We start from the raw sequence: 57,168 nt of genomic DNA, 5'->3' as shown, positions 1-57,168 counted from the left end.
TCCATCAGGGCAGCCACCTGGTCGACGATCTTGCCGGTGATCGCCGCAGGCAGCATCAGCCAGGCGCTGCGCGGCTTCGCCAGCTTGCCGACGAACTCCTCCATCGAGGCGGCTCCGACCGCGCCGGCGCTCACAAGCGCGGCGACGCTCGCCGGGTTGATGTCGTAGACGACGCATTCGTGGCCATCGCGCAGCAGGCGCCGAACCATGTTGGCGCCCATCCGGCCCAGTCCCATCATTCCTATCTGCATGGTCTCGTCCTGCCTTACTTGAGGGATCGATGATCTAGTGGCGCTGCGATTGAAGCATGATCTTTTCCGAAAACCGGTCTCCACTTTGCGGGATCATGCTCTATCCGGTATCGCCGATGCCGACAGAAAAGTCAGCATTCTCCCAATGGCCGCTATCGGGCCAGAAGAAAGTGAAGACAATGCTATTGCCCGGGCTATTGCCCGGAGCAATCTCGGCAACCTGCAATTCCGCAAGATGGATGCCGAAAGCATTCGCGGTGGTCTCGGTGTCATGGACGGTTGCCCAATTGTCGCTGCTCCAATGAACCACCGCCCGGGCCAGAAGTTCGATGCGCAGCGCCTTGCCTGCCGGGATGGTACGGATCTTGTGGTTGAAGCGCCATGCCCTGAAGCGCGACACCGTCCTGCCCTCGATATAGCGCTTGACGCCTTGCGGCGGCATGTCGAACACCGTGCCGTCGCGCAGCGACCGCAGCAGCTTGATGTGCTCGGAATGCGCCCAGACGAGCGGCTTGGCGCTGCCGGAGGGCCCGCCATGCCGCAATTCGCGCTCCGGCATGTCGGGACCGTCCCAGATCTGCTCCGGTAGCAGGCCGCCCGGTCCGGCAGAGTTCTCGAACGTCCTGAGCAGGCTTGCCGCACTATCCCTACGGCCTGCCGCCAGCTCGTAATGAGCGCGCTCGCCGACCAGCAGCGGCCAGGGCCGGCCCCGGCCGGTTCCATCGAAGGGCGCGCCGTCGGCATGCTCGCCATAGCCATCGCCATTATAGCGGTACCAGAGCGGGCCCTGCGGCAGTTCGCAGCGCAATTGCGCGTCGATGACCTTGACCGTGTCGAGGATGCGCGGATCGTCGGCTGCCCGCAAGCCGAAGCGGACCAGCGCCAGCGCATCGGGGCTGACGATCGCCTCGGCCGGCTGGTCCGTATCCGCCGGCGGGCGGTTCTTGATCGGGACGTAGCCGTCTTTCGGCGATGCCGCGCCGGCTTTGTCGGGCGGCGCAATGCGGACATAGTGGCCCTCGACGCCGGCTTCATCGCCCGAGGAGCTACCGGCGACGTAGGTCCAGCGTTCGATCTGATCGTTCCAGACATCGGCGGTTTCGCGCAGATAGTTTGCCGGCTCTGTTTTGCCGGCGGCATCGAAGATGTCCGCAGCCGCTAGCAATGCGGCGATCTCGACGGCAAGCGTGAACGGGCTGTAGCCGGCGTCTTCCTCCCAGCGGTCCTCGCCGGTGACGGGGCCGTTGCGCACGACATAGGCGGCAGCGCGCTCGATCATCGGCATGAAGGAGGAGAGTGCGGCAGGCGGCAAATGGCCGGCGCGGCGCAGTGCGTCGGCAAGCAGCAGCGGGAAGGCGCATTCGTCCATCTGGATGCCCGGCCAATAGGCCGATCCGTCGAGCCAGGCGTTCTGCGGCCAACGGCCGTCCGGCTGCTGGATCGCGCGCAGATAGCCAAGGATGCGCAAGGCTTCCGCCGGGTCGCCGGCGGCGAGGAAGCCGCCGGCGGTTTCGACCAGATCGCGCGGCCAGACCAGGTGATAGCCGCCGAGGTCGTCGTCGCCCTTGTTGAAGCCCCACGGGATCGACAGGCTGGCAACGGCTGCTCCGGCAGACGAGCGGTGTGCCGCCAGCACCGCCGTGCTGAGGCGGTAGCTGTTGAGGCCGGACGCCGCATGCCGGTCCAGCGGCAGCAATCCGGCCTGCCATTTGCGCCATTTGTCGACGTAGGATCTGGCTGCGGGCCCAAAACCTTGCTTCAGGCTGGCGAAAGCAGTTTGCGCCGCCTGTTGCGGCGTCGTGCCGAAGCCCAGTGCCAGCAATATTTTTGGGTTCGCAGCCGAAAAGGCGATCTCGCCGGTCAGCGCGACATTGCCGTCCTCGGCGCTGCGGCAGGCCAGATCGAGCCGGCCGCCTTGACGAAGCTGCTGCCAGCCGTCGGAGACGCCGACATAGCCGGCCGAGCACACCTTCCACGGCAGCGACGAGGCGAGCGCCAGGCAGGTGCCGCGTCCCGATGCAAACAGGACAGGCTGTCCTTCATGGTCGTCGATCCAGGCGGTGTTGCCCATGCCGGCGTTGACGAGGTGCGGTGCCAGCAGCGCGTAGACGCGGTAGTCGGCGGCTGCGCCTTTGAGCGGCGTGAACATAATCTCCTGCAGCAAGACGGGACGTTCCGGATCCGTCAGGATGCGCTTTTCGATCCTGTAGGTTCCATCGCTTGCGGTGTTGACCAGCCGGTAGGCAGGCACCCCGTCCGCGAGGGGTTCGATACTGTGTTCGGCGTCGCGTTTTTCTTCCGAGAAATAGCCGTCAGGTCCGGTGACGATCAGCCCCAGATCGCGGGTGCAGGCGCTATCGAGGCGCGGGTAGTAGATCTCGTTGAGGATACCGTGGCTGATGGTGAACCAGATCGGGCAGGCCGGCGAGAGCGCGGTGCCGACGCCGCTCTTGGCGCTCGAGGTCCAGCGTGCCGGAATGCCGGGTGCACCCGGGGCAAGGTTCGTCGCCATTCAATCGGTCTCCAGTGCCATCCCTAGACCAGGAGTCGAACCGGTTTCAATGATTGCACCGCAAGTTGATCGCCGGCCATGGATTGCTGTTGACAGCTTGCCGCCTATCTGCATTTGTCTGATAATAGATAAAAAACAAGATTGTGAGCGTATCAGCCAATACCCCACCAGCCAGCCATTAACCACCAGCAAGACAGCAACTCACGGGAGGAGTATGACATGAGGAAAATATTCGTTTTGGGGGCTCTTGCGGCGATGCTCGCCGCAGGTACCGCGCTTGCCGACACCAGCGGCAAGAAAATCGCCTTCTCCAACAATTACGCCGGCAATTCCTGGCGGCAGGCGATGCTGGACAGCTACGCCATCGTTACCAAGAAGGCGGTTGCCGACAAGGTGGTCGGCGCCGCGGACGTCTTCACGACGGCCGACAAGGAAGTGCCGACGCAGGCAGCCCAGGTGCAGAACCTGATCCTGCAGGGCTATGACGCCATCGTCATCAACGCGGCATCTCCGGATGCGCTCAACGGCGCCATCAAGCAGGCCTGCGACGCCGGCATCGTCGTCGTCTCCTTCGACGGTATCGTCACCGAACCCTGCGCCTACCGCGTCGTCGTCGACTTCAAGGACATGGGCAAGCAGGAAGTCGAGCAGATGGCCAAGTTCCAGCCCAAGGGCGGCAACCTGCTGGAAATCCGCGGCCTCGCCGGCACCTCGATCGACGATGCCATCCATGCCGGCATCCTCGAAGGCGTCGCTGCCCATCCCGAGTTCAAGATCGTCGGCTCGGTGACCGGCGACTGGGACCAGACCACGGCACAGAAAGCCGTAGCGACGATCCTGCCTTCGCTGCCGGATGTTGTCGGGGTCGTCGACCAGGGCGGTGACGGCTACGGCGCGGCGCAGGCTTTCGCCGCCGCCGGCAAGCCACGCCCGACCATCATCATGGGCAATCGCCAGGACGAGTTGCAGTGGTGGAAGGAGCAGAAGGAAAAGGACGGTTACAAGACCTGGTCGGCATCGATCGCACCGGGCGTATCGACGCTTGCCTTCTGGGTGGCGCAGCAGGTGCTCGACGGCCGCACCGACGTGCCGCACGACCTGCTGGTGCCCTATCTTGCCTTCACCCAGGACGATTTCGAGGCCGCGCTGCCGAAGATTCCGAAGGGCGGCGTCGCCAGCCACGAATACACGCAGGAAGACGCCATCGCGGCGATCAAGGCCAACATCAAGTGAGCATGGCGCTATTGTTGCCGCCACGGATAACCGGGTATCGTTGAGGGATGCCCGAGGCCAATGCAGACATCATCATGCCGGACGGCGCCGAAAAGCTTTTCGGCGCCGTCAGTTTTGACATCATAAGACTGGACGGAGCCGAAAAACATTTCGGCGCCGTCAGGGCGCTCGCCGGTGTCGATTTCAGCGTTCGTGCCGGAGAATGCGTCGGTCTCGTCGGCCATAACGGCGCCGGAAAATCGACGCTCATGCATATGGTGGCGGGCACGCTTGCCCCCGACAGCGGGCAGATCGCGGTCCGCGGCGGTGTCGAGGCAAGTTATTCGGTGCCGCGCGCGCAGCAGCTCGGCATACGCTGTGTGTTCCAGGAGCTGTCGCTCTGCCCGAACCTCAGCGTCGCCGAGAACACGCGGATCAACCACGCGTCGCTGCATGGCTTCGGCTGGCGGCGCAAAGTGGCCGATCTGATCGCTGCCAAGCTCGACGAGATCTTCCCCGGCCACAGCATCTCGGCATCCGACATCGTCGGTGATCTTTCCATCACCAGCCGGCAGATGGTGGAGGTGGCGCGCGCCTTCACGGTCACGCAGGAGCCGCTTGAGCTGGTTATCCTCGACGAGCCGACATCCTCGCTCGACGCGCATACCGCCGGCCAGCTGCTGGCGTTCGTGCGCCGCTTCATCGCCGCCGGCAAGAGCTGCATCCTGATCTCGCATGTGTTGGGCGAAGTGCTCGGAAATGCCGACCGGATCGTGGTGATGCGCGACGGCAAAGTGGTCTCCGCCGGGCAGGCCGACGCCTTCGACCGCGACAGGCTGGTGACGGCGATGGGCGGAGCGGAGGCGCGCGAGAAGACCGCCGCAGAGATTGCGAGCGGCAAGCCGGAGCCCGGTCCGCTGCGGGTCCGGGCGCGCCCGGCGCGACAGCAGGACGGCAACGAGCTCGTCGCCCGTGCCGGTGAGATCATCGGCCTTGCCGGACTTGCCGGGCATGGGCAGACCGATCTTTTGCTGGCTATCTTTGCTGCGGCTTCCCGTGCCAAGACCGGCATCGAGGTCACCGCGCCGGTGGCGCTGGTTGCCGGCGACCGCCAGTCGGACGGGATTTTTCCGCAATGGTCGATTGCCGAGAACATCGGCATCCGTTCGCTGGCGCGATTGCGCAACGGCCTCTTGATCTCGCCGCAGCGCGAAGCCGAGCTCGCCGAGTTGTGGCAGCGGAAAATCGGCATCCGTACGCCCGACATGAACAACAACATCTTCTCGCTGTCCGGCGGCAACCAGCAGAAGGCGCTGTTCGCGCGGGCGCTCGGCTCCGACGCCAAGATCGTGCTGATGGACGATCCGATGCGCGGCGTCGACATCGGCACCAAGCTCGAAGTCTACGACCTGGTGCGCGAGGAGGCTCGCCATGGCCGCACTTTCCTCTGGTACACCACCGAAACCGAAGAGCTCGACAATTGCGACCACATCTATGTGTTCAAGAACGGCCGGATCGTCGCCAACCTTCGTCGCGACGAACTGACGGAGGAAAAGATCATCCAGTCGTCGTTCGGCGATGCGGCCTGAGATGACAGCGGTATCCTTCGAGAATGGGCTAAAATCTTCGGCTCGCGCCACGAGGCGGGCGCGCATGCTGCGCAGCCTGCTGCCGGCACTGTCGCTGGCGCTGGTGCTCATCGCCATCGCCTGGCTCAACCCGCGCGCCATCAGCTATTTCGGTTTCAGCCTGATGCTCAATCTGGCGATCCCGATCGCTCTGGCGACGATCGCGCAGATGTTCGTCATCGCCGGCAACGAGCTCGATCTGTCGATCGGCACCTTTGTCGGCTTCGTCGGCTGCGTGACGGCGACATGGCTGAAGGACGCGCCGCTGCTCGGCGTCGTGATCCTGCTCGGGTCGATCGGCGTCTACGCGCTGCTCGGCGCGCTGATCCATCTGCGCAACCTGCCCTCTATCGTGGTGACGCTCGGCATGAGTTTTGTCTGGCAGGGCATGGCCATCCTCATCCTGCCCAAGCCCGGCGGCAAGGCGCCGGACTGGCTGCTGGCGCTGATGGCCTTCAAGCCACCCTTCATTCCGTTCCCGATCATCGCGGCATTGCTGATCGCAGCCGTCGTCCACTTTGGCCTGATGCGCACCTCCTACGGCGTCATCCTGCGTGGATCGGGCGGCAATTCAGCCGCACTCAAGCGCGCCGGCTGGTCGCTGCTGCGCACCAAGATCGCGCTGTTTGCGCTGACCGGCCTGTTCGGCGTTTTGTCCGGCATGGCGCTGATCGGCATCACCACCTCGGCCGATGCCAATATCGGCAATGGCTACACGCTGCTTTCGATCGCCGGCGTCATCCTCGGCGGCGGCGAGTTCGTCGGCGGCCGGGTGTCGCCGATCGGCGCCGTCATCGGCGCGCTGACGCTGGCGCTGGCGGCATCGCCGCTCTTGACGTTCATGCACATTCCGCCCGACTGGCAGGTGGCCGCCAACGGCGCCATCCTGATCATCGTGCTGGCGGCGCGGGTGCTGATCAGCCGCAGGGAGAGGTGAGCATGGCATCGCTGCGGACACTGCTCGCCAGACCCTGGATCTGGTCGTTCTTCGGGGCGCTGCTGGTGTGGCTGGCGACCATCGCCTTCACCGGCGGCTATGGCGGCGGCGGCATGATCACGGCGGCGCTGTCGCTCGCCGTCTTCACCGTCATCGTCGGCGTCGGCCAGATGTTCGTCATCACGCTCGGGCCGGGCAATGTCGACCTGTCGCTGCCGGCCAATATCGGCCTTGCCAGCGCCGTCGCCATGAAGGTCATGGACGGCAATGATGCGATGATCGCGGTCGGCCTGCTGGCAGCGCTGGCCTGCGGCATGGCGATCGGCGCCGTCAACTACCTGCTGATCTGGGCGCTGCGCATTCCGCCGATCATCGCGACGCTATCGGCCAGCTTCGTCATCCAGTCGGTCGATATCAGCTATGGGCGGGGCCTGCAGATCAAGCCGCCGCCGGGCTTTGCCGATTTCACCAACTGGCAGATCTTCGGCATTCCGGTGCTGGCGATCCTCACCGTGCTGTTCACCATCGGCGCCGGCATCGTTTTGCAGCGCATGATCTACGGACGCTCGGTGCTGGCGATCGGCCAGAACATCCGCGCTGCCTGGCTGGCCGGCGTCAATGTCGGCCGCACCCGCTTCCTCACCTACACGCTGTCGGGCGCGCTCGGCGGCCTCGACGGCGCACTGCTCGCCGGCTATTTCCGCGGCGCCAATGTCGATATCGGCAATGAGTATCTGCTGGCCTCGATCGCCGTCGTCGTCATCGGCGGCACGTCGGTGGCGGGCGGCAAGGCCAATGTGCCGGGGGTCTGGGGCGCGGCACTGTTCCTGGTGCTGCTGTTGACCATGCTCAACACGTTCGGCGTCAGCGTCGGCGTCCGCCTGGTGCTGACCGGGCTGATCATCGTCGGCGTCATCACCGCCGCCGGTGGGCAGAAGGCGCTGCGCTAAGGCAAGGCCACCCGGCGGCGAGGGGATATCGATGCGGCCCGCAAAACACGTGGTTCCCATCCGCATGCCAGCGCTGTAAATCCCGTCGCGCTATTGGCCAACATCATTGCGTGAGGTTTGCGTGTCCGATTTCGTCAGCACTACAAGGCACGGCAACGTCGCGGTGGTGAGCATCGACAATCCGCCGGTCAACGCGCTGAGCTTCCATGTGCGCGAGCCGCTGATGCAGGCGCTCGTTTCCCTGCGCGACGAGCCGTCGGTCGGAGCAATCGTGATAGCATGCGCCGGGCGGACCTTCGTCGCCGGCGCCGACATCACCGAATTCGGCAAGCCGGCGCGGCAACCGGACCTGGGCGCCCTAGTCGCCATGCTGGAAACCATCGCCAAGCCGACGGTCGCGGCCATTCACGGCACTGCGCTCGGCGGCGGCCTGGAACTGGCGCTCGGCTGCCATTTCCGTGTTGCCGACCGAGCGGCAAGGCTCGGCCTGCCGGAAGTCAAGCTCGGCCTGCTGCCGGGGGGCGGCGGCACGGTTCGCCTGCCGCGCCTGGTTGGTCCGCTGAAGGCACTCAACATGATCGTTTCGGGAACGCCGATCGGTGCGGCCGAGGCGCTCGCCGCCGGCCTGGTGGATGCCGTCTTCGATGGCGACCTGACCGCGCAAGCGGTGAGTTTCGCCAGCGAAACGGCCGCGAAAGGCGGTCCGTTCACACCGGTGCGCGACCGCAATGATCGCCTCGACCAGGCCGACTTGCCGGCGTTCGACAAGGAAGCGGCAGTGCTTGCCGGCAAAGCACGCGGCCTCGAGGCGCCGATCGCCTGTGCGCAGTCGGTCCGCAACGCCCTGACGCTGCCCTTCGACGAAGCGCTGGCGGCGGAGCGCGACCTGTTCGTCAAGCTTGTCGGCGGGGACCAATCACGCGCGCAGCGGCATTTGTTCTTCGCTGAACGTGAGGCGGCAAAGATTGCCGGCAAGGACGTCGTCAGGCGCAAGATCGCCCGGGTCGGCGTCATCGGCGCCGGCACGATGGGCGGCGGCATCGCCATGGCGTTCGCCAACGGCGGCGTCCCCGTGACCTTGCTGGAAGCGACGCACGAGGCTTTGCAGCGCGGGCTGGCGACGATCAACAAGAATTATGCCGTTTCCGTCATCCGCGGCTCGCTGAGCGAAGACGCCAAGCGCGAGCGGCTGGATTTGTTCAGGGGCAGCACCGACTATGCCGACCTCGCCGATTGCGACCTGATCGTCGAGGCCGTGTTCGAGGAAATGGCGGTCAAGAAGGAGGTATTCGGCAGGCTGGATGCCGTGGCCAAACCGGGCGCGATCCTCGCTACCAACACCTCCTATCTCGACGTCAGCGAAATCGCCGCTTCGACGTCGCGGCCGCAAGATCTCCTCGGCATGCATTTCTTTTCGCCGGCTAACGTCATGAAGCTTCTGGAAATCGTCCGCGCCGACAAGACTTCGCCCGACGTGCTGGCGACCATCGTCGATCTGGCACGGCGGATCGGCAAGGTGCCGGTCGTCGTCGGCGTCTGCCACGGCTTCGTCGGCAACCGCATGCTGGCGGCGCGCGGTGCGGAACTGGAGACGCTTCTGCTGGAAGGCGCAATGCCGCGCCAGGTCGACCAGGTGTTCACCGATTTCGGCTGGCCAATGGGGCCGTTCGAGATGAGCGATCTCGCCGGCCTCGACATAGGCTGGCGCAACCGCAAGGCGCGTGGCCAGACGGCCGTGATCGCCGATGCGTTGTGCGAACAGGGACATTTCGGCCAGAAGACCGGCAGCGGCTTCTATCGCTACGAAGGCGGTTCGCGCACGCCGCTGCCCGATCCCGATGTCGAGGCGCTGATCCGCAACAAGGCTGCCGAGCGCGGTGTTGCACCGCGCGCGATCGGCGCCGAGGAGATCATCGAGCGGACGCTCTATCCGATGATCAACGAGGGCGCCAAAATCCTCAAGGAAAAGATTGCCGCCCGCGCCTCCGATATCGACGTCGTCTGGGTCAACGGCTACGGCTACCCGGTCGGCAAGGGCGGGCCGATGTTCTGGGCGAGCCTCGAAGGCGTGGACAAGATCATCCGGCGGCTGGATCACTGGCACCAGCAGACCGGCAAGGATGTCTTTCGAGTGGCACCCCGGCTCAGGCAGATGGCCGAAACCGATTCCTGGGACGGCGCTGCCGGCTGAACTTGGGACTACCGAATCCGTGCGTCCATGATCTCGACAAAACGCGCGAACAGACCCGCCTGCGACTTTATCTTGAGCTTGCGGTAAATGTTGCGGCGATGAACTTTTACGGTTCCCGGCACGATGCGCATCGCCCTGGCAATCGATTCCGTGGAATGGCCCTGAAGCACCAGATCGACGACATGCTGCTCGCGCGGCGTGAGCGAAAGGCTCTTCCAGATGTGAGCACGTTCGAACTCACTGACCGGAGCAATCGCCTCGTCTTGCTTCGTCCCAACCGGTCCGTCAGCCGGAAGGGTAGGCCAGCGCAGCCTGACGAGGCTGATAACCGCAGGCGCCATGTCGCGCAGCAACCTGGCATCGGCGGTTCCGAACGGCCCCGAAGCGCGCAATCGCATTAGCGAGACCACCAGCGCGTCCTTTCCCGGCAGCGGCACGAAAAAGCCGACCTCCTCCGCAAGCCTGGTCTGGCTGTAATAGGAGCGGTAATATTCGCTGGCATAGAAGCGATCCGGCGCCAATTCGCGCATGCGCCAAAAGCCTTCCTTGCGCTCGACTGCCGCATGGTGGAACGGATCGAGCAGATAAGGCCCTTCCTGATAGAGCGCGACGAAGACGTGGCTTTCGGCCGGCGAGAATGTCTCGAACAGCAGCGGCGGGCGTGAGGCGCCGCGATAGCCGAAGATCACGCAATGATCGAAGCTGACATGCTGGCGGAGCCAGGCGACCATCGCCTTGCCGAAAAGCTCGCCGCTCGTCTCCCGCGTCGCTGCGATGAGCGCAGCGAGCCGGCTGTATTCATCCCTGCGTGAAACGCCCAATTCATACCCCTCCAGACGAGAAAATAGATGAAATATACCACCTGGGAGGTATATACTAGCCGCCATTGGCTCTGATAGCGTTTCGAGACCAACTAGCCGCTGGAGCCCGCAGCTTTGACCGCAGTGCCCGACATCGAGTTTCGCGGGGTCACCAAACGCTACGGCAGCGTGATCGCGGTCAGCGGCATCGATCTTGCCATCCCGCCGTCTGCCTTTGTCGCGTTGCTCGGGCCGTCCGGCTGCGGCAAGACAACCTGTTTGCGCATGATCGGCGGTTTCGAACAGCCAAGCGAAGGTGTGGTATTCATCCGTGGCCGCGACATGGCCGGCACGCCGCCCTATCGGCGGCCGGTCAACATGGTGTTCCAGCAATATGCGTTGTTTCCGCATCTGGATGTGGCGGACAACGTCGCCTATGGCCTACGCCAGGCGCGGCCGCGCCTGTCGTCGCGGGAGATCAGCCTGAAGGCAGGCGAGGCGCTCGCCATGGTTCGGCTTGCCGGCTATGGACGCCGCAAGATCCATGAGCTTTCCGGCGGCCAGCAGCAGCGTGTCGCTCTGGCGCGGGCGCTGGTCAACAAGCCGGCGGTGCTGCTGCTCGACGAGCCCCTGGCGGCGCTCGACAAGAAGCTGCGCACCGACATGCAGATAGAGCTGCAGAACCTGCAGCGCGAGATCGGCATCACCTTCGTCCTGGTCACCCACGATCAGGAAGAGGCACTGTCGATGAGCGATTTCGTCTGCGTCATGAATGGCGGGCGCATCGTCCAGCTTGGGCAGCCGAGCGAAATCTACGACGAACCCGCCGACCTCTTCGTCGCCGATTTCGTCGGCAAGACCAATCTCTTGAGCGGCAAGGTCGTCGGGCTCTCGGGCAAGCTCGTCGAGGTAGCGCTTGCCGACGGCACCGTCATCGCCGCGCGCAAGCGCACTTCGCTAGCCCAGGGCGAAGCCGTCTCGGTAAGCCTGCGTCCTGAATCCTTAAGTCTCGGCGCGCCCGGAAGCGGCCGGCTGAACGGGCTTGTCCGCAACCGGATCTTTCTCGGTTCCACCGCGGAATATGCAATCGAGGTCCAAGGCATCGGGACGCTGCTCGCCAAGGCCGATCATCTGGTTGGCGGTGGAAATCTCTTCAAGCCGGGTGAACCCGTCGCCGTCGGCTTTACAGCCGGAACGCCGCTGGCGTTTCCGGAGAATAACGGGACCAACCAGAGGGAAAACAAAAATGTCGAAATCGTATCGTGACGGACTGCCGATAAGCCCTGAAAAATTCGTCGACCAGTTGATGCGCCTCAAGCGCGGTTCCATCGGCCGCCGCGAGTTCCTTGGCCTCACCGGCCTAGGCATCGCAACGGCAGTAATGGCCCGCGAACTCGGCATCATGCCGTCGCCAGCCTTCGCCCAGGAGGGGCTTGGCGACCGCATGTCGATTGCCACCTGGCCCAATTATCACGACCCGGCGACGTTCGAGAATTTCAAGGCCGAAACCGGCGTTGCCGTCGAGGTGAACGTGTTCGGGTCAAACGAGGAGATGCTGGCCAAGCTGCAGGCCGGCGCCTCGGGCTGGAGCCTTTTCGTTCCGACCAACTACACGATCTCGACTTACAAGAAGCTTGGCATCATCGAAGCGCTGGATATGGCCAAGCTTGCCAATTATGACGGCTCGCAAGAAGACCCGCGCTTCACTGGGGAAGGCACCATCGACGGGGTGACCTACGCTGTGCCGAAGAATTGGGGCACCACCGGATTTGCCGTCAACACCAAGAAACTGACCAAGCCGATGACGAGCTGGAAGGAATTCTGGGACACGGCCATGGCGGAGGGCGACGGCCGGACCATGGTTCATGATTACCAGCTGACCACGATCGGCAACGCGCTGAAATATTTCGGCTTCTCGTTCAACTCGCTGAGGCCGGAGGAACTCGCCAAGGCGGAGGAATTGCTGCTGAAGGTCAAGCCGCATCTGTTCGCGGTCTCTAGCGACTACCAGCCGTCGATGCGTGCCGGCGACGCGTGGATGACGATGTGCTGGACCAATGACGGGGCGCAGCTCCACCGCGACATCCCCGAAATCGCCTACGTGCTTGGCAAGGAAGGCGGCGAGATCTGGACCGACTTCTACGCAATACCCAAGGATGCGCCGAACAAGCCTGCCGGCTATGCCTTGCTCAACTATTTGATGAACCCGAAAGTCGCGGTCAAGGAGCACCTGGCCAACGGTGCGCCTTCCACCGATGCGCGGGTCAATGCGCTGCTGCCCAAGGAGGTGCTGGACAATCCGATCCTCTATCCGGCGGCGGATCTGCTGAAGCCGCTCGAATTCGGTGCGGCTGCGACGCTAACCGATCCGGGCCGGGCCGAATTGATGGCACGCTTCAAGTCGGCTTGAACCGGGCAGGCCACAGGCTCGATGCAGGCAACTCCCCGGCGGACAGATGTCCGCCGGCACCCGGGCGGTTTTTTCAATGCGCAGCAACGTCCTCCGTCACAATCTCCTGACCGCCCTGCTGCTCGGTCCAGCAACGGCGTGGCTGGTGGTGTTTTTAGTTTTGCCGTTCGTGGCGATTGCCGTTTTCAGCGTCGGCGAGCGGGCGCCGGAAGGCGGCTATCAGGCCGCTTTCACCTTGGCGCAGTTTGCCAATCTTCCGGCGCGGGCGACCGCCTTCTGGAACACCATGGTGCTGGCGCCGGCGGGCGCACTGGCCTGTCTTCTCGTTGCCTATCCGGTCGCCTATTACCTCGCTTTGCGCGCACCCGAACGGTGGCGGCTGATCCTGCTGGCGCTTGTCGTCATCCCGTTCTGGACCAGCCTGCTGATGCGAACCTATGCCTGGATGTATGTGCTTGGCGGGCGCGGCATCCCAGCTCTGCTGGCCTATGTCGGGATGGAGGACGTGCGGCTGATCAACACGCCGGGAGCGGTTCTGCTCGGCATCGTCTATGGTTATCTGCCGCTGATGATCCTGCCGATCTATGTCAGCCTCGAGCGGCTCGACCGCCGGCTGCTGGAGGCCTCCGCCGATCTCGGCGCGACGCCGATCTCGACATTCCTCGGCGTGACGCTGCGGCTGTCGCTGCCAGGTGTGATGACCGGCTTCTCGCTGGTCATGATCCTGCTGCTCGGCGAATATCTGATCCCGACGCTACTCGGCGGCGGCAAGGTCTTCTTCATCGGCAACGCGCTGGTCGATCTGTTCCTGCAATCGCGCAATTGGCCATTCGGATCGGCAATCGCCATCACACTTGTGGCGGTTTCAGTGGTCGTGCTGCTTGCCGCGAACCGCATTTCGACCCGGCTTTCGGGTGCCCGCCGGGTGGACCTGATCTGATGCGTGCCTTCGTCGTTGCGGTCTTTGCCTTTCTCTACCTGCCGATCGCGCTGGTAGTGCTGTTTTCGTTCAACGCCGGCCACCACGCCAGCGAGTTCACTGGCTTCTCGGTGCAATGGTACGGCAAGGCACTAGCAAACCCGTTCCTGGTCGAAGCGCTGAAGAACAGCCTGTTCATCGCCACGACCAGCGCCTTGCTGGCGGCGCTGTGCGGCACGGCCGCCGCGGTTGGCCTGGCGCGTGTCGGGGCGCGGACGCGAGCCGTGTTCGATGCGCTTTTGGGTGCTGCGATCGTCGTTCCTGGTGTCGTCATCGGCATCTCGACGCTGGTCGCGCTGGTCCAGCTATTCGGGGTGGTCAACCCGTTTGTCGCTTCGCTGTGGCCGAACGACCAGCCACCGCGCCTGGCGCTCGGCTATGGCTCGATCATCGCCGCGCACGGGCTGTTTTCGATGGCGCTGGTGGCGATGATTGTCGGCACGCGCCTCGGCAGCCTCGACCGCAATCTGGTCGAGGCCTCGAGCGATCTTTACGCCACCCCGCTGACGACGTTCCGCAGCATCGTGTTGCCGCAGATCATGCCGGCGGTGATCGCCGGCTTCCTGCTCGCCTTCACATTCTCCTTCGACGATTTCATCGTCGCCTTCTTCGTCGCCGGCGCACAGACGACATTGCCGATCTATGTCTTCGCCTCGATCCGGCGCGGGGTCACGCCGGAGATCAATGCCATCGCGACGATCGTGCTCGTCGCCTCCGTTTTGCTCGTGGTGCTTGCCCAATGGCAACTGCGGCAACGGAAACCATCACACTGAAAGATAAAAAACATGATTCTGAGAGATCGCATCGCCGTGGTGACGGGTGCCGGGTCGGGGATCGGGCGTGCCGGCGCCATGATGATGGCCAGGGAAGGCGCGCTCGTGGTGATCGCCGACAGGGACCAGGCGGCGGGGGAAGCAACCGCTTCCGACATTCGTGCGGCCGGCGGTCGGGCCGAGGCCGTCGCCACCGACGTCGGCGAGGATGCGGCGGTCGAGCAGCTCATTGCGGGAACGCTGGGCCGGCATCGGCGGATCGACATCCTGCACAATCATGCCGGGATCCAGGTCGGCGGCACGCTGACCGAAGTCGGCGCCGACGGCATGGATGCCTCCTGGCGGATCAATGTGCGGGCGCAGTTCCTCGCGGCCAGGCTGGTCATGCCGTCGATGATCGCGCAAGGCGGCGGGGTGATCCTGAATACCGCCTCGAATTCGGGTGTGTTCTACGACCGCGAAATGATCGCCTACGCAACGTCAAAACATGCAGTGGTGGCGATGACCCGGCAGATGTCGCTCGACTATGCCAAACACAATGTCCGCATCAACGCGCTGTGCCCCGGCTGGGTCGATACGCCCTTCAACGAGCCGTTCATCGCGCAGATGGGCGGGCGGGCAGCGATCGAGAACTATGTCCGCACCAAAATTCCCATGCAGCGCTGGGCCAGCGCGGAGGAAATCGCCGAAGCGATCCTGTTCCTCGTCTCCGACCGCTCGTCCTTCATGACCGGTCAGGCGCTGGTGATCGACGGTGGAGAAAGCATCGGCTGATCCGCCGCTCCCGGCGGGCGGCAGCTGAAATTCTCTTTGGCCTAACGGCCGGCGGCGAGATGTGCTTTCGTCTCAAGGAGAATGCGGCCAACATGGCTGGGTCGCGAGCAGAAACCATCAGCGCAAACGGGAAGGCTGCATAATGGCCGAGGCCTATATCTGCGACTACATCCGCACGCCGATCGGACGCTTCGGCGGTTCGTTGTCGGCGGTCCGTGCCGACGATCTCGGCGCTATCCCTCTGAAGGCGCTGGTCGAGCGCAATCCAAACATCGACTGGGCTGCCATCGACGACATCGTCTATGGCTGCGCCAACCAGGCCGGCGAGGACAATCGTAATGTGGCGCGCATGGCGCTGCTGCTGGCCGGCCTGCCCAAGGAGGTTTCGGGCTCGACCGTCAACCGTCTCTGCGGTTCGGGCATGGATGCGGTGATAATTGCTGCCCGCGCCATCAAGGCCGGCGAGGCGGAGCTGATGATATCAGGCGGCGTCGAATCGATGAGCCGCGCTCCGTTCGTGCTGCCGAAGGCAGAGACCGCCTTTTCGCGCAATGCCGAGATTTACGACACCACGATCGGCTGGCGCTTCATCAATCCGCTGATGAAGAAGCAATACGGCGTCGATTCGATGCCGGAGACCGGCGAGAACGTGGCGGAAGAGTTCGCTGTCTCCCGCGCCGACCAGGACGCATTTGCCGTGCGCAGCCAGGACAAGGCTGTAGCCGCACAAGCCAATGGCCGGCTGGCAAAGGAAATCACGCCGGTGACGATCGCGCAGCGCAAGGGCGATCTGGTCGTTGTCGACAGAGATGAGCATCCCCGCGGCGGCACGTCGATCGAAGCGTTGGCCAAGTTGCCGACGCCGTTCCGGCAAGGCGGCACGGTTACGGCCGGCAATGCCTCGGGCGTCAATGACGGCGCCGCGGCGCTGATCGTCGCCTCGGAAGCAGCCGCGAAAAGATACGGGTTGACGCCGATCGCCCGTATCCTCGGCGGTGCCACCGCCGGCGTCGCTCCGCGCATCATGGGCATCGGTCCGGTGCCGGCCACGCAGAAGCTGTGTGCCCGGCTCGGCCTGAAGCCACAACAGTTCGATGTCGTCGAGCTCAACGAGGCCTTCGCCTCGCAAGGCATTGCCGTGCTGCGCCAGCTCGGCATTGCCGAGGACGCGGAGCACGTCAATCCGAATGGCGGCGCCATCGCGCTCGGTCATCCGCTCGGCATGTCGGGTGCGCGGATCACCGGCACGGCGGCATTGGAACTGCGCGAACGCGGCGGCCGCTACGGCCTCGCCACCATGTGCATCGGCGTCGGCCAAGGCATCGCGGTGGCGCTCGAGAGATTGTGAGCAAGCGTCGATTTGCCGGGCCATTTAATGGCGCGTTCCACCCACTCAAATTTGACCATGTGGACAAAAGCCGGGCACCGCTCCATAGTTCCTTCGCCGATATTCCGGAGAAGAGAGCCGGCTCGACGCGGCGCCAATCAGAGGGGCATGCAATGGACAACAAAAAGAGCAGAATCCAATCGAAACGCGACGGGCTTTCGCGACGCAACGTGCTGGAGCTGGGCGCGCTCGGCCTGGCGGCAGCGATGCTGCCGGGCAGCGCCTTTGCCAAGACCAAGAAGCTGAAAGTGGCGGCGATCTTCGCCACGCCGATCGAGGAGCCGTGGGACAACCAGATCCACGTCGCCCTGCAGAAGGCCGAGAAGGAACTCGGCATCGAATACAAATGGTCGGAGAAGGTGCAGACGGCCGATTTCAGCCGCGTCATGCGCGAATATGCGCAGGGCGGCTATGAGCTGGTGCTGGGCGATGCCTTCGCCGCCGAGCGCGAATCGCGCAGGACCGCCAAGCAGTTCCCGAAGACCGCCTTCCTGTTCGGCTCCGGCGCCGGGCCGGCCGAGCCGAATTTCGGCGTTTTCGACAACTGGATCCACGAGCCGGCCTATCTGTCCGGGATGATCGCCGGAAAGATGTCGAAATCGGGCACGATCGGCGCCGTCGCGGCGATGGGCATTCCGGAAGTGAACCGGCTGGTCAACGCTTTCTTTGCCGGCGCCAGGGAGGTCAATCCCAACATCAATAAGAAGGTCGCCTTCATCGGCTCGTTCTTCGATCCGCCAAAAGCAAAGGAAGCGGCGGTCGCCCAGATCGATGCCGGCGTCGACGTGATTTACGCGGAGCGCTTCGGCGTCATCGAAGCGGCGGCGGAGAAAAAGATCCTCGCCATCTCCAACATGTCGGACCAGTCGAGCCTCGGCCCCGACACCGTGATCACCGGGCCGGTCTGGGACATGTATCCGACCGTCGAGCAGGCGATCAAGCTGGTCAAGGCCGGCGTCTTCACCGCGCAGGATTACGGCGATTTCTCGCGCATGGCCAAGGGCGGCTCCTACCTCGCGCCCTATCACAAGTTCGACAAGACGCTGCCGGCCGAGGTCAAGGAACTGGTCGAGAAGAAGAAGGCCGAGATACTCGATGGCAATTTCCGCGTCGACGTCGATGAGAATACGCCGGTCTCGGACTGAGCGGCGCATCCCTCCCCCTTGAGGGGAGGGTGGCCCGCAGGGCCGGGTGGGGTCCTCGGCGACGCGCTCCATCTTTTTCGGTCTAAACGTCGAGGCAGCTGAGGGGACCCCCCCCGCCTCGCTTCGCTCGGCACCCTCCCCTCAAGGGGGAGGGATATCGGCGTCAACGCCACCAGGATCCCGCCTTGTCAACGCCTGCCCCTCTTATTGAAATGCGCGGCATCTCCAAGAGCTTTGGCGCCGTCAAGGCGAACGAGGCCGTCGATCTCAGCGTCGCGCCGGGTGAAATCCTCGGGCTGCTCGGCGAAAACGGCGCCGGCAAGACGACGCTGATGAACGTGCTGTTCGGCGCCTATGCGCCCGATGCCGGCGAGATCCTGGTGCAGGGCCGGTCGGTGGCGATCAACAGTTCGGCCGATGCGCTGGCCGCCGGCATCGGCATGGTGCACCAGCATTTTCATCTCGCACCGCGGCTTTCGGTGCTGGAGAACCTCTTGATCGGCATTCCCGGCAGATCGGGCCGGATCGACCGCGCCGGCGGGCTGGCGCGGCTCGCCGAGATCGGCCGCCAGCACGGGCTGACGCTCGACCCGGACCTCCCTGTCTCGGCGCTGTCGGTCGGCGAGCAACAGCGGCTCGAAATCGTCAAGGCGCTGTTTCGCGGCGCAAGGCTGCTGATCCTCGACGAGCCGACGGCGGTGTTGGCACCAACCGAGGTCGACGGGCTGTTTTCGGCGCTGCGCTCGATGGCGGCACAAGGGCTCGGCATCATCTTCATCTCGCATAAGCTCAACGAGGTGCGAGCGCTGACGCATCGCTGCGTCGTGCTCCGGCATGGGCGCGTTGCCGGCCGCGTCGATGCGCCGGCCAGCACCACGTCCTCGGAGATGGCGCGGCTGATGTGCGGCCACGAGATCGTGCCTCCGGCCAGAGGACCGTCGATGCCCGGTGCGGCCGTGCTGACCCTCGACGGTATCTCGACATCTCATCATTCCGGCATGGCGCTGCGCGATGTTTCGCTGTCGGTTCGTGGCGGCGAGATCCTCGGCATCGCCGGCGTCTCCGGCAATGGCCAGCGCGCGCTTGCCGAGGTCATCTCCGGCGTGCGTGCGCCCGATGCCGGGAAGATGACCATAGCCGGCAAAACGGTTTCGCGGTTCTCGCCGAGCACAGTGCAGGCGCTCGGCCTCGGCCGCATCCCGGAAGACCGTATGACGACAGGGCTGGTCACCAATCTGCCGCTCGCCGATTCGATGGTGCTGCCGCGCATCGGCACGGCGGCGTTCAGCCGCAACGGCCTGCTCAAGCCGGATGGGATCCGCGCCTTCGCCGAGGCACAGATCAAAGCCTACGATATACGTTGCCCCGGGCCGATGACGCGCGCCGGGGCGCTTTCCGGCGGCAATCTGCAGAAGGCGCTTTTGGCGCGCGAACTCGCCTTCGATCCGAAGGTGCTGATCGTTTCGCAGCCGACTCGCGGCCTCGACATCGGCGCCGCGCGCTTCATCCACGAAAAATTCCTCGACATGCGCGCCAAGGGCTGCGGCATCATCGTCATCGGCGAGGATCTGGAAGAGTTGCTGATGCTCTCGGATCGTATCGCGGTGATGTATGAGGGCCGCATCGTCGGCACGCTGGATAGCGCCGACGCCAGCATCGCCAGACTCGGGTTGATGATGACCGGAGCGGAGGGCCATGCCTGATGTTCCGTCTCGAGGCCCGCACCTCAACGCCCGCCTGGTTCAATCTGGCGCTGCCGCTGCTCGCCATCGGCGCGACGCTGATCTTGTGCAGCGGCCTCATCGCACTGGCCGGCGCCGGCGTCGTCGAGGCTTATGGCGTTATGTTTTCGGCGTCTTTGGGCGACAGCTACGCCATCACCGAAACGCTGGTGCGTGCCGCGCCGATGATCTTCACCGGACTGGCCGTGGCGGTCGCCTTCCGCGCCAAATTCTGGAACATCGGCGCCGAAGGGCAATTGCTGGCTGGTGCGGCGGCGAGCTGTGCCGTCGGTGCAATCCCGATGCCGGGGCCGCTCGCCATGCTGCTGATGGCGCTGGCGGGCGCTGCCGCCGGCGCGGCCGTCGCCCTGATCCCCGCCACGCTGAGGGTAAAATTCAGGGTCGATGACGTGGTCAGCTCACTGCTGCTCAACTCGGTCATTTTCTATGCACTGATGGCGCTGATCGAGGGGCCATGGAAGGACAGTTTCAGCGGCTACCCGATCTCGCCGCCGATCGAGGATACGGCCAATTTTCCGGTGCTGCTCGAAGGCACACGGCTGCATCTCGGCGTCGTCGCGGCGCTGGTCGCGGCACCGGTCATCTGGTTCGTGGTCGCGCGCACCACGCTCGGCTTCCGCATCAGGGTCACCGGCGAAAACCCCGAGGCGGCGCGCTATGGCGGCATCAATGTCGAGCGGGTGCTGATTTCGACGGCGCTGCTGTCTGGCGCATTGGCCGGCCTTGCCGGCGTCGGCGAGGTCGGCGGCGTGCATTTCCAGGTGATGAGCGACATCTCGCCGGGCTATGGCTATTCCGGCATCGTCGTCGCCATGCTGGCGAGGCTCAATCCGCTCGGCGTCGTGCCGGCGGCGATCTTCCTTGCCGCCGTCATGACCGGCGCTGAGGCGATGTCGCGGGCGACCGGCGTTCCGGCCTTCCTCAGCGATGTTATTCAGGGAACCGCATTGCTTGCCATGCTGGTGGCGCTGCTGTTCACCGCCTATCGCCTCCGTCGCGTGGGAATAGCCAAATGAGCGTGGTGCTGGAGCAGATATTCCAGGTCGGCTTCCTGGCCGCCATCATCCGCATCGCCACGCCGTTGGCCTTTGCGACGCTGGGCGAGATGTTCTCCGAGCGCGCCGGGGTGCTCAATCTCGGCATCGAAGGCATCATGCTTCTGTCGGCGATGACCGGCTTCACCGCGGCGAGCCTCAGCGGCAGCCTTTGGCTTGGCGTGCTCGCGGCGGTGCTGACCGGGGCGCTGATGGGCGCCGTGCACGCGCTGTTCACTGTAGCGCTCGGCCTCAGCCAGCATGTCTGCGGCATCGGCGTGACGCTGTTCTCGTCGGGCCTTGCCTATTTCCTCTACCGGCTGATCTTCGGACAGCAATCGGTGCCACCGAACATCAAGGGGTTCGAGACGCTGCCGATCCCGATCCTGTCCGACATACCGGTGCTTGGGCCGGCGGTGTTCAATCAGTTTTCGCTGGTCTACATGGCGATGCTGGCCATACCGCTGGCCGCCTTCGTGCTCTACCGCACGCCTTGGGGCCTAGCGGTGCGCATGGTCGGCGAAAACCCGCGTGCCGCCGATTCTGCCGGCGTCAGCGTCATTGCAACACGCTTCCAGGCGGTGATCCTCGGCGGTGCCTTGATGGGACTGGCCGGTGCCTTCCTGTCGATGGCGCAATTCAACGCCTTCACCTTCGGCGTGGTTTCGGGGCGTGGCTGGGTGGCAATCGCGCTCGTCGTTTTCGGCCGCTGGGATCCGTGGCGATCGGCAGGCGCGGCACTGCTGTTTGCCTTCGTTGACGCCTTGCAGTTGCGTATGCAGGCGAGCGGGCTTGGCCATATCCCCTACGAGGCCTTCCTGATGCTGCCGTTCATCTTCACCATCGTCGCTATGGCGGTGATGTCGCGCAATGCGGTGGCCCCGTCGGCGCTGCTCAAGCCGTTCCGGCGCGAAGAGCGGTAGCGGCGCTTCGCCTTTCACATCGCGGTGAAGCCGTTATCGACGAACAGATGGGCGCCGTTGACGAAGCTGGCCTCGTCGCTGGCCAGGAACAGGGCTGCCTTCGCGACCTCTTCCGGCTCGCCGATCCGCCCTTGCTGCGCCGCCATTGCCGCGTCGGAGACATCGACGCCGAGTTTGTCGAGATCGGCGACCTCGCGCAGGCCATGCGGTGTCCTGATGAAGCCTGGACAGACCGCATTGCAGCGGATGTTGCGGTCGCGGAACTCGACGGCGATGGCACGCGCGAACATATGGCAGGCGCCCTTGGTGGTGTCGTAAAGCACCTCCATCGGCGTCGCCGCCACCGCCGAGATCGACGAGGTGCAGACGATGGAACCGCCGCCGGCGGCGATCATGCCGGGCAGCACAGCACGCGTCATCAGGAACATCGAACGCACATTGACGGCATGCAGCCAGTCCCATTCCTGCAGCGTGGTCTCCAGGAAGGGTTTGATGACGAGGGTGCCGGCATGGTTGAACAGAACCGTGACCGGGCCGAATTTTTCCGTCGCGCCCTTCACCGCCGTTTCGACCTGCGCCTCATCCGATACGTCAGCGACCCAGTGCTCGGCGACATGGCCGCGTTGCCTGATTGCCGCCGCGGTAGCCGCCGCCGCTTCGCCGTTGCGGTCGACGATCGCCACCTTGGCGCCCTCGGCCGCGAAAAGCTCCGAGGCCGCACCGCCCATTCCTGTCGCGCCACCCGAAATGATGGCGACCTTGCCGGCCAGTCTTGTCCCCATGGTTTGCTCCCTGCTGCCTTGCCGTGACGTCGCGGCTTTCCGCTGAAGCGATGCTATCCCTCATCCATTGGATGGCCAAGGAGCCACAGACACATGGACCTGACGTTTCCTGCCGTCACCCCGGCATGCCGCAAAAGGCAGCGCTAAGCAGTAAAAGCACTAACTTGTCCGCCGTTTGGAGAAAATTGTTCTAAGGATCGCGCGAAAATAGCACTCGACAAAGTCTACTGATTTTATAGATTAAGCGCCGAGACGGAGGTCGATATGTCCTATAGCCAGAACGCTCAGACTGCCCGCAAAGGCCAAAGGCTGGGTTCCGACCAGGTGTGGCGGCCGGCCTATGCCGGTGCTTTCGCCTATCTCGTCTTTGCCCTTGCGTTTGTATTCACCGGGGCAGTGGTACTGGGGCTGATCCCCTGATTGTCAAGGCTCTGATCATCGAGGCTTCCTCGGGATAGCGGCCTGCCGTTTGCAGAGATTCCGGAGTTGATGAACCGAATGCCGGTGTGCATTTGCGCGCCCTGATTCCAACGTGATGGAGGAGATGGCAATGCCGATCGAGTTCACGCATGTTCCCGGTAAGATCCACGCTGCCGACGCCAGCTTTTTCTATGACTTTGTCGAGACCGCGACGAAGCTGTCACTGATCGAGGATGCTGGATTCCAGAGGATCGTCATCGACGACCAGGCCGGGCTGCTGACCAATATGGACCTTGCCGCCCAGACGCTGGACCGGACCTCGTCCCTGGAGGTCGTGCTCACGCATTGGGCAGGCGTGATCGAACCAACCGTGGCGGCGCGACAACTCGCTGCCCTCGACGCGAGAAGCGGTGGCCGGCTGTCGCTCAGGATGCTCAGCGAGCCGCTGAGCGACGACGATGCCGAGGCACGTCCGGCCGGCCACACAGTGGTCTGGCAACGCATTGATGAATATCTGGTGCTGCTGAAGCGGTTGTGGTCGAACGACAGGCCGTTCGACCATGAAGGCACCTTTTACAGCATCAAAGGCGGCTATGTGCCGCGCAAGGGGCCGCATGGTGCCGATGTGACCATCCGCATGGGCGGGCAGTCGGGCACTGCGCTCAGGGTCGCGGGCAGGCATGCGGACGTGTTCGAGCTGGCGCCTGGCTCGCTTGCAGAAATTCACCAGTCAATGGAGCGCGTACGCGGCGCTGCTGCCGAACACGGCCGGGCCGGCAAGCTGCGTTTCGCGCTTCCCGTCCGAATCCGTTCGGAAGACAAATCGGCCGCTTCCTGCCAGAAGGCGCTCGAACTTGCCGGGCCGCCGGCGCAGGTCGCGCTGTCGCTGCTTTCCTACGCCGCTTTGGGGATCAAGGAGTTCATGATCGTCGGCGTCGACAGGCCACGCGAGATTGCGACCGCCGGCCGCGAGGCGATCGCGCTCTTGCGCAATTCACTGGCACGGCGCGAGGCCGATGTCCCTCAGCCGGGGGCGTTTGTGTCACGCGCGACACAGGGCGCGCGAGCCGGCTGCTGAACCGTCGTCCCGCGCCTTGGTGACGGGTCTACCACCATTCCGGGAAAGCCGCGTGAGCCGCCCTGGCCAGCGTCGGTATTTCCTGATCGGGAACGGAGCTGTAGGGCCAGAGCAATCGCGGACCGAGCGGCGCCCAGCCGCCGGCCGCCGCCATCGCCTTGTCGAGTGCTGCATCGCTGACATCGTAACGGGTGCGACACGGTAGAACATGTGCGGCGAGGAACGCCCATATGCGGGCCTCGACCTCGGCAGCTGCGACCATGTCGGTGCGGATCATCTGCCACCACTGCACCGCGCCCTTCGGGTTGAGGCAGGCAACGTTGGAATAGCTGCCATGGGCTCCCCCGGCATACCCTGTCGCCAGCGTGTGGCCGGGGACGAAGACGGAAAATCCGTCCAGTTTGCGGCGCGTGTCGGCATACCAGCCGGCGTCGCCGCCCGGCCGCTTGGCGCCGACCAGCGATGGCACGGCCGCACGCAGACTGGCGATGCCGTCGAGCGTCAGGTGGCGCTTGGCGTGCGGCGGATTGTAGAGCACCAGCGGCGTTTCAGGCGCGGCGTCGCACAGGCCGCCGGCAAAGCGCATGACCTCGTCGTCGCTGGGCGGCCACCAGTCGGGCAGCGTGAACTGCACCGCCGCCGGGTGAAGTCCGGCGACCCGCGTCAGTCGCTCCAGCGCGACGCGCGGATTGGACTGGCTGATGCCGATCTGGAAAGGAAGGCGCGCGCGGCCGGCTATGGTTGCGACCAACTCACAAAGCCGGTCGAATTCGGGCTCGGTCTGGCAATGGAATTCGCAGGCCGTGCCATTGGAATAGACGCCGTCGACGCCTGAGGCGCAGAGCCGGGCGATCGTCTCTTCCGTCGCCTGCCAGTCGATCGCTCCGCGATCGTCGATGGCCAGCATCACCGCGCCCCAGATGCCGCGCGGTGCGTGTGCGGGCAAGCGGGCCAGATGGTCGTCGAGGTCAGCGTCCACCGGCGATCTCGTGTTCGCGGCGGGTTTCGTTCGACGCAAAGGCAGCCTCGACAATGGCGATGATCTTGCGCGCATAGATGCCGTCGACCGGCACCGGCGTGTCATCGGCAATGGCATCGCGCATTGCGCTCCATTCGCGCACCAGCGCGTTATGCATCCAGTTCGGCTCAAAGGAACCGGGCAGCTCGGTCCAGACCGTCTCGCGGCCAAGCATGGTGCCGCGGTCCATGTCGATGCGCAGCGTTCCCCGCTCGCAGACCAGATCCATGGCATAGGTGGTGGCGCCGGTGCGATAGCCGACGCTCTGCACCTGGCCGATGCCGCCGCCGGCGAAGCGCAATCCGAGCAGAGCGCTGTCGTCTGCTTCCTGGTCATGGAACTTGGCGCCGAGCATGCCGCTCACCGACACGACATCGTCATCCATCAGCCAGACCAGGCGATCGACCGCGTGGATGCCGGCCGTCAACAGCATGCCGCCGCCGGTCGCCTTGCGCAGATGCCAGTCGCGGCGATTGTGCTCCATCCACAGCTTGATGATCCAGCTCGATCCGGCGAGCGGCCGGCCGAGCTCGCCTTCCTCCAGAATTTGCCTGGCCGCCATGCAGGGCAGGGCGAAATGCATGAGGTGGGCGACCATCAGCTTGACGCCACCCTTGGCCACGGCGGCGTTGATCGCATCGCAGGCAGCCACCGTCGGCGCCATCGGTTTTTCGAGCAGGATATGCTTGCCGGCCTTTGCCGCGCCGATGGCCATTTCGGCATGGAGATGGTGCGGGCTGGCAATGAGGACCGCATCAACCTCCTTGTCGTCCAGCAGCCTTCGCCAGTCCGCGTAGCCGCGGCCGCCATGTTCAGCGGTGAATTGCTGCAGTGCGTTGGCATTTCCTCGAGAGGCGGCGACGAGGCGAATGCCGCCAGCCTCAGGGATTGCCCGCGCATGGGCTGCGCCGAAATCGCCGGCGCCGATAATTCCTATTCCAATCATGGTCCTGCCTTTTGATAGGCGGCGTCGATCAGCGACATCGCCGCAACATAATCTTCGATGGACACCGGCGGAGGCGCCTTTCTGGCCAGCCGGTCAAGCGTATCGCGCATGAACAGACGATAGCGCGTCGCCGGCAGTTCGACCGGCAAGTCGACGATTGCCGCGTCGTCGAGCGTTGCGCAGATAACATGGTCGCCATGATCGATGAGGGTGGCATTGGCACTGACGATGCGCCACTCGAAGTCACCGCCGGGGCGCATCGAAGCAAAGGTGTAACCGGCCTCGACAATGAACAGCGCGCCGGCCTCGTCTTCCAGCACCAGAAGTGCGTGATCCTCGACCGGGCCGGGATGGATGCGGTTCGCGATCGAAACGCTTTTCAGGCCGAGCTTGCCGGTTGCGAGGCTGAGTGCCGCGTCGACGCCGTGTATGCCGAGATTCCTCAACGCACCCCCGCCACCAACCGCCGGGTCGAGCACCCAGGCGACACCGTCGGCGATGTAGCGTTGCGGCGGGCCGTTGACCAGCCGGAACTGGCAATGCGCCACGGGGCCGGCGCGACCTTGCCGGCGCAGCCGTTCAAGGCCGGCAACGGCCGGCCCGAAACGGTTGGGCAGGGGAACAGCGACAAAAGCCTGGTACTGCCTGGCAAGGTCGCGCAGCGCCATCAGTTCCCTCGTATGGCTGGCCGCCGGCTTCTCCAGGATCAGCGGTATCCCTGCCGCGATGATCGCACGTGCCCGCGCCGGCACCATCGAAGGGTGCCCCATCAACAGGATCACATCCGGCGGGCTGGAGAGTATCTCCTTGAAATCTTCGATAAACGGCAGGTCGTGGTGCGCGGCGAACGCTTGCGCTTGGCCAGGATCCTCGTCCCAGATACCGACGATCTCCGCACCGTAAAAGCGTGCGGCGTCGAGGTGCATTTCGGCGTGCCAGTGGCTCGAGCCGGCGAGGATTATCTTCATTCGGAGGCAGCACGTTTGCTATGGGCTTGCAGGATATCCTACAAGTGGCTATACGACAAGCGGCGGGCAAGCTTCAGCGGATGATGAAAGCAGTGGGATGGCGGAACTGAAGTCGATCGAACCGTTGAGCAGACCACCGCTGCTGCACGTCACCGTGCAGGAAAGCCTCCGGGCCTATATCGAAAGCAACCAGCTCAAGGCCGGCGATCCCTTGCCGCCGGAGACGTTCCTGGCGCAGCGGCTCGGCGTCGGCCGCAACTCCGTGCGGGAGGCCATCAAGGCGCTGGAATCGATCGGCATCCTGGAGACGCGGCGCGGCATCGGCGTGTTCGTCAAGGAGTTCTCGTTCAAGCCGCTGCTGGATAATCTTGCCTACGGCTTGCAAGATTCGCTGCGCGATGTCGAAGAGCTGCGCGAAATCCGCCGCGTGCTGGAAACCGGCCTCATCGCCAAGACGATCGAGATGATCAGCGCCGAAGATATCGAAGCGCTGCGCCAGTTGACCGAGCGCATGCGGCAACGTGCCGAGCGCCATGAGAGCTTCGCCGAAGAGGACCAGCAATTCCATCAGCTGCTGTTCCGCTGCCAGAACAATCGCATGCTGAGCGCGCTGATCGACATCTTCTGGATGGCGTTCAACAAGGCCTCGAATTTCACCAATCTCGACAATCCGACGCCGCTGGCGACATGGCGCGACCATCACGAGATCGTCGAGGCTGTCGCCGCCAAGGATGTCGACCAGGCGCGTCGGCGGCTCGATGACCATTACCGGGGGATCCAGCAGGTTATCGCCAAAAACCGAGCAAGCTGAAGAACAACCTGACTATGCCAAGGGAGGAAACCATGCGCATCAGGACCATCGCATTCTCAGTCGCCGGGCTGCTGCTCGCCAGCATTGCCCCATTGACCAGTGTCCAGGCACAAAGCGCCAAGACCATTGCGGGCGGCTTCGACGTCGGCCCGGGCGGTTTTCCCAAGAACTTCAACCCGCTGGTCGCGACCGGCGGCTACACCTGGCTCAGCACCTATTTTGAACCGCTGGTCATCTACAATGCCGGACTGACCGAGATCGAAGGCGACCTCGCCAAGGACTACAAGATCAGCGACGACCAGCTGAGCTATACGTTCAACCTGGTCAACGAGACTTGGCACGACGGCAAGCCGTTCACCTCGAAGGACGTCAAGTTCACCCTCGAGCTTGCCAGGAACAAGGCCTCCGGCAGCCTGTTTGCCGCCCGCCTCGCCAACATCGCCTCGGTCGATGCGCCGGATGACCACACCGCAGTGGTGAAGCTATCGAAACCGAACGGCTCGTTTCTATCCATCCTCTCGCAGCTGATGATCCTGCCGGAGCATGCCCTGGCCGCTCTGCCGCCGGAATCGCTGGCGACAAGCACCTGGTGGTCGACCACACCGGTCGGCACCGGCCCGTTCAAGTTCAAGCGCTACGTGACCGACCAATATGTCGAACTGGCAGCCGATGACGATTATCGCGGCGGCAAGCCGAAGGTAGACGTGCTCATCAACCGCTATTTCGAGTCGCCGGCGGCGGCCGTTGCCGCACTCCGTGCCGGCGAAATCCAGTTCACCTATGTCGAGCCCGACGATGCGGCATCGTTCAAGAGCGACAGCAATTTCAAGGTGATCGAAGGTGCCTCGTACGTGGTCAACTATATCGGCCTGAACCAGAAGGTCGACCTGTTTAGGGATATCCGTGTCCGCCAGGCGATCATGTACGCGATCGATCGCAACGCCATCATCGACAGCCTCTACGGCGGTGCCGCCGAGCCAGCCAATTGCGGCTATGTCGCGCCGCATCTCGTTCCCGCAGGCCTCGAACCCTATGCCTACGATCCGGCAAAGGCCAAGGCGCTGCTGAGCGAGGCCGGCTGGGACAAGATCAACGGCGACAAGCCGATCACCTTGCTGACCTATTACGGCTCGCCGCAAGCGGCCAATGTGATGGCCGCTGTCCAGTCGATGCTGGCCGAGGTCGGCATCAATGTGGTGCCGCGGGTCGTCGATACGCCGACCTACAACGGCATCGTCTACAAGCAAGGCACGCCGGACTGGAACGCCTTTCCGATGGTCTATGCCGGCCTGCAGAACGGCCCCAACCCGGCCGGCCTCAATCCCGGCCTCAACAAGTCGCAGATCCCGCCGGCAGGCTTCAACACCATGCGCATCGAGTTCGACGATCTGAGCACCGCATTGGACGCCGCGCTAGGCCAAACCGATCCGGCCAAGCTCGATCAATCCTGGCAGGGGGTCTGCAAGGTGATGAACAAGGAGCTACCCTGGGCGACGTTGTGGGTGGCCAACCGCTATGGCGTAGCCTCCAACAAGCTGCATGACTTCGTCTGGACGCCGGCGCCGGGCGGCGGCCCCTACGCAGCTCACCCCGAGCGCTGGGACATCCAGTAAGAAACCCGCAACCAAGCGAGCAGGCGGGACCACTTTGCCGCCGCCTGCCACCGCCACGGAAAGCCCATGTTGAGCTTCATCGCCCGCCGCAGCGCCACAGGATTGCTGATGCTGGTCGCGCTCAGCGTCCTCATCTTCATCCTGTTGCGGCTGGCGCCGGGCGATCCGATCGACGCCTATATCAACCCATCGGTCCCCATGTCGGCTTCCGACCTCGAGGGCCTGCGCGAACGGCTCGGGCTCGATCGGCCGCTTCCCGTGCAATATCTCGCCTGGCTGCGCGCGGCGCTGAGCGGTGACTTCGGCTATTCGATCCAGCGCAGCGGCGTTGCCGTGCTGCCACTGGTCATGGAACGCATCGGCCCGACGGCGCTGCTGATGGGTACGGGCCTGGCGATCGCCATCGTGCTCGGCATTTCCGCCGGCATTTTCAGCGCGGTGCGCCGTAACGAACCATCCGACATCGCGCTGTCGGTGCTGTCGTTTATCGGTATCTCCAGCCCGGCTTTTCTGACAGCGCTGCTCGGTCTCTATTTCTTCTCGGTGCTGCTGCGCTGGGCGCCGTCCGGCGGCATGCAGACCGCGGGTGCGCCGTTCTCGGCGACGGATGTGCTTGCGCACCTCGTCCTGCCCGCCTGCCTGCTGTCCGTCGGCCATGCCGCGGTGATCATGCGTTACATGCGCGCCTCGCTGCTGGAAGTGCTCAACCAGGATTACGTGCGGACGGCGCGTGCCAAGGGCGTGCGCGAGTTCTGGGTGATCATCAAGCACGCGACCCGCAATGCGCTCTTGCCGGTCATTACCTTGATCGGCTCGACTGTCGGCATCGCCATCGGCGGCGCCATCTTCCTGGAAAGCGTGTTCAACTGGCCGGGCATGGGACTGCTTCTGGTCAACGCCGTCGGCACCCGCGATTACCCGGTGATCATGGGCGCTACCCTGGTGATCGGCGTTTGCGTCATCCTGGTCAACCTGTTGACCGACGTCGTCTATGCCGTCGTCGACCCGCGCATTCAGGTGGCATGATGGCAATCACGGCGCCAGATCCTACAGTTGACCCGACAGCCGTGCCGCAAACCAAAGGCCCGCTTCGCCGCGCGCTCGACCGCTTTTTTGAAAACCGCGCGGCGCGTGCCGGGCTTTTGGTCGTCATCCCGATCCTGCTGGCGGTTTCGACGTATCCTTTGTGGTGGGCGTTCGGTCCTAACACCATCGACCTCCGAGCAATGAACAAGGCGCCGTCGGCCATTCATTGGCTGGGCAGCGACGGCGTCGGGCGCGACGTCATGGCCCGGTTGCTGCAAGGCGGGCGGATCTCATTGCTGGTTGCCGTCAGCTCGGTCGCCATCTCCACCGTCATCGGCTTCCTGGTCGGTGCCGTCGCCAGCTTTGGCGGGCGTCTTGTCGACGGCACGGTGATGCGCCTGGTCGACCTGGCGATGACGCTGCCGCCGGTGATCTTCCTGCTGGTGCTGGCTTCGATCGCCGGCACCGGCATCGCCCCGACCATCCTGGTGATCTCGCTGCTCTCCTGGCCGGTGCTGTCGCGCATGGTGCGTGCCCGGCTGCTCGAACTGCGCGAGCGCGACTTTGTCGTCGCCGCCCGCGGCATGGGGGCAGGGCTGCCGCATCTCTTGTTCCGGCACGGCCTGCCCAATTGCATCGATATCCTGGTCGTCTACGCCACCTTACAGATCGCCAACGCCATCCTGCTCGAGGCCGGCCTGTCCTTCCTCGGCCTCGGCATCGCACCGCCCGAAGCCAGCTGGGGCAACATGCTCAATCTCGCCCGCTCCACCGTCGTGCTTGAAAATTACCCCTGGCAATGGATGTTCCCGGGCGCCGCACTGGTGCTCACCGTGCTCGCCATCAACTTCATCGGCGACGGCCTGCGCGATGCATTCGACCCCCGCTCCGATCTCAACTGACCTCAAAGGTTCATCAAAATGCCCCTGTTTACCGGCGTCGTGCCACCTGTCGTCACCCCGCTCAATGCCGATTTCAGCATCGACTTCCCGTCGTTCACCCGCACTATCGAGAACCTGCTCGACGGTGGTGTTCACGGGCTGTTTGTGCTCGGCTCGACCAGCGAGGTGGTCTTCCACGACGAGGCGGGCCGCAGGGCCATCCTCGAGCACGCGGTCAAGGTCAATAACGGCCGGGTTCCGATCTTCGCTGGGGTCATCGACCCGACTACCGACCGCGTCATCAACCACGCCCGGATCGCCAGATCGGCCGGCGCCGACGCCATCGTCGTCACCGCGCCGTTTTATACCCGCACCAGCCAGCCGGAGATCGGCGACCACTTCCGCTATATCAAGGATGCGATCGACATTCCGGTCATCGCCTACGATATCCCGGTCTGCGTTCACATCAAGCTGGAGCGCAAGACCACGGTCGGCCTCGCCAGGGAAGGCGCCATCGCGGGCATCAAGGATTCCAGCGGCGATGACGGCAATCTGCGTTACGTGCTCAAGGACATGGCCGACGATCCCAGTTTTTTCGGCATGACCGGTTCCGAGATCCTGGTCGACAGTGTGCTGGCGATGGGTGCGCATGGCGTCGTGCCGGGCCTCGCCAATGTCGACCCGCATGGTTATGTCAGGCTGTGGAAGCTGACGCAGGCGGGCCAGCATGCCGAAGCCCGCCTGGAGCAGGAGCGGTTGTTGAAACTGTTCGAGATCGTCTGGATCTCGCTCGGCAGGACCAGCGCCGGCTCGGCCGGCGTCGGCGCCTTCAAGGCGGCGATGAAGAGCCTCGGCATCATCGCCTCGAACACCATGGCGCGGCCGCAACGCAGCCTGAACGAGGAGGAAACCGCGAAGGTCGACGCGATCCTTCGCGATGTGGGGCTGCTCCGCTGAGCGTCGCGCCGATCCTCTCGATTTCCGGCCTGCGCTCGGTGTTCCGCATCGCGGGCCGCGACATCGCGGCGGTAAGGGATGTCGACCTGACGATCGGTGCCGGCGAGACGGTGGCGCTCGTCGGCGAATCCGGATCCGGCAAATCCGTCACCAGCCTGTCGATCATCGGCCTGTTGCCGAAAAGGGTCGGACATATCGCAGAGGGGTCGATCGCGCTGCGGCGCAAGAACGGCACGGTCACCGAGCTGACCAGCCTCGATGCCGAGTCGCTGCGCAAGATACGCGGCAACGAGATCGGCATGGTGTTCCAGGAGCCGATGACCAGCCTAAACCCGGTCTACACGATTGGCGAGCAGATCGCCGAACCGATCCGCATCCATCTCGGCAAATCGCACCGCGAGGCAGAAGCAGACGCGGTGCGGCTGCTGGAACAGGTCGGCATTCCCGATCCGAAGCGGCGGGCGCGGCAATATCCACACGAACTTTCGGGCGGGATGCGCCAGCGTGCTACCATAGCCATGGCCCTGTCCTGCGATCCAGGCTTGCTGATCGCCGACGAGCCGACGACCGCGCTGGACGTCACCATACAGGCCCAGATCCTCGATCTTTTGGCCGAACTGCAGGCGCAGCGCGGCATGGGCATCCTGTTCGTCACCCACAATCTCGGAGTCGTCGCCGAAATCGCCGACCGGGTGGCGGTGATGTATGCCGGGCGTATCGTCGAATCGGGTCCGGTGAGCGAGGTGTTCACCCGTCCGCGCCATCCCTATACCGCAGGGTTGATGCGCTCGGTGCCGCGGCTCGGCCAGGCCACGGCGCTGAAGGCGGCGGGAACGCCGCTGCCGACCATTGCCGGAAATGTTCCGTCGCTCGCCTTGCTGCCCAAGGGCTGTTCCTTCGCGCCGCGTTGCCCGATGGCTATCGCTGCCTGCCGCGCCGCGGTCCCGCCATTGTTTGGGGCGACGCCGACCCAGCAAAGCCGCTGCCTGCGTTGGGAGGAGCTCTGATGGCCGACGCCCCTTTCCTCGCTGTCAAAAACCTGACCAAGCATTTTGCGCCGACAGCGTTCTCGCGCGGACCCGTCGTAAGGGCGTTGGAGGATATTTCTTTCGATATCGGGCGTGGCCAGGTGGTCGGTCTGGTCGGCGAATCCGGCTCCGGCAAGACGACGATCGGCCGCTCGGTGCTGCGTCTGATCGAGCCGACATCCGGCCAAATCAGCTATGACGGCACCGACATCACCAGGCTGGGTGCCGCCCAGTTGCGCCGCCAGCGCCGCAAGATGCAGTATATTTTCCAGGATCCCTTCGCCAGCCTGTCGCCGCGCATGACGATCGGGCAGATCCTCACCGAAGGCCTGGACATTCAAGGCATCGGCAAGAAGTCCGAGCGGCGGGTGAAGGCCGAGAAGGCACTTGCCGCGGTCGAGTTGCCGGTCGACGCCTATGACCGCTACGCCCATGAATTTTCGGGCGGCCAGCGCCAGCGCATCGGCATCGCCCGGGCGCTGACGCTCGAGCCGGAATTCATCGTTGCCGACGAGCCGGTCTCGGCACTCGACGTCTCGATCCAGGCGCAAATCATCAATCTGTTGCGCGACCTGCAGCTCCGGCTCGGCCTGACCATGCTGTTCATTTCGCACGATCTGGCTGTCGTCGAGTACATCTGCGACACGGTCATCGTGCTCTATCTCGGGCGCATCATGGAGGTTGCGCCGGCGGCCGAGCTTTATGCCCGTCCCCAGCATCCCTACACGCGCGCGCTGCTGTCAGCCATTCCGTCGCTCGATCCGCTGGCCAGGCAAAGCCGGCAGGTGCTCAAAGGCGATATTCCAAGCCCGGCAAACCCGCCGTCGGGCTGCGTTTTCCGAACCCGTTGCCCGTTCGCGCTGGAAGCTTGCGCCGGGGCTGTACCGCCGCTGAGGGCGACAGCCGAGGGCCATCTGAAGGCCTGCATTCGCGACGACATCGCTTAGGTTTTCTGCCCTCGGCCTACGGGAGAACTTGGGCGAGATGGACAAGGTCGTCGGCCACAAAGTCCCAGCTCTCAAGAGGCGAGAGATCGGTCGTCTGCGCCGGGCCATGCTCTTTTGGCCGAGCAACAAAGGCGGTTCCGATACCGCACCTTCGTGCCGCCGCCAGGTCGTCATTGTGCGCGGCGATTAACACGGCCTCCGCAGGTCGCACCCCCAGGATCTCCACTGCGCGGAGATAAGCCTGCGGCGCAGGCTTGTAGGTGCCGAACACATCCGAGCCAAGGACGGTGTCCCAAGGCAGGCCGGCGCGCTTGGCCATATCCAGCAACAGCCGGGTATTGGCCCCTGATAAGGGCACGATGATGAAGCGTTCCTTTAGCCTCGCAAGGCCTTTCAGCGAATCGGGCCACGGCTCCAGCCGGTGCCAGGCGAGGTTGAGTTCCTCAAGTTCGGCGGTCGGCAGCTCGGATGGGGCCAGCCCGAACTGGACGAGGGTGGCGTCCAGATTCTCCCTGTTGATTACGTCAAGTGACACGAAAGGCCGCTGCCCCGTCCGCACCGCCTCGGTCGAGGCGTCATAGCGCGACGCCCACGCATCGGCGAATTCACCGGGATCGACCTGCTCTGCACCAACTCGCGCGAGGAAGGCGCCGGCCTCCCTTGCGATACCGCTGCGCCAATCAACGACGGTTCCCAGAACATCGAAGAATAGGACTCGAGTGGCGGTCATATTGAGCTTTCCGGTCGGGTTGCGGTTGGTGTCCTGCGGCATCGGTCGCGATAGCACGGATCGACCTCGTCGAGCTGCTGATCAGATAGTCGAAATGTTTAAAAGCCTGAGCGCGAAGGTGGTTCCCCCGGGCTCATTGAAACGTCGCCGACGCCAACCCATATGCAATGCGCGTCGGATGTTTCCTCCCATTCGTCCGGCGCGTTCCCCTCTGAAGGTTTTCGACCTTCACATCTGGCCGGGCTTTGCAGCCCGGCCTTTTTTTGCGGGGTAAGTGAGCGAGCCGAGATCATGGCGCAGGCGTGCCCAGCGTATCGATGCGTTTCGCCAGCGCCGCGGGATCGCCAAGCACGCGCAGCGTCTTCAGCCGAGCTGTACCGCCGGCGGCGATCGAGACGCCCGATGCCGGCACGCCAAGCGCCTTAGCAACCAGCCTTTCCAGCGCTCGATTGGCGGCTCCGTTTTCCGGCACGGCGCGGACGCGGGCTTTTAGATAGCTTCGCCCATCCACCGATGTTTCGATGCCCTCCAGCCTGTCCATCGCCGCTTTCGGCGTCAGCCGGACGAACAGGTCGATGCCGTCGGCGCGCGTGCGGAACGGCGCACTCATGGACGCCCTGGGCTCAGACGACCAGCGAAAGCACGGTGGTGAGCAGGAACTGCCGGATAAAGAACAGGATCAGCAGCAGGATGATCGGCGAGATGTCGATGCCGCCGAGGTCGGGCATGAAGCGGCGGATCGGCCGAAGCGCCGGCTCGGTCAGCCGATAGAGCATGTTGCTGATGGTGTCGACGAACTGGTTGCGAGAGTTGACGACGTTGAAGGCGTAGAGCCAGGAAAATATCGCCGAGGCGATGATGATCCACCAGTAAAGGTCAAGCGCCATGACAATGGTCTGAATGAGGGCGATCATGCCGGTCTCCGATTGCTGCCGACATGTAGCCACTGTAGGTGAAAGCGGCAAGAGCCGTCTTCCGCCGCATGGGCGAGGGCGCACGAACGGCCGAACGGCATTTCGGCAGCAAGCGCAGCCTTGACAGGAAACCGCAGCGGCCGATAAAAGCCCCATCCGCTGGACGGGGCTGTAGCTCAGCTGGGAGAGCGCGTCGTTCGCAATGACGAGGTCAGGAGTTCGATCCTCCTCAGCTCCACCAGCGGATTTTTAGAATCCCTTGCCTGGTTGCATGCCGAAGACCCGCTTGGAGTCCATGGCTATCCTCAGCTGAAGCAACCGAATGCATCGCGGGCCTCTGCCGGCTTGGCACTATCGTTGCCGAGTGGATTCACATCGGCAACGTAAAGACCCTCTACACCAGTAGCGTATGCGGCCTATTGCCACTGCGCCTCGTCCTTGCCAGACTTGGTCCGTCTTCAAAACCGAGGGGAATTCACCATGACCAGCGCGACAAGGCGTGATTTTGTAGGTCTTACAGGAATGGCAGCGACTGCCCTGGCCGGTGCTGTTGCAACACGAGCTACCGCTGCGGAAAGCGACGTATCGCCATCATTCGATGAGGTTCTTCAAGAGTACAATCAAAACAACACAGAAAGGACTAGATCAAAGCTGGCGATCTATGTGGTCCTTTCTCATCTGCACGCCAGTCTCGAGGAGGAATTTAGCGACCTTGGGCTAGAGCTGCCTTTAGGGAAAAAAGCGTTGCCATCGAACCTGCCGGCCAATTTCGCGGACGCGCAGGTTGCACCCCTTCCTTGGCTCTTCAAGCCCTCGGAAGTTACCGACCACGAACGAAACGGCTATGCGACAATTGCAATGCGAATGAACGCAGTGATGGCAAGACACACCGCCGACGTGAGTGTCGGGGTTTCGCATATCATGTCGCACAAGGGATAGCCGCGACCTTGCCGGCGAGCACGGCACGTCAGGCGAGCACAACGCCGGCCGGCGATTTGTTGTTGCGGGCGAACCGACTGCCTGTTTTCGCGAGGCGACTGCGCTGCGAGAGTCCTCACAATGGATAAATCCTTCCGGGACGCGCCGCGCGAGATAGCAAAGCTCTCGGCACCCCGGCCAGTGGGAGTTGTCAGCCGTCCGCGCGTAGTGGCGCTGCTTTCGCAGGCCCTCGACAGTGGTGCATGCTGGCTGGCTGCGCCTGGTGGATACGGCAAGACCACCGCGGTGATCGACTTTCTGGAACACGGCGGGCTGGAACAAGGCGGGCTGAAGCAAGGCGAATCGGCGTACAACTGGTATCGGGTCGACACCGAGGACCAGGACGTTGCTCGCCTTTTCCACTATCTGACGCTGTCGCTCGACGGCACGCATGCCGGCATGCCGGTGTTTGGTCCGGAATATGCCGACAATTCCGACGATTTCGCGCGGCTGTTCTTCCGCACCTATTTCTCGCGGCTTGATCCGGGCACGATCCTGGTCCTCGACGATCTGCATCGTGCCGATGCGCCAGGCTTTCGCCGGACGCTGGCGATCCTGTTGCGCGAACGCCCCAACACCGTCCGCTGCATCTGCACATCGCGGATGCTGCCCGAGGGCGATGTCGCCGACCTCGTGCTGTCGGGACAGTTGCCGGTGCTCAACCAAACGCTGCTGGAGTTTTCGCCTGCGGAGGCTCGCAACCTCGTCACCGCCCGCTCGCAATCGCCGTCCGAGGTCGGCGACATTTCGGAGGCGCGCGGCTGGGCGGTAGGCCTTCTCCTGCTGGCCAACGCCGGAATGTACTACCCGCTTTCGCAGACCGGCCTTGCCGGAGGCGCCGGCCTTCGGGAGATTGTCGGACGTTATTTCCTGCGCGACATCGCGCCGGAGGACCAGGATCTGCTTATCAGGCTCAACGTTCTGCCGGAGATCAGCACGGAGCTTGCCGATGCGTTCCTGGGCTCGCCGCAGGCTGCTCGCCTGCTGGTGCGGCTGCAGCATCGCCAGCTGCTGATCACGCGCGACGGTCCGGGCGGCGCCGCCTTCCAGCTGCATGACTTGTTGCGCGAATACCTTGCCGGCCTACTGGACCGGCGCGTGACGGAAGCGGACCGTTCCAGGCTGCGCGAGCAGGCAGCAAAGGTCCTGCACGAGGCAGACAAAACCGACGCGGCAATCGTGCTGGCGTTGCAGGCGGGCGCCTGGCCGCTGGCACGCCAGCTCATTCTGGAGTGCGCTAACGGCGTTCTCTCGCAAGGGCGCAGGGCCAGCTTCGTCGAATGGTGCAACAGGCTGCCCCCCGACCAGATGGACGGGTGGGTCCATTATTGGCTGGGCGTCGCCTTCGCATCGGACGATGCGAAGGCCGAACCGCACTTCTCCAAGGCATGGCAAGCATTCGAGAACACCGACATGCGCGGCCAATGCCTGACGGTCGCGCGGGCGGTCGTAGTCAAGACCGCCAGCTGGCGTACGCATGAGGGGCTGGCGGATTGGACGCGCCGAGCCTCACAGGTTCTTGCCAAGGGATTGCCGGAGTTGGATCCGGAGGAACTCATGATGGTCAGGCTCGGCATCCTGCGGGCCGTCGATTTCGCCGAACCTGGCGAATTCGACGCCCATGACGCGAAGCGCCTCGTGAATGATATCCAGCAGCGCCTGACACATCTGCCGATCGAGGATTCGGTCGAGTTGCGCCTGCTGGCAAGCGAAGCGCTCATCGACTACGCGACCTCGTCGGGGCAGCGCGACATTTTTGCCAATGCCGTGGACAGCGTTGCCGCCGATCTCGAACATCCGGATATCCCGCCGCTGGTGCTCGGCATGTGGCTGGTGTCCTTTGGCTCGGCCAGCGGCCGTTACTTCCCCTATTCGCGGCGCGGTTTTGTCTATGCCTCGGCCGAGGATGCGTTGCGACGCGCAACGGCGATAGGCGAGCAGCACGCCTTACGGGGCGTCGAGTTCAGCGCCCTCTATCAGCTTCAATTGCTGATGAAGCTTCACAACAGGTTCTCGGAATTCAATGCGCTCGTCTCCCGGCTGGGCGAGATCGCGGACAGCAGGTTCACAACCCAGGTCGCTGTAGTCGCCGACTGCCACGCGGCGATGCACACGCGCAACGGCGACTTCGTCAAGGCTTATCTCGACTGCGATGCCTTCATGGATGCGATCGAGCGGGCGAATGAGCCGATGATCGAACGCTGGCCGCATTACGTCACCAAATACCAGGTCCTGCTGGCCGATCGGCGTCCAGCGGAGGCCATTGCGCTACTCCAGGAGATCGTCGAAAGGCTGAGCGGCGGCCCTCGCCAGCGCGTCGAACTCAACATTCTGGCCGCTCAGGCCCTGGAGCAGAAGTGGAAAGGCGGCGCGTCCTATGGCACTCGTCTGGCTGAATTCATGGAGGTGTTGCGCCAGGTCAACCCCTCCGCAATCCTGCTCAACCTGCCGGACTTATTGGCCGAGCTGGTCGCCGATGCGCTGGAGCGAAAGATCGACGTCGATCTCTGCCGCCGCGTCGTTCGGGCGCGATACCTGGTCCCGCCCGCTGGCCGACCCGCCCAGTGGCCTTGGCTGCTCAGGATCCACTTGATGGGAGGCTTCCGCCTCGAAATCGATGGCGCCGAGGTCGCGCCCGGTGCCAAACCGACCCGCGCGCTCGACATATTGCGCATTATCTGCCTGTCGAGGGACCAGGTCTGTTCGGTGGAAACCCTGCAGGATTGGCTCTGGCCCGACCTCGACGGCGACCAGGCCAAAGCGGCCTTGGAGCAGGCGCTGCATCGTCTGCGCAAATTGCTCGGGCAAGGCGAACTCGTGACGCTGAGAGAAGGCCGTTTGCGGCTCGCTGCCGACAAGGTCTGGATCGATCTGCAGGATTGGGAAGACCGGCTGAAACGCGTCCTGTCGGGCCAAAGAGACAGCGCAATCGAGGAGCAGGAAATCCTGCTGGAAGGCTTTGGCGGCCCGCTTTTCTCGAATGGCCCGATGCCCGCCTGGTCGAACGCCGCGGCCGACCGGGTGCGGGACGGGTTGGTGGAGCTTGCCGTGCGGATCGCCAAACACTGGCAGAGCCAAGGCAACGCGGATCGGGCACGCCAGGCGTGCCGGCGTGCGCTCGATTTCTACCCGGAATCGGCCAAACTCCATGGCACGCTCATCCAGGAGAGCCTCTCCAGGAACGACCATGCCGGCGCCATCGAGGATTACCGGCGCTATGAACGCGCGCTCGCTTCGACCGGCGATGACGAGCCCTCGCCTTTGCTGCGTTCGCTCGTGCGCCCGTTTCTCTAGACCGGTTCATCGTTTCACGGAAACGCCGAACCGCTCTATCTCTTTATTTTTGCGCAATTCCGGACGGAAAACCGTTCCACACTTTTCCTGGAATTGCTCTGGCGCAGCTCGGAACTCCGTAAGCCGTCCGTAAGTCGCGGTCTGGGAACCTCGGCCCGTCGATCAAAACCGATCGCCGGAGGCCTGAAGCCCCCGATACCAACACTCACAGGAAGGAAAAGGTCATGCCGTATACTGCCAGAGCAACTTCGAGAGTGCGTGCCGGCACCATCCGCGCTGGAGCCACAAGACTTTCCGACCAGCTCAGGATCGGGCCTTGGTCGCTCCTCTCGCCCGAAGCTGTCATACAGCAAAAGTACAACTCCCTTGGAGGCGCCGGCTTCGCTGAGATCGACAGGAAGGACACTGGAAAAGCCTGGTATCTCAAGAACGGCTCATGCATTTGTTACAACGATGCCATGCACGACGCCTTTGAGATCCATGGCGAAATCTACAGGAAGTGGATTGCGCTTGGCGGTCTCGCGTGGGGCATTCCCTGCACCGACGAAAGCGGAACTCCCGACGGCGTCGGCCGATACAATCACTTCAACAACAATACCGCTTCGATCTACTGGACACCGAATACCGGTGCTCAAGCGATTTGGGGGGCAATTCGCGGCAAATGGGCAGCAATGGGCTGGGAGCGCTCGGTTCTCGGCTATCCGGTCACCGACGAAACCGGAACTCCCGACGGCGTCGGGCGCTACAACCATTTTGCCAATGCCGGCTCGATCTACTGGACACCGAACACAGGAGCCAACGTGGTGTACGGTGACATCCGCAAGAAGTGGGAGAGCCTGGGCTGGGAACAATCATATCTGGGCTATCCCACGACCGACGAGACCGAATTTGCCGATGGTGGCCGTGCCAATCTGTTTGAAAACGGTGGCATATACTGGTGGCCCGACACCGGCGCGATCGACCTTCGAGATGTCGTCGTCCACTATACCGGCCTCCATTGCTTCGGCGAAACCGACTGGGATCAGGGATCGAGTGCGGACGAACCCTATGTCATCGTCAGCGTGACAACGCCGCAGATCGCCGACACCAGGCGCAGCCAGGTCTATGGCGACGTCGATGCCGGAGATACGAGACCCGACCTTATGGAAATCTATCGAGGCAAGCCCTACGGCATCAATATCGGCACGGTGCTGATGGAAAACGATTTTGGCGACCCCAACAAATACAAGGACGAGGTGCAGAAGATCGTCATGGGCGTCCATACGGCGGGCACGCTGGCTTTGGGCCTCATTCCGGTGGCAGGACCTATCATTGCCGCGATAGCCGGCCCCGCCCTGGGATCCTTGATGCCATCGATCGGCGGCGCCATCAGCGATCTCTTCGATTGGGGCGATGACAGGATCGGGAGCGCGACAGTGACCATCTCCGCAAAGCAGATGGTGTTGCTCGCGGCACGCACGAACAATACCACCTTCAGCGGGATTGGGTTCAAAGTGGAAACGCCCCTGATTTCCGGCGAGGGGGCTTCCTACAAAGCCTATTTTGGCTTTGTGCCTGCCTAGGCCAATCGCCCCGGCAAAAAAGCTTGCCGGGACAATCAACTTACCAGCCCCGCCTTCCGTTGGCGGGGCTGACGTTCGCGACTGAGAGATTTATTTCCGTAGCGGTCGTCGCAAGGCGCGGTCCAGATGCGGCAGCGGCCGATCAGCATAGCGGGCAAGCTGTCGTTGCCTAACCCCGCACAGCCCGTAGTGCCGCCATGAACGCGGCTCCTTCGGCCGGAACGATGGAGACCGCATTAAGTGCAGTCACCTCAACGACGCGACCGGCCAACGGGGCCGAGCGGGATCGGCGGAAACCGGATCAGGCGGTGCGCAACCCGCCGCCATGACAGCCGAGATCAATCAGGATGGAAAGAGAACGGTGACAAGAGCGGGCATGCATCACACCAGTCCGCGCTTGGCCATCATCGCTTCCGGGGAAGGCATCTTGCCGCGGAAGGCGGTGTAGAGTTCTTCCGGGTCCTTTGAGCCGCCGGCGGCGTAGATGTTCTTGCGCAGCCGCTCGGCCAGCGCCGGGTTGAAGGGATCGCCCGTCTCCTCGAAGGCGGCGAAGGCGTCGGCGTCAAGCACTTCCGACCACATGTATGAATAATAGCCGGCCGAATAGCCATCGCCGGCAAAGATGTGGCCGAAATGCGGGGTGCGGTGACGCATGGCGATGGTGTCGGGCATGTTGAGCTTTTCGAGCGTTTCGGCTTCGAAACGAAGCGGCTGATCCGCCGCGTCCGGCCGCGCGTGATAGGCCATGTCGACCAACGCCGAGGCCGTGAACTCGACCGTGGCGAAACCGGCACCGAAGGTGCGCGCCGCCAGCATTTTGTCGACCAGCGCCTTTGGCATCGGCATGCCGGTCTTGACATGCAGCGCATGTTTTTCCAGCACCGCCGGCACCGTCAGCCAGTGCTCGTAAAGCTGCGAGGGCAGTTCGACGAAATCGCGGCTGACCGACGTGCCCGCGACCGACGGCCAGGTGACGTCGGTCAGCATGCCGTGCAGGGCATGACCGAATTCGTGGAACAGGGTCTTGGCCTCATCGACCGACAGCAAGGCGGCCTCGCCGGCCGGCGGCTTGGCGAAATTCATGATGTTGTAGATGACCGGCTTCGAGCCAGGGCCAAGCCAATAACCGGATTTCAGCGCGCTCATCCAGGCGCCGGAGCGCTTCGAGGGCCGCGCGAAATAATCGGCGAGGAACAGGCCGCGCTCGCTGCCGTCGGCATTCTTCACGACGAAAACACGGGCGTCCGGATGCCAGGTGGCAATGCCCTTCTTTTCTTCGAAAGAAATGCCGAACAATCGTGTTGCCACGTCGAAACAGGCGTCGATGATGCGGTCTAGCTGCAGATACGGCTTCAGCTCGGCCTCGTCGAAGGCGAATTTCTCTGCGCGCAGCTTCTCCTGATAGAAGCGCCAGTCCCAGGCAGCGAATTTCTCGTTGCTGCCGGCCTCGATCGCCAGCCGCTGCAATTCGGCCTGGTCGCTTGCGGCCTTTTCCACCGCCTTTTCCCAGACTGGATCGAGCAGCGAGTGCACCGCCTCCGGCGCCTTGGCCATGGTGTCGTCGAGCTTCAACGCGGCGTAGGAAGCGTAGCCGAGCAGCTTCGCCTTCTCGGCGCGCAGGCGCAGCATGTCGCGCACCACTTCCGTGTTGTCGGTAGCGCCGCCATTCTGACCACGCATGATGAAGGCGCGGAACGCCGTCTCGCGCAGGTCGCGGCGTTCTGAGAAGGTCGAGAACGGCTCGTAGATCGAACGCGACAAAGTGGCGGCGTAGCGGCCCTTCTGGCCGCGCATCTCGGCGGCTTCCGCCATCGAGCTTTTCAGGAATTCCGGCAGGCCGGCAAGGTCGGCCTCGTCGAGGAACAACGCCCAGTCGCGCTCGTCGGCAAGCACGTTCTGGCCGAAATTGGTGCCGAGCGACGACAACTCCTCGTTGATCGATGCAAGCCGCTTCTTGCCTTCGGCGTCGAGCCTGGCGCCGGAGCGGACGAAGTTTTTCCAGGTCTTTTCCAAAACCCGCAGCGTTTCGGCATCGAGCTTCAAAGCCTCGCGGCGCTGATAGAGATCGTCGATGCGGGCAAACAGGCGTTCGTTCATCGAGATCGCCGAGTAATGCCGCGACATTTTTGGCGAGATGTCGCGCTCCAGCGCCTGGATCGCCTCATTGGTGTGGGCGCCGGCGCGGCACCAGAAGATCGAGGAGACATGGTCGACCGCCTCGCCGGCAAGCTCAAGCGAGGCAAGCGTGTTTTCGATCGTCGGTGTCCCGGTGTTGCCGGCAATCGCCTCGATCTCGGCCTCATGCGCCTTCAGGGCCGCGTCGAAGACCGGAGAAAAATCGCCGTCGCCGATGCGCGTGAAATCGGGCAGGCCGAGCGGCCCTTGCCATGCGGTCAGCGGATGGGCGGCGAGGTCGACGGTGGACGGCATGGGCAAACTTTCGCTGAGTGGCGGGAGGAGGCGGATCGTCACCGATGTAGGACGCCGGCCGGTCGCGCGCAACAGCGGGTCCCGTTCATGGTTCCGTCAGTAGCCGTCGCAATTTTCGGCGATCGCGGCTTGCGAACTGGCGGTGATCTGGTCGTTGGCGACTGCAAAGGTCTCCTGCATCAGCATGTCGTTGCTGGGAAAATCATAGCAGGCGATGACAGTGGTGACGCCGCCCTCCGTCTTCTCGATCCGATGGCGGATTTCGGCCCCGGCGACGGCGCCTTGCCACTCGGCGATCGAGGCGATGAATTCCTGCTTGCTTTGCACGACGCCGAGGTCGTCGAGCTTGATGCGGACGTTGTCGGCGAGCAGGTCCGACAATTCGCTGCGGTCGGCGACGAGGAGTGCCGAATACCAGCGATCGATGATCGCGCTATCGTCGGCACGGGCGAAATCTGCCGAGCACAGCAGTGCCGCAGCCGCGAACGCGTCCCGAAGTCGCGTCATGCCTTGTCTCCTACTCCATCTCCGGCCGCTCGAAATCGCCGGTGTCCTTGTTCATCACCCAAAGCTCGCCGGTCGAAATATCGAACCAGGCACCGTGCAGCGACAGCCGCCCCTTGCCTTCGAGGATCGAGACGCAAGGGAAGGTACGCAGATTGGCGATGGAATAGCGGATCGAGATGCGCTCCAGCGCCGTCTGGCGCTCGGTCGCGGTCATGAAGGTGCTGGACGATACGGTCTCGGCCGCGGGCGCGATCAGGCTCATCCACTTGCCGATGAAGTCGCCCGGCGACAAGGGTGCGGCCGTGGTGTCGAGTGCCGCGCGGATGCCGCCGCAGCGGCCGTGGCCCATCACCACGATGTTCTTGACCTTGAGGCTCTGCACCGCAAATTCGAGCGCCGCCGATGTCGAGTGGAACTGATCGTCGGGCGCGTAGGGCGGCACCAGATTGCCGACATTGCGCAGCACGAACAACTCGCCGGGCCCGGCATCGAAGATCGCTTCGGGCGCGGCCCGCGAATCGCAGCAGGCGACGATCATCGTTTCCGGTGCCTGGCCCTCCCGCGCCAGCGAGCGATAACGGCCGCTTTCGGTGAGATAGCGGCCGCTCATGAAACTGCGGTAGCCGGTGAGAAGATGCTCGGGAAGATGGGGCATGGGCAGCGGTGGGAGCCTTTCCGGGTTGAAGGCAGCTCGGTTCAATCCCGAAAGGCTCTAGCGCATCGGCCCGAAAATCGGAACCGATTTTCGGAAAGCGGAATGGCGTGGTTTCGACGTACCAGCCCGTGTTTTGACACGGGTGAACGAACGCCGCCATTAATCGGCCTCAGAACCGCAGATTGGCGGTTCGACTATTCCGCGATGTCCAGCAGGGTCGATATCAGCAGCCGGCGCTCTTCGGGGGAGAGAATGTCCGAATCGAACAGGTTCATGCTGCGCAGCCCTTCGATGGCGAGATAGCAGACCAGCAGCGCCTTGAGGTTCGGCGTCTCCTGCTTCAGCCGCTCGAATAGCTGCCGCCTGAACGATTTTATCGGCGTCAGGAAATCGGGATCCTCGGCAATCGCCGAAAATATCCAGGATGCCGACGGTTTCGATTCCTCGGCATGCTCGGCCGACAGCTTGATGTAAGTTGCAAGCGGGCTTTCGCCGTTGACGCCGGCCGTGCGGGCGGACTCCAGGGCCTGCTCGAAGGCGCGCAGGTAATCCTCCACCAGCGCCTGCATCAATTTCGCCTTGGTCGGGAAATTGTAGAGAAGACCACCCTTCGACACGCCGGCACGGCTGGCGACCGCATCCAGCGACAGGCTGCCAGGACCCGTCTCGCGCGCCACGGCGGCGGCGGCGGCGAGGATCTTCTCGCGCGAATTTGCTCTGCGGGCCTTCATCAAGCGTTCCCCATTCATTAGCTTAGGCGGAATTGACAAGACCGTCCAGACGGTACAGTAAGATCGCCGTCATTTGAAATTGGGACCAGGCACAGGTATGTGTTCCGGTCATCCGACCGTTATGCTGGGCCGTGGCCGAGGGACTGTTCGTGATCAAGCGCTTCATCATCGCCTTCATTCTGCTCGTGCTGGTGTGCGGCGGCATCGTCGGCTTCAACCTGTTTCGCGACAATGCGATCAAACAGTTCTTCGCCACCATGAAGCCGCCGGCCGCGACCGTGTCGACGGTCATCGTCAAACCGATGTCCTGGACGCCCGGCATCGAGGCGATCGGCACTGTCAGTGCCGTACGCGGCGTCGACCTCACCGTCGAAACCGCGGGCATCGTCAAGGACATCCTGTTCCATGCCAATCAAAAGGTCGCCGCCAACGCCGTGCTGCTGCAGCTCGACGATGAAGTCGAGCGGGCCGACCTCGTGGCATCGAAAGCGCAAGCCACATCCGACCAGACGACGCTGATGCGCGCTCTTGAGCTGCAGAAGCGCGGGGTCGGCACCGACGCTACGCTCGACACGGCGCAGGCAGCAGCATCGGTCTCCGCCGCGCAGGTAAACAAGCTGCAAGCGGTGCTCGACCAAAAGCAGTTGACGGCCCCCTTCAAGGGTACCGTCGGTATTCCGAAAATCGACCTTGGCCAGTATCTCACACCCGGCACCGCTGTGGTGACCTTGCAGGACATGGATACGATGCGTGTCGATTTCACCGTGCCGGAGCAGCAGCTTCCGCAGCTGAAGATCGGACAGACGGTGCGGTTGGGCGTCGGCGGCGGCGACATGCCGTTCACCGGCAGCATCCGCGGCATCGATCCGAAGATCGACCCGACCAGCCGGCTGGTGACGGTAAGGGCGGAGGTCGGCAATCCCGAAGGCAAGCTGACGCCCGGCCAGTTCGTTCAGGTGCGCGTCGAACTGCCCGAGGAGAACGACGTGCTGGCGCTGCCGCAGACGGCGCTGACTTCCAGCCTGTACGGCGACTTCGTCTTCGTGGTGCGCCCGGCCAAATCCGCCGAAGCCAACGGCGCGGCGCCCGAGGCAAAGCCGGGAGAAAAGCCGGCTGCAGATGCTGCCAAGCCCGCAGCCGAGGCACCCGCGGCAAAACCCGACGAAAAGGCGGCCGCTACCCCAGCCAAACCGGCAGCGGAAGGCAAGCCGGCAGCGGAAGAACAGAAGCCGCAGCTCGTGCTAGCCCAGGTGTTCGTCAAGCCAGGCCGCCGCAACGCCGGCCTGGTCGAGATTCTGGAGGGCATCGCGCCCGGCGACGAAGTCGTTACCGCCGGCCAGAACCGGCTCTCCAACGGCATGTCCGTTGCCGTCGACAACACGATCGATCCGAGCAAGCCAGGGAACCAGCAGGCAGCCCAGCAATGAGCTTTTCCGACCTCTTCATTCGCCGCCCGGTCCTTTCGACCGTGCTTGCCTGCATGATCCTGCTTCTGGGTTTTCAGGGCATCTTCAACCTTTCGATCCGGCAGTATCCAGAGGTTGAAGAAACGGCCATCACCATCACCACGGCCTATCCCGGCGCCAGCGCCGACCTGATCCAGGGGTTCATTTCCGCGCCGATCGCGCGTGCCGTCGCGTCGACCGAAAACATCGATTATGTGACATCGGCGAGCCGGCCGTCATCCAGCACCGTGACAGTGCAGATGAAACTCGGCTCCGACCCCGACGTCGCGCTGAACGAAGTCTTGTCGAAGGTGCAGAGCGTTCGCGGCGATCTGCCGGACGAAACCAAAGATCCGGTGATCGTCAAGGGCACCGGCCAGCAGTTCGCGATGATGTACATCTCGATGCAGAATCCGAACATGACGCCGGAACAGCTCACCGAATATATCGAGCGCGTCGTGCGGCCGCGTATCTCGACGGTCGAAGGCGTCGCCGACGTGCAGATTTTCGGCGCCGCCGAATATTCGATGCGTGTCTGGATCGACCCGATCAAACTGGCGGCGCACGGCGTGACGGCGGCGGAAGTGCTGACCGCCATCAACGAATCGAATTTCCTCTCGGCGCCCGGCGATACCGAAAACGAATATGTGGCTTCCTCGATCACGGTTCGCTCGACCCTGCAGACGCCGGAGGCTTTCGCTGCCCTTCCGCTCCGCTCGAAAGACGGCAATGTCGTGAGACTGCGCGACGTGGCCCGCGTCGAGCTCGCCGCGGCGAGCACCGACACCAGGGTCACCTTCAACGGCAAGCCCGGCATCTTTCTCGCCATCTTTCCGACGCCGGCCGCCAATCCGCTGACCACGGCGTCGGCAATCCACAAGATTGTGCCGACCATCCAGGAGACGCTGCCGCAAGGCATGACGATGGAGATCGTCTACGATTCAACCGAGCAGATCAGTGCGTCGATCGAGGAGGTGTTCAAGACCATCGGCGAGGCGGTCGCCATCGTCATCGTTGTTATCCTGCTCTTCCTCGGCTCGTTCCGCTCGGTGCTGATGCCGATCGTGACCATTCCGCTGTCGTTGATCGGCGTCTGTTTCCTACTGTTTTCTTTGGGTTATTCGATCAATCTTTTGTCATTGCTGGCCATGGTGCTGGCGATCGGCCTCGTCGTCGACGATGCCATCGTGGTGGTGGAAAACATCCACCGCCACATGGAGGAAGACGGCTTGTCGCCGATGCAGGCGGCGTTCAACGGCATGCGCGAGATCTCGTCCGCCGTCGTCGCCATGACGATAACATTGGCCGCCGTGTTCGCGCCGCTGGCCTTCACCGGCGGCCTGACAGGCGCACTGTTTCGCGAATTCGCGGTGACGCTTGCCGGCTCGGTGGTGCTTTCGGGTGTCGTTGCCCTAACCGTCACGCCGATGATGTCGGCACGCATCCTGAGGGCCGGCTCGCACAGCCGCTTCCAGCGCATTGTCGACAACACGTTCGGGCGCGTCGAACACCTCTATGAGCGGCTGGTCAGCGGCTCGCTGAAATATCGCCCGGTGACGCTGATGATCGTCATCGCACTGGTCGCCACGACCGGCTTCATGTTCACCAAGACCGCGAGCGAACTGGCGCCGGAAGAAGACCAGGGCTTCTTACTGTCTATCGTGAACGCGCCGCGCTATGCGACGTCGGACTACACCGAGACCTACGTGAACCAAATTCTCGGGCTGGTGAATGATATCCCCGAAACCAGGGCGCGGTTCTCCGCCGTCGCGTTCCAAGGCCCGACGAACAGCGCTTTCGTCGGCTTTGCGTTCAAGGACTGGGCCGAGCGCGCGCGCAGCTCGAAGGAACTTCAGGAAGACATCACTGCCCGCCTTGCCAAGGTGGCGGGCGTCAAGGCTTTCGTCTTCGCGCCGCCGACGCTGCCCGGCTCCGGCGGTGGCCTGCCGATCACGATGGTAGTGCGCTCGACCGGCGAGGCCTCCGAAGTCTACGAGGCGGCGGAAAATATCAAGAACAAGGCGCAGGCCTCCGGCCGCTTCCTCGCCGTGGAGAATTCGATGTCCTACGACGCGCCGCAAGTGACGGTGACGATCGACCGCGACCGCGCCGCGGCACTCAACCTGCCGATCGCCGACATCGGCCGGACGCTGACGCTTCTGGTCGGTGGTGCCGAGGTGGCGCAATTCGACCGCGAATCCAACAGCTACGACATCATCCCGCAGGTGCCACAGCAATTCCGCGACAATCCCGAAAAACTGGGCGAGTATTTCGTGCGCAGCGTCTCAGGCGAGATGGTGCCGCTTTCGGCGGTGGTGAAGATCTCGACCAACGCGTCGCCGGCCGCCATCGAGCAGTTCAACCAGTTGAACTCCGCCACGATTTCCGCTCTGCCATTGCCCACCGTCACCACCGGTGACGGGCTGAGGACCATCGAGGACATCGCTAGGGAAAGCCTGCCCGACACCTTCTTCATCGACTACACCGGTCAATCGCGCCAGGAGAAGGAACAGGGCTACACGATCATCATCGCCTTCGCGGCGGCGGTGCTCGTCATCTATCTGGTGCTGGCGGCGCAATTCGAAAGTTTCCGCGATCCGCTGATCATCATGATGGCGGTGCCGCTGTCGATCTTCGGCGCGATCGTGCCGCTTAATGTCGGGCTCGGCACGCTCAACATCTACACCCAGGTCGGCTTGATCACGCTGATTGGCCTGATCACCAAGCACGGCATCCTTCTGGTCGAGTTCGCCAACCAGCAGCGTGAAATGCACGGCATGCGGCGGCGCGATGCGATCATCGCCTCGGCCAGGGTGCGGCTGCGGCCGATCCTGATGACGACGGCGGCGATGGCGCTCGGCGTGGTGCCGCTGATCATCTCCAGCGGCGCGGGTGCCGCGGCACGCTATTCGATGGGCCTGGTGATCTTCACCGGTATCCTGGTCGGAACCATGTTCACGCTGTTCGTGGTGCCGATGTTCTACACCTTTATCGCCAGCAAGGACCTGCCGCATCACGCCGAAAAGCCGGATCCGAAGCTGATGCCGGTAATGCCGGATTAGATTGTACTAACATTGTACAATAAAAAGACCGGATTTCCGGCCTTTTTTGAGAGCGACGAGAGCAGTATCGCTCACTTGACGATGACGATGCGGGTGTTGGCCGGGCCGAAGACCTCGACGAGCTGGTAGAAATCGGCGGCGTTGTCCGGATGCAGACGCACGCAGCCATGCGAGGCTGGCTGGCCGAGGCGCTTGATGACGCTTGTCGCATGTACGGCGTAGCCGCCGCTGAAGAAGACCGAATGCGGCATCGGGGCGTTGTCGTATTTCTTCGAGTACCACATTTCATGCATGCGGGTCGGCTTGAACGAACCGGTCGGCGTGACGTGCGTCCTGTCGCCGGTCGAAACTTTCCAGGCGAATGTCGGCCGGCCGTCGACCAGGATTTCCATGGTCTGCTGCGATAGCGACACACGCGCGACGATCTTGTTGGCGGCGTGGGCTGCGCCGTTGCCGGCACCGAAAAGCAAGGCAGTACCGGTGATGACGGCGGCGGCGATGTTGATGAGCTTGGCGGAAATGGCAGTGTACATGATGTCTCCCCTATTCTGCCGGTCGGGGCCGGCTCAATTCGATGACCGGCTTATCGGGGCGTCGTGTTTCAAGCCGATTTCGCTAGATGCTCGTTTGTGTTTCGATTCTGTTTCCCCTGACAGAAAAGGTCCGTGCAAAGCAGCTTGCAGTTGCACGACGTCGTTATGACGGTGGCGTGTTTGCCTAGGCGGATCGGCCAAACCGCGGCGCGAATACGCGATTGTCTTTCGTTTGATAGGAATTCACCTGACTCCGAAACCGAGCTGCAACAAAGCGCAGCCTCGGCGGCATGATCCGGATACAGCGAACAGGCAAAGTTGACCTAACGAAAACAGCGGTCAACGAACGATCGGAAGCCAACACTGTTTTCGCGACGGTCTGGATTGGTCTGGACAGTTTCCAGCCTGCGCGTCGACCGGCTCAAGCCCCTCTGGCGGGGGCGGCTTAGGGCCGTTGAGGATGCGCGGCGCCTCCGGCAACTTGCAGCCGAGAGGACCGAAGGCCCGCGCCGCAACGGGGGGCTCCGCTGGCGGCGCGGGCGCTTCGGGGGTTCCCCTGAAGTGCCCGTAAATTCCAATTTTGAGGAACGAACAGGATGAAAACGAAATTCGCGGCTTCCGTGCTTTCCGCCCTGCTTTATGTCCAGGGCCTGCTCGGCATTGCCGGCCTCGCCACCGTGCTGCTGAAGGAACGTGCCCATGCCGGCGAGGTCAGCACGAACAGTGACATGCTGTCCGGCCCGTCGCTTCTCGTGGTGCGCTGAAGAGCATCGGACCCCAAAGTGGAAACCGGTTTTGGGAAAATCGATGCTCAAGACAAAAGGGTGGCCGTCCTGCCTTCAATCGGTGAATTGCGTGGGCGGATCGAACCGGTAGCCCGCACCCCGTATGGTGGTGATGGTTTCGGTATCGAGCTTGCGGCGCAGCCGCACGATGCGCGAATCGATCGACCGATCGAAGGCTTCGGCATTTTCGGCGGGCGCGGCGGCGATGATGTCGTCCCGCGTCAGCACCTTGCGCGGGCTGGCCAGGAACAGCCTGAGCAGCGCCACCTGCCCGGGGGACAGCTGTTCTTCCGTGCCCGAGCGGTGCATGACGATGGCCGATCGGAGATCGACCGTCGCGTTCTCCAGCACGATCAGTTCCCCGGCGCTCCTGCCGCGCCGAGCCAGAAGGCCGCCTACGCGAGCGGCAAGCTCCCTGACATTGAGCGGGCTTTCGACGACATCGGCGGCGCCGAGTTCGAGCGCCAGAACCTTGTCGACCAGATCGGCCGGGCGGCAGATCAGGATGAAATCCGGTCCACCTTCGCCGCCATGTCGCCTGAGCAGGTCGCGCCCCTCTGCCTGGCTGACGCTGTCGCCGACAACCACGACATCGATACCCTTTTCCGAAAGCAGCGATTCGGCCTCCCACGGCTGTCGCGCCGCGCGGACGTCATGACCGCGCCGCTCGAGATGATCGGCGAGATCGGTCGCAATTACTTCAGCGACGGAAACAAGCGCGATAACGGATCGTGCAGCCATGTTTTTCTACCCCGCATACGGCAACCCAAGAAGAGTGCTGGACATCATGTTTATACCCAATCTACTTTCCGCTGAAAGCGGGAGCGAAAGCATCGTGCGGGCACGAATTGTTATTGTCGAGGACGAGCCCGACCTGAGGGATGCGGTCGCCGAGTATCTCGGCGCCAGCGGCTATGATGTGGCCACGGCCGAAAGTGCGGCGGCGGCGCGCGACCTTTTGAAAACCCAGTCCTTCCATCTGGCCATTCTCGACATCGCCATGCCGGGCGAGGACGGCCTGTCGCTCGGCCGCTGGATGCGGTCGAAAATGCCGATCGGCATCATCTATGCGACGGCGGCCGGTACCGCGCTGGACCGCATCGTCGGACTGGAGCTCGGCGCTGACGACTACATCGTCAAGCCTTACGAATTGCGCGAAGTGCTGGCCAGGGTGCGCAGCGTGCTGCGCCGCGTTCCGGAGCCGACGGAGCCACAAAAGGCCAAGGCTGAAACATCCGGCCGCCGGTCCGTGAGCTTCGGACCCTTTCACGCCGATCTCGACGGCAGGCTCGTCACCGGCGCCAACGGCGCGGTCATCGACATGGCCAAGAGCGAGTTCGACGTGCTGGAGGTGTTCCTGACGCGCGCCAACCGGCTGTTGACGCGGGCGGCGATCTCCGAGGCGATCGGTTTCGTCGAGGACCCGGAGTCGTCCCGCGCCGTCGACATCCGCATCATGCGGCTGAGAAAGAAGATCGAGGCGGATCCGGCCAATCCGAAATTCCTGCGCACGGTGCGCGGCGAAGGCTATATCTTCTCACTGCCAGTCGGGGAGAACAACTAAGGCCCGGCGGCTTGAGCAAGCCACGGCCAGGAAATGACGGCTGACCATGACGGCTGAAACAACACGCGCGGACATGCAGGGCGCCAGGCAGGGCGCGGCGATGGTGGCCGTGCATGTGGTTCGCCGGCTGCGCGAAGCCGGCGATTGGCAGCGCGAGATGGAAGGTATTCTCCAAACGCTTTGCGAAGCCATGGATTGTCACCGCGGCATCCTGTTTCGCCTGCGCGAACTGCCCGGCCAGGGCTTCGCCCAGTCGGTCGCCGCTTATTGGATCGCCCCCCGGTTTGGCGGCGAACTGGCGTCACCGACCGTCATCATGCAGTCGGTCGTCGATTCGGACCCATTGCTGGAACGGCTGGCGGAGGACGAGCGTCAAGGCAAGATCTTCGCCGGGCACACACGCGATCTCGAAGGCTTTCTGCGGACCGATTTCGAAAAGCAGAACATCAAGTCATTCCTGTCGGTGTCGGTCTTTTCGCACGGCAATTTGTGGGGCACGCTGGCGGTCAACGACTGCATCCACGAACGCGAATGGACCGACCAGGAAGAGGCGGCGCTGCACATGGTGGCACTCGCCATCGGCGATGCCATCGAACGGTCGCCCTCCGACGCGCATGCCAGCGACGTCATTCGCCGCACCATGCTGCAGGCCTCTCTCGACGCCATCATCGTCATCGACGAGACCGGCTCGATCATCGAATTCAATCCGGCCGCCGAGAAGATGTTCGGCTATCGGCGCAGCGATATCCTCGGCAAGGACCTGCTCGACACGGTCGTGCCGGAATATTACCGCAAGGGCTATGCGTCCGGCGCCGAATATATGTCGGGCCGCGGCGCGCCGATGGTCGGCCAGCGGCTCGAAACGGTCACCCAGAACGCCGCCGGCGAGGTTTTTCCGATCGAGCTGACGGCAACCGAGATGCGGGTCGCCGATCGCCAGCTGATCTTCGGCTCTATCCGCGACCTGCGCGACAGATTGCGCGCCGAGGAGGAAATCAACCGCCAGCGCGAAAAACTGCACCAGAACGAGAAGATGGCGGCGATGGGCTCGCTGCTTGCCGGCGTTTCGCACGAGCTCAACAACCCGCTGGCCGTGGTCGTCGCCCAGTCGACGCTGCTGCATGAATTCGCCGCCGATCCGCAGACCAAGGTGCGCGCCGAAAAGGTGCGCGCCGCTGCCGAGCGCTGCGGCCGTATCGTCAAGAGCTTCCTGTCGATGGTCCGCCTGCACCCGGCCGCACAAGCCGAAACCGACCTCAACCAGGTGATCCGCGCCGCACTCGAAGTGACCGCCTATGGTGCACGGTCGAGCGGCATCATCATCGACACCGATTTCGCCGGCGGCCCGTTGCTGGCCATGGCCGATGCCGACCACGTGACGCAGGTGGCCGCCAACTTCCTCATCAACAGCCAGCACGCCTTGGCCGGCGTTGCCGGCGACCGCCGGATCAAGGTCCGGACGTTTCGCAGCGACCGCGGCAATCCCGGATTCTCGGTCGAGGACAACGGGCCAGGCGTGCCGGAAGCGATACGCTCACGCATATTCGAATCCTATTTCACCACCAAGCCGGTCGGTGTCGGTACCGGCATCGGCCTGTCGATCTCGAAATCGATCATCGAGCGGCACAATGGCAATATCTGGTTCGAGGAGGTTTCGCCGAGAGGTGTGCGTTTTGTCGTGCAGCTGCCGGCGATCGCTGCCGGCGCGGCCGCCGCCGGCGAAGCTCCGTCGCGGTCGAGCGGCTTGCGTCACGCGCTGATCATAGACGATGAGCCGGATGTCGCCGCGTCGCTGTCCGATATTCTGGAGCTGATGGGCATCAAGTCGCGGGTCGTGCCGGCCTGGATCTCGGCCGCCGCGACGCTGAGCGGCCATGTGCCGCCGGACATCGTGTTTTCCGATTTGCGCATGCCCGGCAGCAGCGGCATAGCCGCCTATCGCGAGCTACTCGCCGAAATGCCGGGTCTGGCGCGGCGCTTCGTGCTTGTCACCGGCGATCTGATCGGCGCGAAAGGCGAGATCGAAGCGCTGCCGGCGCAGCAGCGACCGCCGATCCTCGAAAAACCGTTCAGCACGCTGGATGTGCGCGGCGTGCTCTCGGCCATTGCCGAGCAGGCCGCTCTGGGCGGCTAGACTCCGCGATCTCGCCCCGGAAGAAAAAGGCTCCCGGCCGACATTGCGGCGGGAGCCTGACTGGAGTGCTGGAGGGCGCTCGCAAAAAAATCAAAAAACGTTCGGCGTATCAGCCAACGGGGCGGTATTGGCGATCATGCGGACCGGTCGTGCCTTGCCCGACTGGGCAGCGATGACACGCAGGCAATCCAGGCTCTCGGCGCCCCAGGCCTGCCCCTTGCAGGCAAAATCGATCTCCGGCATCGGCAGGCGCGCCGTCTTGGTGGTGGTTGTCGCGCCATCGATGAGGTTGGCCGGCGGGTTCAGTGAGGCGAAGGCCGGACCGACGGTCGGCGTCAACGCCATGCCGGCAAATGCGGCAGCCGCCAGCAGCATGAACATCGCCATCGGATGATCACTGGCGCGCTGGCGCAGCGCCAGCTTCGGGCGTCGGTCGTTACGCTGGGGACCCTGCTGGCGAAGGTCGGTATCGGTGATCTGGATTTTCGTACGCATCGTCGTTTCCTTCGGTCTTCTTCTTTTCCCTGTTGAAACGAACTTAATCGCACCTTGTAACCGGCTAACGGTGATGGATTAACGATTGTGTAACCGGCATGAAACCAAGCCCGCGGCCATTCCTGGGCAAACCGATCCGGCGTAGCTGGCAGCACCGGTGGCATTCTCGTTTTCCGCTACCCACGGCACCAGATCCACGTCGCCTTTCCAGGCCCACAGAGCGTCGGGCGCTCAACAAGCGTAAGGGGATTAACGTCTGGAATTCCCGGGATTTTCCCGGCTTCGATCGTTCGGACTGGGCTCTCGAATCCCGCTCGATTTCCCGTCAAGAATTCGCCCCGTTTTTCCAAGCCATTGCATTTCAACGGAAAATATGCTTTTATTGAACGATCATTCAATAAATGAAGAGCCTTTTATGAACCCGCATCTGCGTGACGTGGCAATCCCAAACGATTGGGATCGGCGGGGGCTGCCGGGCTGGAGCTATCATTCCGACGCCTTGTTCGAACTCGAGAAAGAGCACGTCTTCCGCAACCATTGGCAGATCGCCGGCCATGTCTGCGACGTGCCGAACGCCGGCGACTATCTCACGATGGATGTGGTCGGCGAGCGGGCGCTGATCGTGCGCGGCAAGGATGGCGTTGTGCGCGCCTTCAACAATATGTGCCGCCACCGCGGCAGTCGCGTCGTTGCCGACAGCCAAGGCACTTGCAAGAATGCGCTGGTCTGCCCCTTTCATGGCTGGGTCTACAATCTCGACGGCACGCTGCGCGGTGCTGCCCGCCCCCGTTCCTTCCCCGACCTCGACAAGACCGATTTCGGCCTGATGCCGCTCGAGCTCGAAATCTGGATGGGCTTCATCTTCATCCGTTTCCGCAAGGGTGGGCCGCAGCCATCGGTGGCCGAGCTGTTGAAGCCGATCGAAGCCGAGATTGCCCATTACGGCGTCGCCGAGATGGTGCCGTCCTGGGGCATCTGGACCCAAAAGACGCCGGTCAACTGGAAGTCGGTGCGCGATGTCGACAATGAAGGCTACCACGTCGCCATGGCGCATCCGGCGCTGCAGGACCTTTACGGTGCGACCTATTTCGACGAGCCGTTCGTCAACGGCGTGTCGCGCTCGTTCGCCACCTACAATCCGCATGCCGGACGGCGCTGGAGCGTCGCGCAGTACATCAAGCTCGCACCCGAGGCGAAGCACCTGCCGGAACACCTGCGCAAGGCCT

General features: G+C 63.5%; 50 protein-coding genes and 1 tRNA gene (2 of these 51 only partly in view). 34 read left to right on the top strand and 17 right to left on the bottom strand.

All coding sequences use genetic code 11. From position 1 onward, the window contains the following. Together gnd and NKJ23_RS20400 are read right to left on the bottom strand one after the other, a co-directional pair. Positions 1-251: the 5' end (the start) of a phosphogluconate dehydrogenase (NAD(+)-dependent, decarboxylating) gene (gnd, locus tag NKJ23_RS20405; protein ID WP_023678194.1), read on the bottom strand. The gene continues 766 nt to the left of window position 1, outside the view; the window shows 251 of its 1,017 coding nt (coding positions 1-251); its start codon is at positions 249-251; its stop codon lies off the left edge, out of view. 100 nt (positions 252-351) lie between these two features. Next, a complete protein-coding gene (locus tag NKJ23_RS20400) occupies positions 352-2,763 on the bottom strand; it encodes a glucan 1,4-alpha-glucosidase (RefSeq protein WP_352681889.1) in 2,412 nt (803 codons plus the stop codon). A 219-nt stretch (positions 2,764-2,982) separates the two neighbouring features. Between NKJ23_RS20400 and NKJ23_RS20395 the strand changes: the two genes are divergently transcribed. The 5 genes from NKJ23_RS20395 to NKJ23_RS20375 all read left to right on the top strand — a co-directional run bounded on the left by NKJ23_RS20395 (position 2,983) and on the right by NKJ23_RS20375 (position 9,681). Beyond that, positions 2,983-3,996, top strand: a complete 1,014-nt coding sequence (locus NKJ23_RS20395; protein ID WP_352451306.1) for an ABC transporter substrate-binding protein — start codon at positions 2,983-2,985, stop codon at positions 3,994-3,996. A gap of 74 nt (positions 3,997-4,070) precedes the next feature. Continuing rightward, the gene (locus NKJ23_RS20390; protein WP_352681931.1) at positions 4,071-5,564 is read left to right on the top strand and encodes a sugar ABC transporter ATP-binding protein; all 1,494 of its coding nucleotides are present in this window, start codon (positions 4,071-4,073) and stop codon (positions 5,562-5,564) included. Between the two features lies 1 nt (position 5,565). Beyond that, a complete protein-coding gene (locus NKJ23_RS20385; protein WP_352681887.1) occupies positions 5,566-6,540 on the top strand; it encodes an ABC transporter permease in 975 nt (324 codons plus the stop codon). 2 nt (positions 6,541-6,542) lie between these two features. Then, the gene (locus tag NKJ23_RS20380; protein WP_352456288.1) at positions 6,543-7,490 is read left to right on the top strand and encodes an ABC transporter permease; all 948 of its coding nucleotides are present in this window, start codon (positions 6,543-6,545) and stop codon (positions 7,488-7,490) included. A gap of 121 nt (positions 7,491-7,611) precedes the next feature. Further along, on the top strand, positions 7,612-9,681 hold the full coding sequence (locus NKJ23_RS20375) for a 3-hydroxyacyl-CoA dehydrogenase NAD-binding domain-containing protein (RefSeq protein ID WP_352451303.1): 2,070 nt from the start codon (positions 7,612-7,614) through the stop codon (positions 9,679-9,681). A gap of 8 nt (positions 9,682-9,689) precedes the next feature. Here NKJ23_RS20375 and NKJ23_RS20370 read toward each other — a convergent pair whose 3' ends face one another. Next, entirely contained in the window at positions 9,690-10,502 is an 813-nt protein-coding gene (locus tag NKJ23_RS20370) for a helix-turn-helix domain-containing protein (protein ID WP_352451302.1), read from the bottom strand. Between the two features lie 114 nt (positions 10,503-10,616). On the opposite strand from NKJ23_RS20370, the gene NKJ23_RS20365 reads away from it, so the two are divergent. The 10 genes from NKJ23_RS20365 to NKJ23_RS20320 all read left to right on the top strand — a co-directional run bounded on the left by NKJ23_RS20365 (position 10,617) and on the right by NKJ23_RS20320 (position 21,648). After that, on the top strand, positions 10,617-11,747 hold the full coding sequence (locus tag NKJ23_RS20365) for an ABC transporter ATP-binding protein (protein WP_023678187.1): 1,131 nt from the start codon (positions 10,617-10,619) through the stop codon (positions 11,745-11,747). Beyond that, entirely contained in the window at positions 11,728-12,891 is a 1,164-nt protein-coding gene (locus NKJ23_RS20360; RefSeq protein WP_352451301.1) for an ABC transporter substrate-binding protein, read from the top strand. The genes NKJ23_RS20365 and NKJ23_RS20360 overlap by 20 nt, the downstream gene beginning before the upstream one ends. A 76-nt stretch (positions 12,892-12,967) precedes the next feature. Next, positions 12,968-13,831: an ABC transporter permease gene (locus NKJ23_RS20355; RefSeq protein ID WP_352451300.1), complete on the top strand. Its 864-nt coding sequence runs from the start codon at positions 12,968-12,970 to the stop codon at positions 13,829-13,831. After that, complete coding sequence (locus tag NKJ23_RS20350; RefSeq protein ID WP_352540869.1) at positions 13,831-14,643, top strand: ABC transporter permease; 813 nt, start codon at positions 13,831-13,833, stop codon at positions 14,641-14,643. The genes NKJ23_RS20355 and NKJ23_RS20350 overlap by 1 nt, the downstream gene beginning before the upstream one ends. A gap of 12 nt (positions 14,644-14,655) precedes the next feature. After that, complete coding sequence (locus tag NKJ23_RS20345) at positions 14,656-15,417, top strand: SDR family NAD(P)-dependent oxidoreductase (protein WP_023678183.1); 762 nt, start codon at positions 14,656-14,658, stop codon at positions 15,415-15,417. A gap of 142 nt (positions 15,418-15,559) precedes the next feature. Beyond that, the gene (gene pcaF, locus NKJ23_RS20340) at positions 15,560-16,765 is read left to right on the top strand and encodes a 3-oxoadipyl-CoA thiolase (RefSeq protein ID WP_352681883.1); all 1,206 of its coding nucleotides are present in this window, start codon (positions 15,560-15,562) and stop codon (positions 16,763-16,765) included. A gap of 152 nt (positions 16,766-16,917) precedes the next feature. Beyond that, a complete protein-coding gene (locus tag NKJ23_RS20335) occupies positions 16,918-17,949 on the top strand; it encodes a BMP family protein (RefSeq protein ID WP_352681881.1) in 1,032 nt (343 codons plus the stop codon). Positions 17,950-18,161: 212 nt separating this feature from the next. Beyond that, a complete protein-coding gene (locus NKJ23_RS20330; protein ID WP_502902554.1) occupies positions 18,162-19,652 on the top strand; it encodes an ABC transporter ATP-binding protein in 1,491 nt (496 codons plus the stop codon). Next, the gene (locus NKJ23_RS20325) at positions 19,652-20,707 is read left to right on the top strand and encodes an ABC transporter permease (protein WP_352540873.1); all 1,056 of its coding nucleotides are present in this window, start codon (positions 19,652-19,654) and stop codon (positions 20,705-20,707) included. The genes NKJ23_RS20330 and NKJ23_RS20325 overlap by 1 nt, the downstream gene beginning before the upstream one ends. After that, positions 20,704-21,648 carry an ABC transporter permease gene (locus NKJ23_RS20320; protein WP_023678177.1) on the top strand — a complete coding sequence of 315 codons (945 nt, stop codon included), beginning with the start codon at positions 20,704-20,706 and terminating at the stop codon, positions 21,646-21,648. The genes NKJ23_RS20325 and NKJ23_RS20320 overlap by 4 nt, the downstream gene beginning before the upstream one ends. A gap of 14 nt (positions 21,649-21,662) precedes the next feature. Here NKJ23_RS20320 and NKJ23_RS20315 read toward each other — a convergent pair whose 3' ends face one another. Further along, complete coding sequence (locus tag NKJ23_RS20315; RefSeq protein ID WP_352681879.1) at positions 21,663-22,430, bottom strand: SDR family NAD(P)-dependent oxidoreductase; 768 nt, start codon at positions 22,428-22,430, stop codon at positions 21,663-21,665. Positions 22,431-22,694: 264 nt separating this feature from the next. Between NKJ23_RS20315 and NKJ23_RS20310 the strand changes: the two genes are divergently transcribed. Beyond that, positions 22,695-22,850, top strand: coding sequence for a hypothetical protein (locus NKJ23_RS20310; protein ID WP_023678176.1), 156 nt, complete (start codon positions 22,695-22,697; stop codon positions 22,848-22,850). Positions 22,851-22,980: 130 nt separating this feature from the next. Further along, on the top strand, positions 22,981-23,928 hold the full coding sequence (locus NKJ23_RS20305; RefSeq protein WP_352681878.1) for an LLM class flavin-dependent oxidoreductase: 948 nt from the start codon (positions 22,981-22,983) through the stop codon (positions 23,926-23,928). A gap of 28 nt (positions 23,929-23,956) precedes the next feature. Here NKJ23_RS20305 and NKJ23_RS20300 read toward each other — a convergent pair whose 3' ends face one another. The 3 genes from NKJ23_RS20300 to NKJ23_RS20290 are packed head-to-tail and all read right to left on the bottom strand — an operon-like array spanning position 23,957 to position 26,860. Next, positions 23,957-24,907 (bottom strand): dihydrodipicolinate synthase family protein, encoded by a 951-nt coding sequence (locus tag NKJ23_RS20300; RefSeq protein ID WP_352681876.1) that lies wholly within the window; start codon positions 24,905-24,907, stop codon positions 23,957-23,959. Next, positions 24,897-25,892 carry a Gfo/Idh/MocA family protein gene (locus tag NKJ23_RS20295; protein ID WP_352681874.1) on the bottom strand — a complete coding sequence of 332 codons (996 nt, stop codon included), beginning with the start codon at positions 25,890-25,892 and terminating at the stop codon, positions 24,897-24,899. Before NKJ23_RS20295 ends, NKJ23_RS20300 begins: the two co-directional genes overlap by 11 nt. After that, positions 25,889-26,860, bottom strand: coding sequence for a Gfo/Idh/MocA family protein (locus NKJ23_RS20290; protein ID WP_352681872.1), 972 nt, complete (start codon positions 26,858-26,860; stop codon positions 25,889-25,891). Before NKJ23_RS20290 ends, NKJ23_RS20295 begins: the two co-directional genes overlap by 4 nt. Before the next feature lie 97 nt (positions 26,861-26,957). On the opposite strand from NKJ23_RS20290, the gene NKJ23_RS20285 reads away from it, so the two are divergent. The 7 genes from NKJ23_RS20285 (at position 26,958) to NKJ23_RS20255 (ending at position 34,123) form a co-directional block, all read left to right on the top strand. Continuing rightward, on the top strand, positions 26,958-27,671 hold the full coding sequence (locus NKJ23_RS20285) for a FadR/GntR family transcriptional regulator (protein WP_352470738.1): 714 nt from the start codon (positions 26,958-26,960) through the stop codon (positions 27,669-27,671). Positions 27,672-27,703: 32 nt separating this feature from the next. Further along, positions 27,704-29,284: an ABC transporter substrate-binding protein gene (locus NKJ23_RS20280; RefSeq protein WP_352681870.1), complete on the top strand. Its 1,581-nt coding sequence runs from the start codon at positions 27,704-27,706 to the stop codon at positions 29,282-29,284. 66 nt (positions 29,285-29,350) lie between these two features. Then, on the top strand, positions 29,351-30,310 hold the full coding sequence (locus NKJ23_RS20275; RefSeq protein WP_352681868.1) for an ABC transporter permease: 960 nt from the start codon (positions 29,351-29,353) through the stop codon (positions 30,308-30,310). Continuing rightward, a complete protein-coding gene (locus NKJ23_RS20270) occupies positions 30,310-31,212 on the top strand; it encodes an ABC transporter permease (protein WP_352681866.1) in 903 nt (300 codons plus the stop codon). The genes NKJ23_RS20275 and NKJ23_RS20270 overlap by 1 nt, the downstream gene beginning before the upstream one ends. 18 nt (positions 31,213-31,230) lie before the next feature. Beyond that, a complete protein-coding gene (locus tag NKJ23_RS20265; protein WP_352681864.1) occupies positions 31,231-32,148 on the top strand; it encodes a dihydrodipicolinate synthase family protein in 918 nt (305 codons plus the stop codon). Beyond that, positions 32,145-33,155, top strand: a complete 1,011-nt coding sequence (locus NKJ23_RS20260; RefSeq protein ID WP_352681929.1) for an ABC transporter ATP-binding protein — start codon at positions 32,145-32,147, stop codon at positions 33,153-33,155. The genes NKJ23_RS20265 and NKJ23_RS20260 overlap by 4 nt, the downstream gene beginning before the upstream one ends. Then, the gene (locus NKJ23_RS20255) at positions 33,155-34,123 is read left to right on the top strand and encodes an ABC transporter ATP-binding protein (protein ID WP_352681861.1); all 969 of its coding nucleotides are present in this window, start codon (positions 33,155-33,157) and stop codon (positions 34,121-34,123) included. Before NKJ23_RS20260 ends, NKJ23_RS20255 begins: the two co-directional genes overlap by 1 nt. A gap of 16 nt (positions 34,124-34,139) precedes the next feature. On the opposite strand, the gene NKJ23_RS20250 is transcribed toward NKJ23_RS20255, so the two are convergent. The 3 genes from NKJ23_RS20250 to NKJ23_RS20240 all read right to left on the bottom strand — a co-directional run bounded on the left by NKJ23_RS20250 (position 34,140) and on the right by NKJ23_RS20240 (position 35,767). Continuing rightward, positions 34,140-34,895 (bottom strand): haloacid dehalogenase type II, encoded by a 756-nt coding sequence (locus tag NKJ23_RS20250; RefSeq protein ID WP_352681859.1) that lies wholly within the window; start codon positions 34,893-34,895, stop codon positions 34,140-34,142. A 247-nt stretch (positions 34,896-35,142) separates the two neighbouring features. Next, positions 35,143-35,463 carry a DUF167 family protein gene (locus NKJ23_RS20245; protein WP_352681857.1) on the bottom strand — a complete coding sequence of 107 codons (321 nt, stop codon included), beginning with the start codon at positions 35,461-35,463 and terminating at the stop codon, positions 35,143-35,145. A gap of 13 nt (positions 35,464-35,476) precedes the next feature. Further along, entirely contained in the window at positions 35,477-35,767 is a 291-nt protein-coding gene (locus NKJ23_RS20240) for a YggT family protein (protein WP_023678162.1), read from the bottom strand. 165 nt (positions 35,768-35,932) lie between these two features. On the opposite strand from NKJ23_RS20240, the gene NKJ23_RS20235 reads away from it, so the two are divergent. The 4 genes from NKJ23_RS20235 to NKJ23_RS20220 all read left to right on the top strand — a co-directional run bounded on the left by NKJ23_RS20235 (position 35,933) and on the right by NKJ23_RS20220 (position 41,601). Continuing rightward, positions 35,933-36,008: transfer RNA gene (locus NKJ23_RS20235), tRNA-Ala, on the top strand. A gap of 239 nt (positions 36,009-36,247) precedes the next feature. Then, positions 36,248-36,706, top strand: a complete 459-nt coding sequence (locus NKJ23_RS20230; protein ID WP_352636932.1) for a hypothetical protein — start codon at positions 36,248-36,250, stop codon at positions 36,704-36,706. 120 nt (positions 36,707-36,826) lie between these two features. Then, the gene (locus NKJ23_RS20225) at positions 36,827-40,039 is read left to right on the top strand and encodes an AfsR/SARP family transcriptional regulator (RefSeq protein ID WP_352681855.1); all 3,213 of its coding nucleotides are present in this window, start codon (positions 36,827-36,829) and stop codon (positions 40,037-40,039) included. 224 nt (positions 40,040-40,263) lie between these two features. After that, the gene (locus NKJ23_RS20220; RefSeq protein WP_352681853.1) at positions 40,264-41,601 is read left to right on the top strand and encodes an LGFP repeat-containing protein; all 1,338 of its coding nucleotides are present in this window, start codon (positions 40,264-40,266) and stop codon (positions 41,599-41,601) included. A gap of 381 nt (positions 41,602-41,982) precedes the next feature. Here NKJ23_RS20220 and NKJ23_RS20215 read toward each other — a convergent pair whose 3' ends face one another. From NKJ23_RS20215 to NKJ23_RS20200, 4 genes are all read right to left on the bottom strand, one after another. Further along, positions 41,983-44,037, bottom strand: coding sequence for a M3 family metallopeptidase (locus tag NKJ23_RS20215; RefSeq protein ID WP_352681927.1), 2,055 nt, complete (start codon positions 44,035-44,037; stop codon positions 41,983-41,985). Between the two features lie 90 nt (positions 44,038-44,127). Further along, entirely contained in the window at positions 44,128-44,538 is a 411-nt protein-coding gene (locus NKJ23_RS20210) for a nuclear transport factor 2 family protein (RefSeq protein WP_352681851.1), read from the bottom strand. 10 nt (positions 44,539-44,548) lie between these two features. After that, positions 44,549-45,193, bottom strand: a complete 645-nt coding sequence (locus tag NKJ23_RS20205) for a carbonic anhydrase (RefSeq protein WP_352681849.1) — start codon at positions 45,191-45,193, stop codon at positions 44,549-44,551. A gap of 194 nt (positions 45,194-45,387) precedes the next feature. After that, the gene (locus NKJ23_RS20200; RefSeq protein WP_352540889.1) at positions 45,388-45,924 is read right to left on the bottom strand and encodes a TetR/AcrR family transcriptional regulator; all 537 of its coding nucleotides are present in this window, start codon (positions 45,922-45,924) and stop codon (positions 45,388-45,390) included. A gap of 149 nt (positions 45,925-46,073) precedes the next feature. On the opposite strand from NKJ23_RS20200, the gene NKJ23_RS20195 reads away from it, so the two are divergent. Together NKJ23_RS20195 and NKJ23_RS20190 are read left to right on the top strand one after the other, a co-directional pair. Beyond that, entirely contained in the window at positions 46,074-47,351 is a 1,278-nt protein-coding gene (locus NKJ23_RS20195) for an efflux RND transporter periplasmic adaptor subunit (protein WP_502894784.1), read from the top strand. Further along, entirely contained in the window at positions 47,348-50,431 is a 3,084-nt protein-coding gene (locus NKJ23_RS20190; RefSeq protein ID WP_352451257.1) for an efflux RND transporter permease subunit, read from the top strand. Before NKJ23_RS20195 ends, NKJ23_RS20190 begins: the two co-directional genes overlap by 4 nt. Positions 50,432-50,502: 71 nt before the next feature. Here NKJ23_RS20190 and NKJ23_RS20185 read toward each other — a convergent pair whose 3' ends face one another. Further along, positions 50,503-50,964 carry a L,D-transpeptidase gene (locus NKJ23_RS20185; protein WP_352681846.1) on the bottom strand — a complete coding sequence of 154 codons (462 nt, stop codon included), beginning with the start codon at positions 50,962-50,964 and terminating at the stop codon, positions 50,503-50,505. A gap of 596 nt (positions 50,965-51,560) precedes the next feature. Between NKJ23_RS20185 and NKJ23_RS20180 the strand changes: the two genes are divergently transcribed. After that, complete coding sequence (locus NKJ23_RS20180; RefSeq protein WP_352451255.1) at positions 51,561-51,728, top strand: hypothetical protein; 168 nt, start codon at positions 51,561-51,563, stop codon at positions 51,726-51,728. Between the two features lie 75 nt (positions 51,729-51,803). Here NKJ23_RS20180 and NKJ23_RS20175 read toward each other — a convergent pair whose 3' ends face one another. Beyond that, on the bottom strand, positions 51,804-52,490 hold the full coding sequence (locus tag NKJ23_RS20175; protein WP_023678149.1) for a response regulator transcription factor: 687 nt from the start codon (positions 52,488-52,490) through the stop codon (positions 51,804-51,806). Between the two features lie 46 nt (positions 52,491-52,536). On the opposite strand from NKJ23_RS20175, the gene NKJ23_RS20170 reads away from it, so the two are divergent. Both NKJ23_RS20170 and NKJ23_RS20165 read left to right on the top strand, forming a co-directional pair. Next, a complete protein-coding gene (locus NKJ23_RS20170) occupies positions 52,537-53,313 on the top strand; it encodes a response regulator (RefSeq protein WP_352681923.1) in 777 nt (258 codons plus the stop codon). 46 nt (positions 53,314-53,359) lie between these two features. Further along, a complete protein-coding gene (locus NKJ23_RS20165; RefSeq protein WP_352681844.1) occupies positions 53,360-55,447 on the top strand; it encodes a PAS domain S-box protein in 2,088 nt (695 codons plus the stop codon). A gap of 90 nt (positions 55,448-55,537) precedes the next feature. Here the strand turns inward: NKJ23_RS20165 and NKJ23_RS20160 are convergent, their stop codons facing one another. Further along, complete coding sequence (locus tag NKJ23_RS20160) at positions 55,538-55,942, bottom strand: hypothetical protein (protein ID WP_352681843.1); 405 nt, start codon at positions 55,940-55,942, stop codon at positions 55,538-55,540. Positions 55,943-56,357: 415 nt separating this feature from the next. Here NKJ23_RS20160 and NKJ23_RS20155 point away from each other — a divergent pair, with 415 nt between their 5' ends. After that, positions 56,358-57,168: the 5' portion of an aromatic ring-hydroxylating oxygenase subunit alpha gene (locus NKJ23_RS20155; RefSeq protein WP_352681841.1), read on the top strand. Its footprint extends 392 nt past the window's final position; only the first 811 of its 1,203 coding nucleotides appear in the window; its start codon is at positions 56,358-56,360; the stop codon falls past the right edge of the window.

This window comes from Mesorhizobium sp. M0184 (assembly GCF_040322215.1).
Taxonomy (GTDB): domain Bacteria; phylum Pseudomonadota; class Alphaproteobacteria; order Rhizobiales; family Rhizobiaceae; genus Mesorhizobium.
The sequence above is the reverse complement of the archived record's forward strand: the minus strand, read 5'-3'. Positions and strand labels throughout refer to the sequence as shown.

Bases quoted from the DNA above. Each gene is read 5' to 3' on its own strand.
- NKJ23_RS20400 (WP_352681889.1), bottom strand. From the start codon at position 2,763: ATGGCGACGAACCTTGCCCCGGGTGCACCCGGCATTCCGGCACGCTGG.
- NKJ23_RS20395 (WP_352451306.1), top strand. From the start codon at position 2,983: ATGAGGAAAATATTCGTTTTGGGGGCTCTTGCGGCGATGCTCGCCGCA.
- NKJ23_RS20390 (WP_352681931.1), top strand. From the start codon at position 4,071: ATGCCGGACGGCGCCGAAAAGCTTTTCGGCGCCGTCAGTTTTGACATC.
- NKJ23_RS20385 (WP_352681887.1), top strand. From the start codon at position 5,566: ATGACAGCGGTATCCTTCGAGAATGGGCTAAAATCTTCGGCTCGCGCC.
- NKJ23_RS20380 (WP_352456288.1), top strand. From the start codon at position 6,543: ATGGCATCGCTGCGGACACTGCTCGCCAGACCCTGGATCTGGTCGTTC.
- NKJ23_RS20360 (WP_352451301.1), top strand. From the start codon at position 11,728: ATGTCGAAATCGTATCGTGACGGACTGCCGATAAGCCCTGAAAAATTC.
- NKJ23_RS20355 (WP_352451300.1), top strand. From the start codon at position 12,968: ATGCGCAGCAACGTCCTCCGTCACAATCTCCTGACCGCCCTGCTGCTC.
- NKJ23_RS20350 (WP_352540869.1), top strand. From the start codon at position 13,831: ATGCGTGCCTTCGTCGTTGCGGTCTTTGCCTTTCTCTACCTGCCGATC.
- NKJ23_RS20345 (WP_023678183.1), top strand. From the start codon at position 14,656: ATGATTCTGAGAGATCGCATCGCCGTGGTGACGGGTGCCGGGTCGGGG.
- pcaF (WP_352681883.1), top strand. From the start codon at position 15,560: ATGGCCGAGGCCTATATCTGCGACTACATCCGCACGCCGATCGGACGC.
- NKJ23_RS20335 (WP_352681881.1), top strand. From the start codon at position 16,918: ATGGACAACAAAAAGAGCAGAATCCAATCGAAACGCGACGGGCTTTCG.
- NKJ23_RS20330 (WP_502902554.1), top strand. From the start codon at position 18,162: ATGCGCGGCATCTCCAAGAGCTTTGGCGCCGTCAAGGCGAACGAGGCC.
- NKJ23_RS20325 (WP_352540873.1), top strand. From the start codon at position 19,652: ATGTTCCGTCTCGAGGCCCGCACCTCAACGCCCGCCTGGTTCAATCTG.
- NKJ23_RS20320 (WP_023678177.1), top strand. From the start codon at position 20,704: ATGAGCGTGGTGCTGGAGCAGATATTCCAGGTCGGCTTCCTGGCCGCC.
- NKJ23_RS20315 (WP_352681879.1), bottom strand. From the start codon at position 22,430: ATGGGGACAAGACTGGCCGGCAAGGTCGCCATCATTTCGGGTGGCGCG.
- NKJ23_RS20310 (WP_023678176.1), top strand. From the start codon at position 22,695: ATGTCCTATAGCCAGAACGCTCAGACTGCCCGCAAAGGCCAAAGGCTG.
- NKJ23_RS20305 (WP_352681878.1), top strand. From the start codon at position 22,981: ATGCCGATCGAGTTCACGCATGTTCCCGGTAAGATCCACGCTGCCGAC.
- NKJ23_RS20295 (WP_352681874.1), bottom strand. From the start codon at position 25,892: ATGATTGGAATAGGAATTATCGGCGCCGGCGATTTCGGCGCAGCCCAT.
- NKJ23_RS20290 (WP_352681872.1), bottom strand. From the start codon at position 26,860: ATGAAGATAATCCTCGCCGGCTCGAGCCACTGGCACGCCGAAATGCAC.
- NKJ23_RS20285 (WP_352470738.1), top strand. From the start codon at position 26,958: ATGGCGGAACTGAAGTCGATCGAACCGTTGAGCAGACCACCGCTGCTG.
- NKJ23_RS20280 (WP_352681870.1), top strand. From the start codon at position 27,704: ATGCGCATCAGGACCATCGCATTCTCAGTCGCCGGGCTGCTGCTCGCC.
- NKJ23_RS20275 (WP_352681868.1), top strand. From the start codon at position 29,351: ATGTTGAGCTTCATCGCCCGCCGCAGCGCCACAGGATTGCTGATGCTG.
- NKJ23_RS20270 (WP_352681866.1), top strand. From the start codon at position 30,310: ATGGCAATCACGGCGCCAGATCCTACAGTTGACCCGACAGCCGTGCCG.
- NKJ23_RS20265 (WP_352681864.1), top strand. From the start codon at position 31,231: ATGCCCCTGTTTACCGGCGTCGTGCCACCTGTCGTCACCCCGCTCAAT.
- NKJ23_RS20255 (WP_352681861.1), top strand. From the start codon at position 33,155: ATGGCCGACGCCCCTTTCCTCGCTGTCAAAAACCTGACCAAGCATTTT.
- NKJ23_RS20250 (WP_352681859.1), bottom strand. From the start codon at position 34,895: ATGCCGCAGGACACCAACCGCAACCCGACCGGAAAGCTCAATATGACC.
- NKJ23_RS20245 (WP_352681857.1), bottom strand. From the start codon at position 35,463: ATGAGTGCGCCGTTCCGCACGCGCGCCGACGGCATCGACCTGTTCGTC.
- NKJ23_RS20240 (WP_023678162.1), bottom strand. From the start codon at position 35,767: ATGATCGCCCTCATTCAGACCATTGTCATGGCGCTTGACCTTTACTGG.
- NKJ23_RS20230 (WP_352636932.1), top strand. From the start codon at position 36,248: ATGACCAGCGCGACAAGGCGTGATTTTGTAGGTCTTACAGGAATGGCA.
- NKJ23_RS20225 (WP_352681855.1), top strand. From the start codon at position 36,827: ATGGATAAATCCTTCCGGGACGCGCCGCGCGAGATAGCAAAGCTCTCG.
- NKJ23_RS20220 (WP_352681853.1), top strand. From the start codon at position 40,264: ATGCCGTATACTGCCAGAGCAACTTCGAGAGTGCGTGCCGGCACCATC.
- NKJ23_RS20210 (WP_352681851.1), bottom strand. From the start codon at position 44,538: ATGACGCGACTTCGGGACGCGTTCGCGGCTGCGGCACTGCTGTGCTCG.
- NKJ23_RS20205 (WP_352681849.1), bottom strand. From the start codon at position 45,193: ATGCCCCATCTTCCCGAGCATCTTCTCACCGGCTACCGCAGTTTCATG.
- NKJ23_RS20200 (WP_352540889.1), bottom strand. From the start codon at position 45,924: ATGAAGGCCCGCAGAGCAAATTCGCGCGAGAAGATCCTCGCCGCCGCC.
- NKJ23_RS20190 (WP_352451257.1), top strand. From the start codon at position 47,348: ATGAGCTTTTCCGACCTCTTCATTCGCCGCCCGGTCCTTTCGACCGTG.
- NKJ23_RS20185 (WP_352681846.1), bottom strand. From the start codon at position 50,964: ATGTACACTGCCATTTCCGCCAAGCTCATCAACATCGCCGCCGCCGTC.
- NKJ23_RS20180 (WP_352451255.1), top strand. From the start codon at position 51,561: ATGAAAACGAAATTCGCGGCTTCCGTGCTTTCCGCCCTGCTTTATGTC.
- NKJ23_RS20175 (WP_023678149.1), bottom strand. From the start codon at position 52,490: ATGGCTGCACGATCCGTTATCGCGCTTGTTTCCGTCGCTGAAGTAATT.
- NKJ23_RS20170 (WP_352681923.1), top strand. From the start codon at position 52,537: ATGTTTATACCCAATCTACTTTCCGCTGAAAGCGGGAGCGAAAGCATC.
- NKJ23_RS20165 (WP_352681844.1), top strand. From the start codon at position 53,360: ATGACGGCTGAAACAACACGCGCGGACATGCAGGGCGCCAGGCAGGGC.
- NKJ23_RS20160 (WP_352681843.1), bottom strand. From the start codon at position 55,942: ATGCGTACGAAAATCCAGATCACCGATACCGACCTTCGCCAGCAGGGT.